Source organism: Pseudomonas sp. EA_105y_Pfl2_R69 (assembly GCF_963970915.1).
In the GTDB taxonomy this organism is placed as follows: Bacteria; Pseudomonadota; Gammaproteobacteria; order Pseudomonadales; family Pseudomonadaceae; genus Aquipseudomonas.
In genome coordinates, this window is record NZ_CAXAOO010000002.1 from 453985 (window position 1) to 509346 (window position 55362).

56 protein-coding genes (2 of these 56 cut by a window edge) are annotated in these 55362 nt (G+C 63.2%); 39 read left to right on the plus strand and 17 right to left on the minus strand.

Annotated elements, in window-relative coordinates:
- Positions 1 to 1104, minus strand: the 5' portion of a protein-coding gene (locus tag AACY13_RS07955) for an alpha/beta hydrolase family protein (RefSeq protein WP_339460581.1). It extends 438 nt beyond the left edge of the window; 1104 of the gene's 1542 nt are visible here — the first part of the coding sequence; the start codon lies at positions 1102 to 1104; its stop codon lies off the left edge, out of view.
- 146 nt (positions 1105 to 1250) lie between these two features.
- On the opposite strand from AACY13_RS07955, the gene tusA reads away from it, so the two are divergent.
- Together tusA and AACY13_RS07965 are read left to right on the plus strand one after the other, a co-directional pair.
- Positions 1251 to 1502, plus strand: coding sequence for a sulfurtransferase TusA (gene tusA / locus AACY13_RS07960; RefSeq protein ID WP_339460583.1), 252 nt, complete (start codon positions 1251 to 1253; stop codon positions 1500 to 1502).
- Positions 1502 to 1957 (plus strand): gamma-glutamylcyclotransferase family protein, encoded by a 456-nt coding sequence (locus tag AACY13_RS07965; RefSeq protein WP_339460584.1) that lies wholly within the window; start codon positions 1502 to 1504, stop codon positions 1955 to 1957. Before tusA ends, AACY13_RS07965 begins: the two co-directional genes overlap by 1 nt.
- On the opposite strand, the gene AACY13_RS07970 is transcribed toward AACY13_RS07965, so the two are convergent.
- Together AACY13_RS07970 and AACY13_RS07975 are read right to left on the minus strand one after the other, a co-directional pair.
- On the minus strand, positions 1915 to 2997 hold the full coding sequence (locus AACY13_RS07970; protein ID WP_339460585.1) for a DUF3080 family protein: 1083 nt from the start codon (positions 2995 to 2997) through the stop codon (positions 1915 to 1917). The genes AACY13_RS07965 and AACY13_RS07970 overlap by 43 nt on opposite strands.
- Complete coding sequence (locus AACY13_RS07975) at positions 2997 to 4376, minus strand: MATE family efflux transporter (RefSeq protein ID WP_339460586.1); 1380 nt, start codon at positions 4374 to 4376, stop codon at positions 2997 to 2999. Before AACY13_RS07975 ends, AACY13_RS07970 begins: the two co-directional genes overlap by 1 nt.
- Before the next feature lie 180 nt (positions 4377 to 4556).
- Here AACY13_RS07975 and pdxB point away from each other — a divergent pair, with 180 nt between their 5' ends.
- Positions 4557 to 5702, plus strand: a complete 1146-nt coding sequence (gene pdxB / locus AACY13_RS07980; protein WP_339460587.1) for a 4-phosphoerythronate dehydrogenase PdxB — start codon at positions 4557 to 4559, stop codon at positions 5700 to 5702.
- 89 nt (positions 5703 to 5791) lie between these two features.
- Here the strand turns inward: pdxB and AACY13_RS07985 are convergent, their stop codons facing one another.
- Positions 5792 to 5953, minus strand: coding sequence for a PA1571 family protein (locus tag AACY13_RS07985; protein ID WP_339460589.1), 162 nt, complete (start codon positions 5951 to 5953; stop codon positions 5792 to 5794).
- A 153-nt stretch (positions 5954 to 6106) separates the two neighbouring features.
- Between AACY13_RS07985 and AACY13_RS07990 the strand changes: the two genes are divergently transcribed.
- From AACY13_RS07990 to AACY13_RS08010, 5 genes are read left to right on the plus strand one after another with little or no spacing between them, the layout of a single operon-like run.
- On the plus strand, positions 6107 to 7222 hold the full coding sequence (locus AACY13_RS07990) for an ATP-NAD kinase family protein (RefSeq protein WP_339460591.1): 1116 nt from the start codon (positions 6107 to 6109) through the stop codon (positions 7220 to 7222).
- Positions 7223 to 7245: 23 nt separating this feature from the next.
- Positions 7246 to 7821 (plus strand): DUF1287 domain-containing protein, encoded by a 576-nt coding sequence (locus tag AACY13_RS07995; protein ID WP_339460592.1) that lies wholly within the window; start codon positions 7246 to 7248, stop codon positions 7819 to 7821.
- A 25-nt stretch (positions 7822 to 7846) separates the two neighbouring features.
- A complete protein-coding gene (locus AACY13_RS08000) occupies positions 7847 to 8281 on the plus strand; it encodes a thiol-disulfide oxidoreductase DCC family protein (protein WP_339460594.1) in 435 nt (144 codons plus the stop codon).
- Positions 8274 to 8663 (plus strand): DoxX-like family protein, encoded by a 390-nt coding sequence (locus tag AACY13_RS08005; protein WP_339460595.1) that lies wholly within the window; start codon positions 8274 to 8276, stop codon positions 8661 to 8663. The genes AACY13_RS08000 and AACY13_RS08005 overlap by 8 nt, the downstream gene beginning before the upstream one ends.
- A gap of 27 nt (positions 8664 to 8690) precedes the next feature.
- Positions 8691 to 10466 (plus strand): ABC transporter transmembrane domain-containing protein, encoded by a 1776-nt coding sequence (locus AACY13_RS08010; RefSeq protein WP_339460597.1) that lies wholly within the window; start codon positions 8691 to 8693, stop codon positions 10464 to 10466.
- A gap of 61 nt (positions 10467 to 10527) precedes the next feature.
- Here AACY13_RS08010 and rhtA read toward each other — a convergent pair whose 3' ends face one another.
- The 3 genes from rhtA to AACY13_RS08025 form a co-directional block, all read right to left on the minus strand.
- On the minus strand, positions 10528 to 11400 hold the full coding sequence (gene rhtA / locus AACY13_RS08015; RefSeq protein WP_339460599.1) for a threonine/homoserine exporter RhtA: 873 nt from the start codon (positions 11398 to 11400) through the stop codon (positions 10528 to 10530).
- Positions 11401 to 11480: 80 nt separating this feature from the next.
- Positions 11481 to 11762, minus strand: coding sequence for a pyrimidine/purine nucleoside phosphorylase (gene ppnP, locus AACY13_RS08020; RefSeq protein WP_339460600.1), 282 nt, complete (start codon positions 11760 to 11762; stop codon positions 11481 to 11483).
- Between the two features lie 139 nt (positions 11763 to 11901).
- Complete coding sequence (locus AACY13_RS08025) at positions 11902 to 12453, minus strand: exonuclease domain-containing protein (RefSeq protein ID WP_339460602.1); 552 nt, start codon at positions 12451 to 12453, stop codon at positions 11902 to 11904.
- A gap of 214 nt (positions 12454 to 12667) precedes the next feature.
- On the opposite strand from AACY13_RS08025, the gene AACY13_RS08030 reads away from it, so the two are divergent.
- The 3 genes from AACY13_RS08030 to AACY13_RS08040 all read left to right on the plus strand — a co-directional run bounded on the left by AACY13_RS08030 (position 12668) and on the right by AACY13_RS08040 (position 14613).
- A complete protein-coding gene (locus AACY13_RS08030; RefSeq protein ID WP_339460604.1) occupies positions 12668 to 13540 on the plus strand; it encodes an NAD(P)-dependent oxidoreductase in 873 nt (290 codons plus the stop codon).
- A 169-nt stretch (positions 13541 to 13709) separates the two neighbouring features.
- Positions 13710 to 13970, plus strand: a complete 261-nt coding sequence (locus AACY13_RS08035) for a YkgJ family cysteine cluster protein (RefSeq protein ID WP_339460605.1) — start codon at positions 13710 to 13712, stop codon at positions 13968 to 13970.
- 37 nt (positions 13971 to 14007) lie between these two features.
- Positions 14008 to 14613: an START domain-containing protein gene (locus tag AACY13_RS08040; protein WP_339460606.1), complete on the plus strand. Its 606-nt coding sequence runs from the start codon at positions 14008 to 14010 to the stop codon at positions 14611 to 14613.
- A 223-nt stretch (positions 14614 to 14836) separates the two neighbouring features.
- Here AACY13_RS08040 and gltA read toward each other — a convergent pair whose 3' ends face one another.
- Positions 14837 to 16111, minus strand: coding sequence for a citrate synthase (gene gltA, locus AACY13_RS08045; protein WP_339460607.1), 1275 nt, complete (start codon positions 16109 to 16111; stop codon positions 14837 to 14839).
- Positions 16112 to 16474: 363 nt separating this feature from the next.
- Here gltA and sdhC point away from each other — a divergent pair, with 363 nt between their 5' ends.
- From sdhC to AACY13_RS08105, 12 genes are all read left to right on the plus strand, one after another.
- Positions 16475 to 16849, plus strand: a complete 375-nt coding sequence (gene sdhC / locus AACY13_RS08050; protein WP_339460609.1) for a succinate dehydrogenase, cytochrome b556 subunit — start codon at positions 16475 to 16477, stop codon at positions 16847 to 16849.
- Positions 16843 to 17211, plus strand: a complete 369-nt coding sequence (gene sdhD / locus AACY13_RS08055) for a succinate dehydrogenase, hydrophobic membrane anchor protein (protein WP_339460611.1) — start codon at positions 16843 to 16845, stop codon at positions 17209 to 17211. Before sdhC ends, sdhD begins: the two co-directional genes overlap by 7 nt.
- Before the next feature lie 3 nt (positions 17212 to 17214).
- The gene (gene sdhA / locus AACY13_RS08060) at positions 17215 to 18984 is read left to right on the plus strand and encodes a succinate dehydrogenase flavoprotein subunit (protein ID WP_339460612.1); all 1770 of its coding nucleotides are present in this window, start codon (positions 17215 to 17217) and stop codon (positions 18982 to 18984) included.
- Positions 18985 to 18995: 11 nt separating this feature from the next.
- Positions 18996 to 19703: a succinate dehydrogenase iron-sulfur subunit gene (locus tag AACY13_RS08065; RefSeq protein WP_339460613.1), complete on the plus strand. Its 708-nt coding sequence runs from the start codon at positions 18996 to 18998 to the stop codon at positions 19701 to 19703.
- Between the two features lie 249 nt (positions 19704 to 19952).
- Entirely contained in the window at positions 19953 to 22784 is a 2832-nt protein-coding gene (locus AACY13_RS08070; protein WP_339460614.1) for a 2-oxoglutarate dehydrogenase E1 component, read from the plus strand.
- 69 nt (positions 22785 to 22853) lie between these two features.
- Positions 22854 to 24080 (plus strand): 2-oxoglutarate dehydrogenase complex dihydrolipoyllysine-residue succinyltransferase, encoded by a 1227-nt coding sequence (odhB, locus tag AACY13_RS08075; RefSeq protein ID WP_339460615.1) that lies wholly within the window; start codon positions 22854 to 22856, stop codon positions 24078 to 24080.
- Between the two features lie 65 nt (positions 24081 to 24145).
- Positions 24146 to 25582: a dihydrolipoyl dehydrogenase gene (lpdA, locus tag AACY13_RS08080; RefSeq protein ID WP_339460617.1), complete on the plus strand. Its 1437-nt coding sequence runs from the start codon at positions 24146 to 24148 to the stop codon at positions 25580 to 25582.
- A 222-nt stretch (positions 25583 to 25804) separates the two neighbouring features.
- The gene (gene sucC / locus AACY13_RS08085) at positions 25805 to 26971 is read left to right on the plus strand and encodes an ADP-forming succinate--CoA ligase subunit beta (RefSeq protein WP_339460619.1); all 1167 of its coding nucleotides are present in this window, start codon (positions 25805 to 25807) and stop codon (positions 26969 to 26971) included.
- A complete protein-coding gene (gene sucD / locus AACY13_RS08090; protein ID WP_339460621.1) occupies positions 26971 to 27858 on the plus strand; it encodes a succinate--CoA ligase subunit alpha in 888 nt (295 codons plus the stop codon). Before sucC ends, sucD begins: the two co-directional genes overlap by 1 nt.
- A gap of 395 nt (positions 27859 to 28253) precedes the next feature.
- Entirely contained in the window at positions 28254 to 29567 is a 1314-nt protein-coding gene (gene brnQ / locus AACY13_RS08095; RefSeq protein WP_339460622.1) for a branched-chain amino acid transport system II carrier protein, read from the plus strand.
- Positions 29568 to 29678: 111 nt separating this feature from the next.
- The gene (locus AACY13_RS08100; protein ID WP_339460623.1) at positions 29679 to 30413 is read left to right on the plus strand and encodes a DUF599 domain-containing protein; all 735 of its coding nucleotides are present in this window, start codon (positions 29679 to 29681) and stop codon (positions 30411 to 30413) included.
- The gene (locus AACY13_RS08105) at positions 30410 to 30802 is read left to right on the plus strand and encodes an MAPEG family protein (protein WP_339460625.1); all 393 of its coding nucleotides are present in this window, start codon (positions 30410 to 30412) and stop codon (positions 30800 to 30802) included. The genes AACY13_RS08100 and AACY13_RS08105 overlap by 4 nt, the downstream gene beginning before the upstream one ends.
- Before the next feature lie 207 nt (positions 30803 to 31009).
- Here AACY13_RS08105 and AACY13_RS08110 read toward each other — a convergent pair whose 3' ends face one another.
- On the minus strand, positions 31010 to 31279 hold the full coding sequence (locus AACY13_RS08110) for a hypothetical protein (RefSeq protein WP_339460627.1): 270 nt from the start codon (positions 31277 to 31279) through the stop codon (positions 31010 to 31012).
- A gap of 181 nt (positions 31280 to 31460) precedes the next feature.
- On the opposite strand from AACY13_RS08110, the gene AACY13_RS08115 reads away from it, so the two are divergent.
- The 5 genes from AACY13_RS08115 to AACY13_RS08135 all read left to right on the plus strand — a co-directional run bounded on the left by AACY13_RS08115 (position 31461) and on the right by AACY13_RS08135 (position 36584).
- Positions 31461 to 31937, plus strand: a complete 477-nt coding sequence (locus tag AACY13_RS08115) for a PaaI family thioesterase (RefSeq protein WP_339460628.1) — start codon at positions 31461 to 31463, stop codon at positions 31935 to 31937.
- A complete protein-coding gene (locus tag AACY13_RS08120) occupies positions 31934 to 32380 on the plus strand; it encodes a PaaI family thioesterase (protein WP_339460629.1) in 447 nt (148 codons plus the stop codon). The genes AACY13_RS08115 and AACY13_RS08120 overlap by 4 nt, the downstream gene beginning before the upstream one ends.
- Before the next feature lie 49 nt (positions 32381 to 32429).
- Positions 32430 to 33695, plus strand: a complete 1266-nt coding sequence (locus tag AACY13_RS08125) for an MFS transporter (RefSeq protein WP_339460631.1) — start codon at positions 32430 to 32432, stop codon at positions 33693 to 33695.
- A 94-nt stretch (positions 33696 to 33789) separates the two neighbouring features.
- Positions 33790 to 35697 carry a molecular chaperone HtpG gene (gene htpG / locus AACY13_RS08130; protein ID WP_339460632.1) on the plus strand — a complete coding sequence of 636 codons (1908 nt, stop codon included), beginning with the start codon at positions 33790 to 33792 and terminating at the stop codon, positions 35695 to 35697.
- A 104-nt stretch (positions 35698 to 35801) separates the two neighbouring features.
- Complete coding sequence (locus AACY13_RS08135; protein WP_339460634.1) at positions 35802 to 36584, plus strand: dienelactone hydrolase family protein; 783 nt, start codon at positions 35802 to 35804, stop codon at positions 36582 to 36584.
- Between the two features lie 41 nt (positions 36585 to 36625).
- Here the strand turns inward: AACY13_RS08135 and AACY13_RS08140 are convergent, their stop codons facing one another.
- The 5 genes from AACY13_RS08140 to AACY13_RS08160 form a co-directional block, all read right to left on the minus strand.
- A complete protein-coding gene (locus tag AACY13_RS08140) occupies positions 36626 to 37417 on the minus strand; it encodes a DUF4394 domain-containing protein (protein WP_339460635.1) in 792 nt (263 codons plus the stop codon).
- A 297-nt stretch (positions 37418 to 37714) separates the two neighbouring features.
- The gene (locus tag AACY13_RS08145; RefSeq protein ID WP_339460636.1) at positions 37715 to 38428 is read right to left on the minus strand and encodes an anti-sigma factor; all 714 of its coding nucleotides are present in this window, start codon (positions 38426 to 38428) and stop codon (positions 37715 to 37717) included.
- Entirely contained in the window at positions 38425 to 38973 is a 549-nt protein-coding gene (locus tag AACY13_RS08150; protein WP_339460638.1) for a sigma-70 family RNA polymerase sigma factor, read from the minus strand. The genes AACY13_RS08145 and AACY13_RS08150 overlap by 4 nt, the downstream gene beginning before the upstream one ends.
- A 90-nt stretch (positions 38974 to 39063) precedes the next feature.
- The gene (locus tag AACY13_RS08155) at positions 39064 to 39924 is read right to left on the minus strand and encodes a pirin family protein (protein WP_339460640.1); all 861 of its coding nucleotides are present in this window, start codon (positions 39922 to 39924) and stop codon (positions 39064 to 39066) included.
- Positions 39924 to 40322, minus strand: a complete 399-nt coding sequence (locus AACY13_RS08160) for an OsmC family protein (RefSeq protein WP_339460642.1) — start codon at positions 40320 to 40322, stop codon at positions 39924 to 39926. Before AACY13_RS08160 ends, AACY13_RS08155 begins: the two co-directional genes overlap by 1 nt.
- Positions 40323 to 40434: 112 nt before the next feature.
- Here AACY13_RS08160 and AACY13_RS08165 point away from each other — a divergent pair, with 112 nt between their 5' ends.
- From AACY13_RS08165 to mddA, 6 genes are all read left to right on the plus strand, one after another.
- Positions 40435 to 41457 (plus strand): amidohydrolase family protein, encoded by a 1023-nt coding sequence (locus AACY13_RS08165; RefSeq protein ID WP_339460643.1) that lies wholly within the window; start codon positions 40435 to 40437, stop codon positions 41455 to 41457.
- 63 nt (positions 41458 to 41520) lie between these two features.
- Positions 41521 to 41985 (plus strand): DUF3859 domain-containing protein, encoded by a 465-nt coding sequence (locus AACY13_RS08170; RefSeq protein WP_339460645.1) that lies wholly within the window; start codon positions 41521 to 41523, stop codon positions 41983 to 41985.
- Positions 41986 to 42043: 58 nt separating this feature from the next.
- Positions 42044 to 42760 carry a response regulator gene (locus AACY13_RS08175; protein WP_339460646.1) on the plus strand — a complete coding sequence of 239 codons (717 nt, stop codon included), beginning with the start codon at positions 42044 to 42046 and terminating at the stop codon, positions 42758 to 42760.
- 180 nt (positions 42761 to 42940) lie between these two features.
- Positions 42941 to 45736, plus strand: coding sequence for a PAS domain S-box protein (locus AACY13_RS08180; protein ID WP_339460647.1), 2796 nt, complete (start codon positions 42941 to 42943; stop codon positions 45734 to 45736).
- 114 nt (positions 45737 to 45850) lie between these two features.
- Positions 45851 to 46126, plus strand: coding sequence for a DUF4242 domain-containing protein (locus tag AACY13_RS08185; protein ID WP_339460648.1), 276 nt, complete (start codon positions 45851 to 45853; stop codon positions 46124 to 46126).
- A 50-nt stretch (positions 46127 to 46176) separates the two neighbouring features.
- The gene (gene mddA / locus AACY13_RS08190; protein WP_339460649.1) at positions 46177 to 46935 is read left to right on the plus strand and encodes a methanethiol S-methyltransferase; all 759 of its coding nucleotides are present in this window, start codon (positions 46177 to 46179) and stop codon (positions 46933 to 46935) included.
- 63 nt (positions 46936 to 46998) lie between these two features.
- Here the strand turns inward: mddA and fabB are convergent, their stop codons facing one another.
- The 3 genes from fabB to AACY13_RS08205 form a co-directional block, all read right to left on the minus strand.
- Positions 46999 to 48219, minus strand: a complete 1221-nt coding sequence (fabB, locus tag AACY13_RS08195; protein WP_339460650.1) for a beta-ketoacyl-ACP synthase I — start codon at positions 48217 to 48219, stop codon at positions 46999 to 47001.
- Positions 48220 to 48231: 12 nt separating this feature from the next.
- Positions 48232 to 48747 (minus strand): 3-hydroxyacyl-[acyl-carrier-protein] dehydratase FabA, encoded by a 516-nt coding sequence (fabA, locus tag AACY13_RS08200; RefSeq protein WP_296126063.1) that lies wholly within the window; start codon positions 48745 to 48747, stop codon positions 48232 to 48234.
- A 206-nt stretch (positions 48748 to 48953) separates the two neighbouring features.
- Entirely contained in the window at positions 48954 to 50900 is a 1947-nt protein-coding gene (locus AACY13_RS08205; RefSeq protein WP_339460652.1) for an ATP-binding protein, read from the minus strand.
- 276 nt (positions 50901 to 51176) lie between these two features.
- On the opposite strand from AACY13_RS08205, the gene AACY13_RS08210 reads away from it, so the two are divergent.
- The 5 genes from AACY13_RS08210 to AACY13_RS08230 form a co-directional block, all read left to right on the plus strand.
- Positions 51177 to 52199: an NAD(P)H-dependent glycerol-3-phosphate dehydrogenase gene (locus tag AACY13_RS08210; protein WP_339460654.1), complete on the plus strand. Its 1023-nt coding sequence runs from the start codon at positions 51177 to 51179 to the stop codon at positions 52197 to 52199.
- 35 nt (positions 52200 to 52234) lie between these two features.
- The gene (locus AACY13_RS08215) at positions 52235 to 52582 is read left to right on the plus strand and encodes a DUF4389 domain-containing protein (protein WP_339460655.1); all 348 of its coding nucleotides are present in this window, start codon (positions 52235 to 52237) and stop codon (positions 52580 to 52582) included.
- Between the two features lie 10 nt (positions 52583 to 52592).
- On the plus strand, positions 52593 to 53057 hold the full coding sequence (sixA, locus tag AACY13_RS08220) for a phosphohistidine phosphatase SixA (RefSeq protein ID WP_339460656.1): 465 nt from the start codon (positions 52593 to 52595) through the stop codon (positions 53055 to 53057).
- 201 nt (positions 53058 to 53258) lie between these two features.
- Positions 53259 to 54884 carry an AMP-binding protein gene (locus AACY13_RS08225; RefSeq protein WP_339460966.1) on the plus strand — a complete coding sequence of 542 codons (1626 nt, stop codon included), beginning with the start codon at positions 53259 to 53261 and terminating at the stop codon, positions 54882 to 54884.
- A gap of 53 nt (positions 54885 to 54937) precedes the next feature.
- Positions 54938 to 55362, plus strand: the 5' portion of a protein-coding gene (locus tag AACY13_RS08230; protein WP_339460657.1) for a hotdog fold thioesterase. It continues 22 nt past the right edge of the window; 425 of the gene's 447 nt are visible here — the first part of the coding sequence; the start codon lies at positions 54938 to 54940; its stop codon lies off the right edge, out of view.

The window sequence follows — 55362 nt, forward strand, 5'->3', positions numbered from 1 at the left end:
CAGGGCCAGGCCCTGGTCCAGATCGAGGCTGACACAGAGCGCGGGGATGCTCGCGGCAACCCCGCTGCGGCCGCGCAGCTTGTCTTCGTACCAGGCGACTATGGCCTGGTAGAGGTTGATCGCGCGGCCATCGCAGTGCAGCACCGCTTCGTTGTTGAACGGCGGCAGGCCGCTCCAGCGCTGCAACGGCGGCGGCAGGATATGCCCGCCCTGCATGCCCAGCAGGCGCACATCGCGCTGGCCCTGTTGCAGGCACTCGCGGATCGCCAGGCCCTGGTTGAGCGGGAACAGGGTGTCGCGCATGCCCTGAATCAGCAGGGCATCGGCCTGCGGGCGTTGGCCACGTGCGCAGTAGCTGGCCAGGCTATGGGCCCTGAGCTCGGCGCGCACCGGCTCGCGCATGCGGCCATCGATGCTTTTCAGGTAGGGGGCCTGGACGAACTTGCCCAGGTCATAGCCGGTCGACAGGCCCAGGCCGAGCAGCACGCTGGTCCAGCCGACCTTCAGGTGGCTGTCCGGAGCCAGGGCCTCGCCCAGGTCGTACCAGGTGGCAATCGGCACTATGGCGTCGATGCGCGGGTCCTCGGCCGAGGCCAGCAGCTGCACCGCGCCGCCATAGCTTTCGCCGAGCATGCCGACCCTGGGGTCGTTCGGCCCGTCCATGCTCAGGCGCGGCAGGTGGGCGGCGGCCCAGTCGATCACCGCCAGGGCGTCCTGCACCTCGAACTCGGGGTTCATCATTTCGATGTCGCCTTCGCTGCCGCCCCAGCCGCGCTGGTCGTAGCTGATTACCCAGTAGCCGGCCCGCCAGGCCTTGAGGGCGGCGCGCCCGGACATCATCTGGGTGCCGTAGAAGCCGTTCGGTCGGGTGACCCGCCAGCCGCCCCAGCCGTGGGTATGGACGATCACCGGAGCCTGCTCGCCGACCTTGAGCGCCGGCTGGAACACCGTGGCCGACAGGCGGGTGCCGTCGCGGCCATGGATCACCGCGTCAAAGTGGCGGGCGGGCAGGTCCTGTCCGGCGCTGGTGCCGAAGTCGTGCAGTTGGTCGCGGGCGGCGCAGCCGCCGAGCAGCAGGGCGGCGAGTAGCAGGGCTAGGCGCATAAAGGGCTCTTATTGGAATGGTCGGCTGCTGCGCAGCCTGCCTTAAGTGGCCGCTTGCGGCTGCCCATCCAAGGTTGTGTCGAACTGCTAGATGACCTTTGGGTCAACTTTGCGCCAGAATAGCGGCCTGCAACTGGAGCCCGCCGATGTCTTTGCAAAACACTGCCATTCCCGATGACACCCTCGATGCCACCGGGCTGAACTGCCCCGAGCCGGTGATGATGCTGCACAACAAGGTGCGCGACCTGCCGGCCGGCGGCCTGCTCAAGGTGATCGCCACCGACCCCTCGACCCGCCGCGACATCCCCAAGTTCTGTGTGTTTCTCGGCCACGAACTGGTCGAGCAGGCCGAAGAGGGCGCGACCTACCTCTACCTGATTCGCAAGAAGTCTGACTGATGAATTGGTACTTCGCCTACGGCTCGAATATGAACCCGGCGCGCATGCAGGCTCGCGGCCTGAGCGTGGTCGAGGTGCTGCCCGGGCGTTTGCCCGGCTACGGCCTGTGTTTCAACAAGCGCGCCATGGACCGAGCGCCGGGGCGTGCCTACGCCAATATCCGCCATCAGCGCGACGGCGTGGTGGAGGGCGTGCTCTATCGCCTGCAGGATGCTGATGAGATCGCCAAGCTGGACCATTTCGAAGGCACGCCGATCTATTACAGCCGCGAGTGCATGCCGGTCATGACGAACCACGGCGTGCAGCCGGCCTGGGTGTATATCGCCAATCCGGTCTTTCGCGTCGAGGGCCTGTTGCCCAGCGCCGATTACCTGGCCCACCTGCTGGCTGGCCGCGAGCTGTTGTCCGAGCGCTACTGGTCGGCGCTGGCGGCGTTGCCCTTCCACCCCGACTGACCGGGAGCCAGGCCGCAGCTTTTCAGGGTGGCCTGCCAGCTGCGCACATGGCGCGCGGTGGCGCGTTCGAAGTCGGCCCAGAGCGAGGCCTCCTCGGCGCTCAGTTGCAGCAGATAGTCGCGGGCTGCCGCCGGGATCTGCGCCGTGCTGCCAATCCGGCGCAGGCTGGCGCTCCAGCTCTGTCCGCGGCGATGGACCTGCGCCAGATAGGGTTGCAGGCTGCCGGCGTAATACTTGACGAAGATATTCTGCACAACGCGGGCGCGGGCCGTGGCTTGCCCGGTGGGGCAGAGCGGCCGCCGCTGTTGCCGGCTCTCCAGCAGCTGGCTGCCTTGTTCGAGGCTGTGGGTCAGGCTGGCCAGGCTGGTGATCAGCTGACCGCCCTGGTCGCTGGCATGCAGGGCGAAGAACAGCGCGTCGAGCTGCGTCGCCGGCGGCGGCAGGCGCTCGGGCAGGGCGCTGCCGATCTCGGCCAGTTGCGCCAGGGCCTCCAGGGCGGCGTTGTCTTCGCCGGCCTCGGCCGGCAGCGCGGTCTCGGCAAAGCGCAGGTAGCGCTCGACTTCGGTGCTGCCATTGAGGGCATTCCAGTACACCGCAGGCAGTTGCTGGCGTTTGGCCGCGGCCAGGGCCTCGAGGGTCTGGCCCAGCGCCGGATCGTCGCTGCCGCGCATATGCGCGGCGCAGGCATCTATGGCGCGCAGCAGCTCGCCTTCATAGGCCAGGCGGCTGCTGGGCGTCAGCTGCTTGCCCAGGCTGCTGTTGCGCAGGCTGATCTGCTGTTGCAGGGTGGGGCAGCGGCGCACATCGATCAGCAGGTCGAGCAGGCTGATGCGCACCTCGGCAATCGCGATCAGCCGCTCGCGCCGCGCCGGCATCCGATACCGCGGCAGCTGGGCGCTGTCGAAGCCTTCGGGGCGGGGTTCGTCGAGGGCGTTGCTCAGGCGCTGCAGGTAGTCGTTCTGCAGCGCCAATCCGCTGTCCCCTGGGCTGCAGGCGCAGAGGCTGGCGAGGGCAACGAGGACGAGCAGGCGGGCGATCATCAGGCCATCTTAGCGGCCCGGATGCGTTTGCGCGCGCTGCCGGCCAGGCGCACCGCAAGCATGCCGCCGGCGCAGGTCAGGCCCACCACCAGGCCTTGCCAGAGCCCGCTCGGGCCGCTGGGCTCGCCGAGCCAATCGGACAGGCCCAGGGCGTAACCCACCGGCAGGCCGATACCCCAGTAGGCGAACAGGGTCAGGATCATGGTTACCCGAGTGTCCTGGTAGCCGCGCAGGGCTCCGGCGGCGGTGACCTGGATGGCGTCGGAAAACTGGAACAGCGCCGAGTAGATCAGCAGGGTGGTGGCCACCGCGATGACCGCAGGATCAGGGCTGTAGATCTGCGCGATCTGCTCGCGCAGCAGCAACATCAGGCTGGCCGACAGGCAGGCGTAGCCCAGGGCCGCCGCCATGCTCACGCCGGCGGCAAAGCGCGCCTCGCGGGGCTCGCCGCGGCCCAGGGCCTGACCGACGCGCACAGTGGCTGCCATGCCCAGGGAGTAGGGGATCATAAACACCATGGAGCTGAAATTGAGGGCGATCTGGTGGCCGGCCACCACGGTGGCCCCCAGGCCGCCGATCAGCAGGGCGATCACGGCGAAGATGCTCGACTCGGCGAATACCGCGATGCCGATCGGCAGGCCGACCGAAAGCAGACGCTTGAGCACCGGCCATTGCGGCCATTCGAAGTGGCTGAAGATTTTGCTCGGCTGGTAGAACGGGGCCCATTTCACCCACCAGAGCATGCTCAGGAACATAAAGCCCATCACCAGCGCGGTGGCCCAGCCGCAGCCGACGCCGCCCATGGCCGGCAGGCCGAGCTTGCCGTAGATAAAGATGTAATTGAGCGGGATATTCAGCGCCAGGCCGCACAGGCCGAGGATCATGCTCGGTCGGGTGTGGCCGAGGCCGTCGCTGAAGCAGCGCAGCACGTGGTACAGCGCCACCGCCGGGAAGCCGCAGGCCACGGCGCGCAGGTAGCCCATGGACGGCTCGATCAGGCCGGGGTCGACATTCATCAGGGTCAGGATGATTTCGGCATTCCACAGCAGGGTGGCGGCGGCCATTCCCACCGCCAGCGCCAGCCACAGGGCCTGGCGCACCAGCGGGCCGATTTCGCCCTGGGCACCGGCTCCGAAGCGTTGCGCAACCTTCGGTGTGGTGGCCAGCAGGATGCCGGTCATCAGCAGAAACACCGGCACCCAGATCGAGTTGCCCAGCGCCACCGCCGCCAGATCCTGCGGGCTGACGCGACCCGCCATCACGGTGTCGACGAAGCCCATGGCGGTGTGCGCCAGTTGGGCAATGATGATCGGCGTGGCCAGCTTCAGCAGGCTGCACATCTCGGTGCCGGCGCGTTGCAGGCGGGTTTGGGCAAGCATGGGGGGAGTATCCGGCAGGGTGTCGGGAAACCGCGCAGTCTACGCCTTGACGGCTCGGTCAGGAAAGCGCGGCGCGGATTGTTTTAAGGGCGGCGCAGGTGCAGGCGCATGCCGCTGCATACCGCGCGCCGAGCGCCGCGACGGCCTGTTAGAATGCCGGCCTGATTTGCGGAGTCCTACATGCTCATAGTCGCTGACGAAAACATCCCCCTGCTTGATGAATTCTTCGCCGGTTTCGGCGAGATCCGCCGCTTGCCCGGCCGCGGCATCGATGCGGCCGCAGTCGCCGCTGCCGACCTGCTGCTGGTGCGCTCGGTGACCCATGTCGACCGTGCGCTGCTGGAGGGCTCGGCAGTTAAGTTTGTTGGCACCTGCACCATCGGCACCGACCATCTGGATCTCGACTACTTCCAGCAGGCCGGCATCGCCTGGGCCAGTGCGCCGGGCTGCAATGCCCGCGGCGTGGTCGACTATGTGCTGGGCAGCCTGCTGGTACTGGCCGAGCAGCAGGGGGTCGACCTGGCTGGCCGCACCTATGGGGTGGTCGGGGCCGGCCAGGTCGGCAGTCGTCTGCTCAAGGTGCTGCGCGGCCTGGGCTGGCGCGTGCTGGTCTGTGACCCGCCACGCCAGGCGGCCGAGGGTGGCGATTTCGTCAGCCTGCAGCAGGTGCTGGCCGAGTGTGACGTGATCAGCCTGCATACGCCGCTGGAGCGGCTGGGCGAGCATCCCACCCATCATCTGTTCGACGCCGCGCGCCTGGCCGCACTCATGCCGGGCAGCTGGCTGATCAACGCCAGCCGCGGCGCGGTGGTGGATAACCGGGCATTGCGCGAGTTACTGGCGCAGCGCAGCGATCTGCAGGTGGTGCTGGACGTCTGGGAGGGCGAGCCGCAGGCGGATGTCGAGCTGGCCGCGCTGTGCCGCATCGCCACCCCGCATATCGCCGGCTACAGTCTGGACGGCAAGCTGCGCGGCACCGCGCAGATCTATCAGGCGCTGTGCCAGCACCTGGGCGTTGCGCCCAGCATCGAACTGGCGCAGCTGATGCCCGCGCCCTGGCTCAGCGCATTGACCCTCGATGCCAGCGCCGATCCGGCCTGGGCCCTGGCCAGCATCTGCCGCGCGGTGTACGACCCGCGTCGCGACGATGCGGATTTTCGCCGCAGCCTGCAGGGCGATGCTGCAACCCGCCGCGCGGCCTTCGACGGGCTGCGCAAGCACTACCCGATGCGTCGCGAGATCGACGGGCTGGAGGTGTACGTGAAGGGACATGCGCCGGCCTTGGCCAGCCTGGTGCAAGCGTTGGGTGCGCAGCTGAGAGGGTAGGGGGTGGCGCTGCATCTATCCACCCTCTGTGCCCTTAAGGGTGGATGAAAAACCTCATCCACCCCTGCAACACTGCCCTGCTGGGAAACTTACTTACGCTTGGCCGCCGGCTGCTGGGCTTTTTCCAGCGCGCTGCAGGCCTGCTGGATCATTTCTTCGGTGATCGGGATTTCGCGGCCCCGGGCATCGATGACAAAGCCGCCAATCGGCATGGCTGCGGGTTTGTGCGAGTTCTGTGGCGAGCGGTGCATGGCGGGTCTCCTTATCGATTGGCGCGAGTTTATGAATATTAGATGAAAACACTATGACAACTGCGACGGCAACAAAGCGGCGCAGGGCACAGGGACATCAGCTGTAGTGGGCACTGTGCCAGGGCGCTGGCAGGTATTGAACAAGAGGGTGTTATGGGGCTTTTTCATATTGGTCTGATCATTAATCCCGTGGCCGGGCTGGGTGGCCCGGCGGGGTTCAAGGGCAGTGACGGCATGGCGGAGCAGGCCTTGGCCCTGGGCGTCGAGGCGAAGTCGGCGCTGCGTACGCAAACCGCCCTTGAGGTGCTGTTGCCGCTGCGCGAACGCCTGGAATTTGTCACTTTCCCGGGTGCCATGGGGGCCGATCTGCTGGCCGAGATGGGCTTTACCCACCGTGTGGTCGGCGAGCTGGGCGCGGGCCCGAGCAGCGCCGCCGATACCCGCCAGGCCGCCGAACGGCTGCAGGATGCCGGGGTGGCCTTGATTCTGTTCGCCGGTGGCGACGGCACGGCGCGGGATATCTGCGCGGCGGTGCGCGAGGGTCAACCGGTGCTGGGGATTCCGGCCGGGGTGAAGATCCAGTCCGGGGTCTACGCCATAAGCCCGCGGGCGGCCGGCGAATTGACTGCGCGGCTGATCGAAGGCGGCCTGGTGCGCCTGAGCAATGGCGAGGTGCGCGATATCGATGAAAGCGCCCTGCGTGAAGGCAAGGTCACGGCGCGCTGGTACGGCGAGCTGACGGTGCCGCAGGAAGGCGGTTATGTGCAGCAGGTCAAGCAGGGCGGCGTGGAGTCCGAAGAGCTGGTGCTCAGCGATCTGGCCGACTGGCTGCAGGACAGCTGGGAAACCGATGTGCGCTACGTGTTCGGCCCCGGTTCGACCCTGCACGGCCTGGCGCAGAACCTGGGGGTGCAAACCACCTTGCTCGGCGTCGATGTGATCGAGAATGGCCAACTGCTGGCCGGCGATGTAACCGAGGCGCAGCTGTTCGAACTGGTGGACGGCCACCCGGCGCGCCTGCTGGTCACGGCCATCGGTGGCCAGGGCCATATCATCGGCCGCGGCAACCAGCAGATTAGTCCACGGGTGCTGCGCGCCATCGGCCTTGAGCACCTGCGCGTGGTCGCCACCAAGCGCAAACTCGGCACCCTGGAAGGCCGGCCGCTGCTGGTGGACAGCGGCGATACGGCGCTGGATGATGCCTTCCCCGATGTGGTGCGGGTGTGGGCCGGTTATAAGGAAGAGCTGCTGTATCCGGTGGGCAAGTAGTGCTGAACTGCTAAGGAGGCGTTATGCGGGCGATTCTGCTGTTTGCAGTGAGTATTCTGCTGAGCACCCAGGTCTGGGCGCTGCAACCCGATGCCCTGGTCACGGCTGCCCGCCAGCAGGTCGGCGTGACCCTGGGCTATGACCCGAGCTACCGCCGTTTGAGTTACCCCAATGGCGATGTACCGCCCAACACCGGCGTCTGTACCGATGTGCTGATTCGCGCGCTGCGCCAACAGGGCCTCGACTTGCAGCAGGCGGTGCACCAGGACATGCGCGCGAATTTTGCGCTGTACCCAAAGAACTGGGGACTCAGCCGGCCCGACCGCAATATCGATCATCGCCGCGTGCCCAACCTGATGACCTGGTTCAAGCGCCAGGGCTGGGCGCTGCTGCCTGGCCGGGATGCAGAGGGGCATCGCCCCGGCGATATCGTCACCTGGGATCTGGGCGGCGGCCTGGGCCATATCGGCATTATCAGCGACCGTCAGGCGGCTAGCGGCGTTCCCCTGGTGCTGCACAATATCGGCCGCGGCACCCAGGAAGAGGACATCCTCTTCGGCTTCAAGATTACCGGCCATTATCGTATTCCCGTTGGCTGATAAGGCGGGCAGACAGGAGTTGGGCATGCAGGCGCAAACACCTCCACCCTTTATCCAGCCCGGCGAGCGCGTGGTGCTGTTTGATGGGGTGTGCAAGCTGTGCAACGGTTGGGCCAGGTTTCTGATCCGTCATGACCACGCGTTGCACTTTCGCCTGGCCTCGGTGCAGTCGGCCGAAGGCCAGGCGCTATTGGCCTGGGGTGGTTTGCCGACGGATCATTTCGACAGCATGGCGCTGATCGAGAACGGGCAGATGCTGCTGCGTTCGGATGCCGTGCTGCGCATCGTCGCCCAGCTACCCGGAGCTTGGCGGCACCTGGCCTGGCTGCGGCTGGTGCCGCGGCCTGTGCGCGACTGGTGCTATGACCGTATTGCGCTCAATCGCTACCGGCTGTTCGGACGTTACGACAGCTGCCTGCTGCCAAGCGCCGACCATGCCCGGCGCTTCCTGCATGAATGATCCACGTCTAAGGCAGATCGCCTGGATCGCCCGCATCAGTTTGGCGCTGGTATTTATCTGGCACGGCCTGGTGCCGAAGATCCTCTGGTTAAGCCCGGATGAGCTGGCGATGATCCAGGCCCATAATCTGCCAGCCCCCGAGTGGGTGGCGGGCATCGCCGGTCTGGCGGAAATCATCCTGGGGCTGTCGCTGCTTTGGCGGCGTCGGCGCTGGCCCTTGCTGCTGGCCGGCGTGCTGTTGATTGGGCTGCTGCTTGATGTGGCGCTATTCAGCCCCCATCTACTGCTGCAGGCGTTCAATCCGCTGACCACCAATCTCGCCGCCCTGGCCCTGTGTTGGGTGGCCTGGCGGGCGGAAACGCCGCAATCGCCTCCTTATTAACGGGCGTCAGCGCCCCAGCGAGCCTCCATGCTTTCGATCCTGTCCTCCCGTCAGCGCAATGCCCTGCGCATGGCCTGGCGCTTTATCGCGCCGTATCGCGGGCGTGTGCTCGGGGCCTTGCTGGCGCTGATGTTTACCGCCGCCATTACCCTGTCCATGGGCCAGGGCATCAAACTGCTGGTCGATCAGGGCCTGGCGACCCAGTCGCCGGCGGCGCTGCAACAGTCGATCGGGCTGTTCTTCGTGCTGGTGCTGGCGCTGGCCATCGGCACCTTTACCCGGTTCTACCTGGTGTCGTGGATCGGCGAGCGCTTTGTCGCCGATATCCGCAAGCGGGTATTCAACCACCTGATCGAACTGCACCCGGGCTTCTATGAGAGCAACCGCAGCTCGGAGATCCAGTCGCGCCTGACCGCAGACACCACGCTGTTGCAATCGGTGATCGGCTCGTCGCTGTCGATGGCGCTGCGCAATGTGATCATGCTGATCGGCGGTAGCGTGCTGCTGGTGGTCACCAACCCCAAGCTCAGCGGCATCGTGCTGCTGGCCCTGCCATTGGTGGTCGCGCCGATCCTGATCTTCGGCCGCCGCGTGCGCGCGCTGTCGCGCCAGAGCCAGGACCGGGTGGCGGATGTCGGCAGCTATGTCGGCGAGGTGCTCGGGCAGATCAAGACGGTGCAGGCCTACAACCACCAGGCCGAGGACAAGCGCCGCTTCGGCCTGTCGGCCGAGGCGGCCTTCGATATCGCACGCAAACGTATCGCCCAGCGCGCCTGGCTGATTACCGTGGTCATCGTGCTGGTCCTCGGCGCGGTGGGGGTGATGCTCTGGGTCGGCGGCATGGACGTGATCGCCGGGCGTATTTCCGGCGGCGAGCTGGCGGCTTTTGTCTTCTACAGCCTGATCGTCGGCGGCTCGTTCGGCACCCTTAGTGAGGTGATCGGCGAACTGCAACGCGCCGCTGGTGCCGCCGAGCGCATCGCCGAGCTGTTGCAGGCGCGCAATGAAATCACCCCGCCGGCCGCGCCGTTGGCGCTGGCGCAGCCGCTGCAGGGCCGTATCGAGTTGCAGGGGCTGCGTTTCGCCTACCCCTCGCGCCCCGGCAGTTTTGCCGTGGATGGCATCGATCTACAGGTCGCGCCGGGGGAAACCCTGGCCCTGGTCGGGCCGTCTGGCGCGGGTAAATCGACCCTGTTCGATCTGCTGTTGCGCTTCTTCGACCCGCAGGCCGGAAGCATCCTGATCGATGGCGTGCCGATCCAGCAGCTCGACCCCCGCGAACTGCGCAGCAGCTTTGCCCTGGTGTCGCAGAACCCGGCGCTGTTCTTCGGCTCGGTCGAGGACAACATTCGCTACGGCCGAACCGATGCCAGCCATGCCGAGGTCGAAGCCGCCGCCAAGGCCGCCCATGCCCACGAGTTCATCATGAAACTGCCCGACGGCTACCAGACCCACCTGGGCGATGCCGGCCTGGGGCTGTCTGGCGGTCAGCGCCAGCGCCTGGCGATTGCCCGCGCGCTGCTGGTGGATGCGCCGATCCTGCTGCTCGATGAAGCCACCAGCGCGCTGGATGCCGAGAGCGAGCATCTGATTCAGCAGGCCCTGCCACGGCTGATGCAGGGCCGCACCACCCTGGTCATCGCGCACCGCCTGGCCACGGTAAAAAGCGCCGACCGCATCGCGGTGATCGAGCAGGGCAGGCTGGCGGCCATCGGCAGCCATACCGAGTTGGTCAGCAGCAGCCCGCTGTATGCGCGCCTGGCCGAGCTGCAGTTTAGCCATGAGGCCGAAGCGGTTAATTGACATTGTGGGAGGGGCAGGCTCCCACCTGCGCAGGCTGCGACTGCGCTGCTATTTCGCTAAGTTAAAACGGCTTGCCTTTCGGCCTGATGGTCGCCGCCGCGCCCGCCGAGGCGAGGATGATGGCGCTGATCGCCAGCCATTGGTTGAGCGTCAGTCGCTCGCTGAGGAACAGCAGGCCGGAAAGGGCGGCGATGGCCGGTTCCATGCTCATCAGGATGCTGAAGGTGCGCGCGGGCAGGCGGGTCAGGGCGACCATCTCCAGGCTGTAGGGCAGCGCCGAGGACAGCACCGCCACGCCCAGGGCAATGGGCAGCAAATCCAGTGAAAACAGGCCGCTACCGGCTTGCCACAGGCCAATCGGGAACACCAGCAGGGCCGCGACTATGGTGCCCAGGGCCACGGTCTGCTTGCCATGCTCGGCCCCGGCCTTCTGGCCGAAGACGATATACAGCGCCCAGCACAGCCCGGCGGCCAGGGCCAGGGCCATGCCCGCCGGGTCAAGCGCTACATCACTTTGCGTGGTGGGCAACAGCAGCCAGAGGCCGAAAACGGCCAGGGCGATCCAGAGAAAATCCAGCAAGCGCCGCGACGACAGCAGGGCCAGGCCCAGTGGACCGGTGAATTCCAGGGCCACGGCGATGCCCAGAGGAATGGTCTGCAGCGAGAGGTAAAACAGCAGGTTCATGCCGCCCAGGGCCAGCCCGTAGGCCAGCAGCGAGCGGCTGGACTTCAGCGTCAATTTGGCCTGCCAGGGGCGCATCAGTACGCAGAGGATCAGCGCGCCCAGGCTCAGGCGCAGGGCGGTGGTGCCGGCTGCGCCGATCTCCGGGAACAGCCCCTTGGCCAGGGATGCACCGCTCTGGATCGAGGTCATGGCGATCAGCAGCAATATGATCGGCAGAATCACCAGGGAGAATTGCGTTGAGCGCGGCATGGGCGGTTCCTTGAGCTTTATCTATCCGTTAATAAAAAAACCGGCCACTGAGGCCGGCTTTCAGGCACCAGGGCTAATGCTTAGCGGTACTCGCACAGGTAGGCGGTATCCACGGCCACCTTGAGCTGGAACTTGCTGTTGGCCGGTACGGTGAACTGGCTGCCGCTGGCGTAGGTGTCCCAGCTGTCGCTGCCCGGCAGCTTGACGGTGAGGGCTCCGGCCACCACATGCATGACTTCCAGTTGGTTGGTGCCGAACTCGTACTCGCCTGCGGCCATTACGCCAATGGTGGCCGGGCCTTCAGCCATGCCGAAGGCGATGGATTTGACGGTGCCGTCGAAGTATTCATTGACCTTGAACATCTGCAGTTCCTCGAAAGGGGGGAGTAAAAATTGTCTGGAGTTATTTTTAACGTCGCGCAGCGACGGCCCGAAGGGTGGCCGCCATGGATGGCGGGCCATAAAAAATGGCCCGCCAGTATGCCCAAGCGGTTTTTCTTCGTCATCTGCTTTGCGCGGGCAATACCAGTGGCAGCAGTCGGGCGGTATTGCGTGCATCGGTCAGGGCACGGTGCTGCTGGCCCTGGAACTGCAAACCCGCCAGGTTCAGGGCCATTTTCAGGCCAATCGGGCGGGGCAGCTGGCGGGCTTCGGCGAAGCGTTTCTTCAGGTTGGTATGGGGGATCTGGCTCAGGTAGCTGCTCAGTCCATGGCTGCGCCATTCCTGTTCGAGCTGACGGCGGTCATAGTCGCCCCAGCTGACCCAGCCCACCAGTTGCGGCTGATGGGCCAGCAGCCAGCGTTCGAATTGTACCCACACCGTGCTCAGCGGGGCGGCGGCGTCGACATCGGCCTGGCTGATCTGTGTGAGCTGACGGCAGAAGTGGGTCAGATGCGGGCGTCGAGTGGGCCGCACAAAACGCTGGAAATACTCGATTTCATGGCCGCCGGGGTTGACCAGGCTGGCACCGATTTCGATGATTTCCATATCTTTGACCGGCCAGCCGCCTTCTTCGGTGGTGGCCTCCAGGTCGATTACCAGCCAATGCTGCATAAGCTCTCCTTTGCGTGCCGCGAGTATGAAAGCAGTCTCGGCGTCGGGTAAAGCCTGCGCTGGGGCCTATTCATACAGTTTTGCCCTATGGCTGTACTGGCGTTGCTCCCATGTGGCGGGCATGCTTGCAGCCGGGGTCGTATCTGCCGTGCAGCGGGGATATGGGTTAAGTACAAACGCGCGCCGTTGATGGCGTTCGAATATCGAGGTGTGTATGGCGAAGGTAGCCTTTATCGGGCTGGGCGTGATGGGGTATCCGATGGCGGGGCATCTGGCGCATGCCGGTCATCAGGTGTGCGTGTACAACCGCACGGCGACCAGGGCCGAGCAATGGCTCAGCGAGTTTGCCGGGACCTCCGCGGCCACGCCGCGTGAGGCGGCTGCTGCGGCTGAGCTGGTAATGGTCTGCGTGGGCAACGATGCCGATCTGCGCGGCGTGGTGCTGGGCCCGGACGGTGCCTTTGCCGGCATGGCGGCCGGTGCGGTGCTGGTCGACCACACCACCGCCTCGGCCGATGTCGCCCGCGAACTGGCCGCCGAGGCTGGCGAACTGGGGCTGGGTTTTCTCGATGCGCCGGTATCCGGCGGTCAGGCCGGGGCGCAGAACGGCGTGCTGACCATCATGGTGGGCGGTGAGGCGACGACCTATGCCAGGGTCGAGCCCGTTATCCAGGCCTATGCGCGTATGGTTCGCTTGATGGGCGAGGCGGGCAGCGGCCAACTGACCAAAATGGTCAACCAGATCTGCATCGCCGGTCTGGTCCAGGGCTTGTCCGAGGCCCTGCATTTCGCCCAGTGCGCGGGGCTCGACGCACATGGCGCGATGGAGGTGATCGGCAAGGGCGCGGCGCAGTCCTGGCAGCTGGAAAACCGCCACAAGACCATGCTGGCCGGCGAGTTCGAGCATGGTTTCGCGGTGGACTGGATGCGCAAGGATCTGTCGATTCTGCTCGACGAGGCCCGCAGCAACGGCGCGCAGTTGCCGGTTACCGCCCTGGTCGATCAGTTCTATGCCGATGTGCAGGCCATGGGTGGCGGGCGCTGGGACACCTCCAGTCTGCTGACCCGCTTGAAGGGCCGCGACTAGCCGGGAGATTCACGGGCCTGTTGCCAGGTGTCGGGGCGGCCGATGCCCAATTGCTGGCAGGCGATGTTTCGCTGGCCAGGCGCTGGTCTGAATCGGTGGGGTACCGGCTGCTAAAACCCTCGCGGGCGACGTAGAATTGCCCGCTTGGATCTTTTGAGGTCGTCCTCCGATGAAATGCCGTGCCGGTTGCGGTGCCTGCTGCATTGCGCCTTCGATCAGTTCGCCGATTCCCGGCATGCCCGAGGGCAAGCCGGCGGGCGTGCGTTGCGTGCAGTTAACCGCGGAAAATTACTGTGCGGTCTTCGCTCAGCCCGGGCGGCCGGCAGTGTGTTCGGCATTCAGCGCCGATGCCGATGTCTGTGGTGCGAGTCGCGAGGATGCGATTCGTCTATTGGGCTGGCTGGAGCAAAGCACGGCTGTCGCGGTCTGATACTGTGCCGTATCGACGGCATGGCGGTGGAGAGAGGATGAGCAGATTGGCGCGGTGGTTGCTGGGTGCGCTGCTGATACTGGGCCTCGCCCAGGTGCAGGCCGCGGAATGGCGCTTGGTCAAGGATGAGGCGGGTATTCGGGTCTATCTGCAGCAGGTCCCCGGTTCGAGCTTTCAGGCATTTCGTGGCGTCACCCGCCTGCGTGCCGATATGTCCAGGCTCCTGGCTCTGCAGGAAGATGTTAGCGGGGCCTGCGCCTGGATTCATGCCTGCAGCGAGCAGAAGCTACTCGGGCAGCAGGGCGATTTGAGCTGGACCTATAGCCGTTTCCATAGCCCCTGGCCGGTACAGCCGCGCGACTCGGTGCTGCAGATCACCACCGAGCGCGCTGCCGATGGCAGTGTTACCCGCATTCTGCACGGAGTGGCCGATTACCTGCCGCCGCAGCCAGGCTTCGTGCGTATCAGCAAGGTCGAAGGCTACTGGACCCTGCGCCCGCACCCGGGCGGCGAGGTCGAGGTGATCTACCAGGTGCATTCGGAGCCCGGCGGCAGCGTGCCGGCCTGGCTGGCCCGCAGTTTTGTCGTGGATGCGCCTTTCAATACCTTACAGGCACTGCGTCAGCTGGCCGAACAACCATAAGGGCGGAGTCGGACGGAGAAATCGTCGGGAGCGATTTTTGACGTCGCGAAGCGACGGCCCGCAGGGATGGCCGCCAGGAATGCCAGGTCACAAAGAATCGCCGGCCACAAAAATGCCGGGAGTATTTTTGCGCGCAAGCCCTAAAGCGGTGAAGCACATGGACATGGTGGACACAAAAAAGGCTGCCCGAGGGCAGCCTTTTGCTTGCGGCGCAGTCTGAAGCTTATTTTTGCATGTCGCGCTGCGGGTAGCCGGTGTACAGCTGGCGCGGACGGCCAATCTTGTACGGGCTGGAGAGCATTTCCTTCCAGTGCGAGATCCAGCCGACGGTGCGCGCCAGGGCGAAGATCACGGTGAACATGCTGGTCGGGATGCCGATGGCCTTGAGGATGATGCCCGAGTAGAAGTCGACGTTCGGGTACAGCGAACGCTCGATAAAGTACGGGTCGGTCAGGGCGATCTCTTCCAGGCGCATGGCCAGTTCCAGCTGCGGATCGTTCTTGATCCCCAGTTCGGCCAGCACTTCGTCGCAGGTCTGTTTCATCACGGTGGCGCGCGGGTCGCGGTTCTTGTAGACCCGGTGACCGAAGCCCATCAGCTTGAACGGATCGTCCTTGTCCTTGGCCTTGGCGATATAGGCGTCGATGTTGTCCACGCTGCCGATCTCGTCAAGCATGCTCAGCACCGCTTCGTTGGCACCGCCATGCGCCGGGCCCCAGAGTGCAGCGATGCCGGCGGCGATACAGGCGAACGGGTTGGCACCCGAAGAACCGGCTAGGCGTACTGTGGAGGTGGAGGCGTTCTGCTCGTGGTCGGCATGCAGGATAAAGATCTTATCCATGGCCTTGGCCAGCACCGGGCTGATCGGTTTGATCTCGCACGGGGTGTTGAACATCATGTGCAGGAAGTTTTCCGCGTAGTTCAGGTCGTTACGCGGGTACATCATCGGCTGACCCATGGAGTACTTGTAGGTCATGGCGGCGAGGGTCGGCATCTTGGCCACCAGGCGCATGGCCGAAACTTCACGGTGATGCGGGTTCTTGATGTCCAGCGAGTCGTGGTAGAAAGCCGAAAGCGCGCCAACCACGCCGCACATGATGGCCATCGGGTGGGCATCGCGGCGGAAGCCGTTGAAGAAGGTCTTCAGCTGTTCGTGAACCATGGTGTGGTTCTTGATGGTGCTGACGAACTTGGCCTTTTCCTCTGCAGTCGGCAGTTCGCCGTTGAGCAGCAGGTAGCAGGTTTCCAGGTAATCCGATTGCTCGGCCAGCTGTTCGATGGGGTAGCCGCGGTGCAGCAAAATGCCCTGATCGCCGTCGATATAGGTGATCTTCGACTCGCACGAGGCGGTGGACATAAAGCCAGGATCAAAAGTGAAACGGCCCGTGGCGGTTAAGCCCCGTACGTCAATTACATCGGGACCAACGGTGCCGGTTAAAACGGGCAGCTCGACGGGGGCTGCGCCCTCGATGATCAACTGCGCTTTTTTGTCAGCCATGTGTGGCCTCCTAGTTATGCTTGAAATCATCTGACAGCCCCCCACGCAGGGCCCGCACCACTATAGTGGGATAAATTCTAATGTCAATTTGCGAAAACCCAGACGGCAGAAGGGTTTGCGGGTGGTTTTCGCGGTGAAAATTGGCCCCTTTACGTCATTTATAAAGGCTGCGCAATGCGCTTTTAGGTAGGGGGCTTTGCATTGTCATTAGTAACCTAACTGTCTATACTCTGCGCCCAACTACCAAGGGCTACACGCCCGTATTCTGGTGGTTGTCACTCCTTGGGTGATGGGTACCTGACCAGTGCACTTCCCGACAACTTTGCCCTGATAGTTAGGGGCTCTCAGTGTGATAAAAAAGCCGTGAATAGCCAAAGACCTGTAAATCTCGACCTTAGGACTATCAAACTTCCTATCACTGGCGTTACGTCATTCCTTCACCGGGTTTCTGGAATCATTCTGTTCTTCGGCATTGCCGTGCTGCTGTTTGGGCTCGACAAGTCGCTGACGTCTGCAGAAGGTTTTGCCGAGGTGAAAGAGTGCTTGACCAGCCCGCTGGCCAAGTTCGTGATCTGGGGATTGCTGTCCGCTCTGCTTTACCACTTGGTGGCCGGAGTACGCCACTTGATCATGGACATGGGTATCGGTGAGACGCTGGAAGGCGGCACGCTGGGCTCGCAAATCGTTCTCGTCGTTTCGGCGATCCTGATCGTATTGGTGGGGGTGTGGGTATGGTAACCAACGTCACGAATTTTTCGCGTTCGGGCCTCTATGACTGGATGGCGCAGCGTGTGTCTGCGGTCGTTCTCGCGGCCTATGTGGTGTTTCTGCTGGGTTACATTGTCGCCAACCCGGGTATGGGTTATGCCGAATGGCAGGCGCTGTTCTCCAATAATGCGATGCGTATTTTCAGTCTGTTGACCCTGGTGGCGCTCAGTGCTCACGCCTGGGTCGGTATGTGGACGATTTCCACCGACTACCTGACGCCGATGGCGCTGGGTAAGTGGGCGACTGTGGTGCGTTTTCTCTTCCAGGCGGCGTGTGGCATTGCCATGTTCACGTTCTTCGTCTGGGGCGTGCAGATTTTTTGGGGTAACTGATCCATGACTATTCGCACTCTTTCTTATGACGCCATCATCGTTGGTGGCGGCGGCGCGGGCATGCGTGCCGCGCTGCAACTGGCTCAAGGCGGCCACAAGACCGCTGTAGTCACCAAGGTGTTTCCGACTCGTTCGCACACCGTATCCGCTCAGGGCGGCATCACCTGCGCCATCGCTTCGGCCGATCCGAACGACGATTGGCGCTGGCACATGTACGACACCGTCAAGGGTTCCGACTATATCGGCGACCAGGACGCCATCGAATACATGTGCTCCGTGGGTCCGGAAGCCGTATTCGAGCTGGAGCACATGGGCCTGCCATTCTCCCGCACCGAGCAGGGCCGCATCTATCAGCGCCCGTTCGGCGGCCAGTCCAAAGGCCCGAACAATCCGACTCAGGCTGCGCGCACCTGCGCCGCTGCCGACCGTACCGGTCACGCCCTGCTGCACACCCTGTACCAGGCCAACCTGAAAGCCGGCACCTCGTTCCTTAACGAGTGGTACGCGGTCGATCTGGTGAAGAACCAGGATGGTGCCATCGTCGGCGTGATCGCGATCTGCCTGGAAAACGGCGAGACCGTGTATATCCGTTCCAAGGCCGTGGTTCTGGCCACTGGCGGTGCCGGTCGTATCTACGCCTCCACCACCAATGCCCTGATCAACACTGGTGACGGTGTGGGCATGGCCCTGCGTGCCGGCGTGCCGGTGCAGGACATCGAAATGTGGCAGTTCCACCCGACCGGCATCGCCGGGGCCGGTGTACTGGTGACCGAGGGTTGCCGCGGTGAAGGTGGCTACCTGATCAACAAGCACGGCGAGCGCTTCATGGAACGCTACGCGCCGAACGCCAAAGACCTGGCCGGCCGCGACGTGGTTGCGCGCTCCATGGTCAAGGAAATCATCGCCGGCAACGGCTGTGGTCCGGATGGCGATCACGTGATGCTCAAGCTCGATCACCTCGGTGAGGAAGTGCTGCACAGCCGTCTGCCGGGTATCTGCGAACTGTCGAAGACCTTTGCCCACGTCGACCCCGTGGTTGCGCCGGTTCCGGTCGTGCCGACCTGCCACTACATGATGGGCGGCGTGCCGACCAACATCCATGGTCAGGCCATCACCCAGGATGCCAACGGTAACGACAAGATCATCGACGGTCTGTTCGCCGTCGGCGAAGTGGCTTGCGTATCGGTCCACGGTGCCAACCGTCTGGGCGGCAACTCGCTGCTCGACCTGGTGGTATTCGGCCGCGCGGCGGGCATTCACTTGGAAAAATCGCTGAAAGAAGGCGTGGAAGTCCGTGGTGCCAGCGAAACCGACATCGAGCAGTCGCTGGGGCGTCTGGCCGGAGTCAACGAACGCACCACCGGCGAAGACGTCGCGCCGCTGCGTAAAGAACTGCAAAACTGCATGCAGAACTACTTCGGCGTGTTCCGCACCGGTGAGTACATGCAGAAGGGCATCACCCAACTGGCCGACCTGCGCGAGCGCATCGCTACCGTCAAGATCGCCGACAAGAGCCAGGCGTTCAACACCGCGCGTATCGAAGCACTGGAACTGCAAAACCTTCTCGAAGTGGCTGAAGCCACCGCGATCGCTGCCGAGGTTCGTAAAGAGTCCCGTGGCGCTCACGCTCGTGAAGACTTCGAAGATCGTGACGACGAAAACTGGCTGTGCCATTCCCTGTATATCCCGGGTGAAAAGCGCGTGAGCAAGCGTTCGGTCAACTTCTCGCCGAAGACAGTTCCAGCGTTTGAACCCAAGGTTCGGACTTATTAAGGGTGGCTGATATGTTGCAAGTAAGCGTTTATCGTTACAACCCGGAAAAAGATGCTGCGCCTTTTATGCAGGACTTCCAGGTCGATGCCGGCGGCAAGGACATCATGGTCCTCGACGTGCTGGCCTTGATCAAGGAACAGGACGAGGGCTTCTCCTACCGTCGTTCCTGCCGTGAAGGCGTCTGTGGTTCCGACGGCATGAACATCAACGGCAAGAACGGCCTGGCCTGTATCACGCCGATTTCGGCTGCCGGCCTCAAGGGCGGCAAGCTGGTGATCCGTCCGCTGCCAGGTTTGCCGGTTATCCGTGACCTGGTCGTCGATATGAGCATCTTCTACAAGCAATACGAGAAGGTGCAGCCGTACCTGCAGAACGATACGCCGGCTCCGGCCATCGAACGCCTGCAAACGCCGGAAGAGCGCGAGAAGCTGGATGGCCTCTACGAGTGCATCCTCTGTGCTTGCTGTTCGACCAGCTGCCCATCCTTCTGGTGGAATCCGGACAAGTTTCTCGGTCCCGCTGCGCTGCTGCAGGCCTATCGTTTCCTGGCCGACAGCCGCGATACCAGGACCGACGAGCGTCTGGCCGCGCTGGACGATCCGTTTAGCGTGTTCCGTTGCCGCGGCATCATGAACTGCGTGAACGTTTGCCCCAAGGGTCTCAATCCGACCAAGGCAATCGGCCACGTTCGCAACATGTTGCTGCAAAGCGGTACCTGATTCGCGTTTGTTTGCTAGACCTGTAATACCTGCGGCGCTGGCTTCAACCCCGCGCCGTAGTTTTAGCAAGGACCGCAGCTCACAAAGCGGCGGTTCTTAACTTTGAAAAATATGACGACCAGCAGGGGCATCCGGGCTGGTGCCCGGACTATCTGCGGGATCCGTAGTGGCTTACCAGTCGCTGCTCCAGGACTGGCAAACCATGCGGTTTCTTCGCCGGTGGTGTCCCCTTACCGAGGGTGACCAAGCATGCAAGAAAGCGTGATGCAGCGCATGTGGGACAGTGCCCACCTATCCGGTGGTAACGCTGCCTATGTGGAAGAGCTCTATGAGCTTTACCTGCACGATCCCAACGCTGTGCCAGAAGAGTGGCGCACTTACTTCCAGAAGTTGCCGACCGATGGCAGCGCCGCCACAGACGTATCGCATTCGACGATCCGCGATCATTTCGTCCTGCTCGCTAAAAACCAGCGTCGCGCCCAACCGGTGTCCGCCGGCAGCGTGAGCAGCGAGCACGAAAAGAAGCAAGTCGAAGTGCTACGGATGATTCAGGCCTATCGCATGCGTGGCCATCAGGCTGCCCAACTCGATCCGCTTGGTCTCTGGCAGCGTCCCGCACCGGCTGATCTGGCGATCAACCACTACGGGCTGACCAATGCCGATCTGGACACCACTTTCCGCACCGGTGGTCTGTTTATCGGCAAGGAAGAGGCTACTCTGCGCGAAATCCACGATTCGTTGCAGCAGACATATTGCCGCACCATCGGTGCCGAGTTCACCCATATCGTCGATTCCGAGCAGCGCAGCTGGTTCCAGCAGCGCCTGGAAAGCGTACGTGGCCGTCCGCAGTTCTCCACCGAAGTGCAGAGCCATCTGCTCGAACGTCTGACTGCGGCCGAGGGCCTGGAAAAATACCTGGGCACCAAATACCCGGGTACCAAGCGTTTCGGCCTGGAAGGCGGCGAGAGCCTGATTCCCCTGCTCGATGAGCTGATCCAGCGTTCCGGCTCCTACGGCACCAAGGAAATCGTCATCGGCATGGCCCACCGTGGTCGCCTCAACGTACTGGTCAACACCTTCGGCAAGAACCCGCGCGACCTGTTCGACGAGTTCGAAGGCAAGAAGACCGAGGGGCTGTCCTCCGGCGACGTCAAATACCACCAGGGCTTCTCCTCCAACGTGATGACTGCCGGTGGTGAAGTGCACCTGGCCATGGCGTTCAACCCCTCGCACCTGGAGATTGTCTCTCCGGTGGTCGAGGGCTCGGTGCGCGCCCGTCAGGATCGTCGTAGCGATGCCTCTGGCGAGAAGGTGCTGCCGGTTTCCCTGCACGGCGACGCGGCCTTTGCCGGTCAAGGCGTGGTCATGGAAACCTTCCAGATGTCGCAGACCCGTGGCTTCAAGACGGGCGGCACCATCCACATCGTGATCAACAACCAGGTCGGCTTCACCATCAGCAACCCGCTGGACTCGCGTTCCACCGAATACTGCACCGACGTGGCGAAGATGATCCAGGCCCCGATCCTGCACGTGAATGGTGATGACCCGGAAGCGGTGCTGTTCGTCACCCAGCTGGCCGTCGACTACCGCATGCAGTACAAGCGCGACGTGGTCATCGACCTGGTCTGCTACCGCCGTCGCGGCCACAACGAGGCCGACGAGCCGAGCGGCACCCAGCCGATCATGTACCAGAAGATCAGCAAGCAGCGCACCACCCGTGAGCTGTATGCCGAAGCCCTGACCAGCGCCGTGCGCCACTCGGTGGACGACGTGCAGGCCAAGATCGACGACTACCGCACCGCGCTGGATAACGGCCAGCATGTGGTCAAGAGTCTGGTCAAGGAGCCGAACAAGGAGCTGTTCGTCGACTGGCGTCCCTACCTGGGTCACGCCTGGACCGCGCGCCACGACACCCGTTTCGAGCTCAAGACCCTGCAGGAACTGTCGAACAAGCTGCTGGAAATTCCGGAAGGCTTCGTGGTTCAGCGCCAGGTCGCGAAGATTCTCGAAGATCGCCAGAAGATGGGAGCCGGTGCGCTGCCGATCAACTGGGGTTATGCCGAAACCATGGCCTACGCGACCCTGCTGTTCGAAGGCCATCCGATCCGCATGACCGGTCAGGACATCGGCCGCGGCACCTTCTCGCACCGCCATGCGGCGCTGCACAACCAGAAGGATGCCGGTACCTACCTGCCGCTGCAGAACCTCTACGCCGGTCAGCCGAAGTTCGACCTGTACGACTCCTTCCTCTCGGAAGAAGCCGTGCTGGCCTTCGAATACGGCTACGCCACCACCCAGCCGAATGCGCTGGTGATCTGGGAAGCCCAGTTCGGCGACTTCGCCAACGGTGCCCAGGTGGTGTTCGACCAGTTCATTTCCAGTGGCGAGCACAAGTGGGGCCGTCTCTGCGGCCTGACCATGCTGCTGCCGCACGGTTATGAAGGGCAGGGGCCTGAGCACAGTTCGGCGCGTCTGGAGCGTTACCTGCAGCTGTGCGCCGAGCACAACATGCAGGTCTGCGTGCCGACCACCCCGGCGCAGATCTATCACATGCTGCGTCGTCAGGTGATTCGTCCGCTGCGCAAACCCTTGGTGGTATTGACGCCGAAGTCGCTGCTGCGCCACAAACTGGCGATCTCGACTCTGGAAGATCTGGCCGAAGGTTCGTTCCAGACCGTGATTCCGGAAATCGATGCGATCGATCCGAAGAAGGTCGAGCGCCTGGTGCTGTGCAGCGGCAAGGTCTACTACGACCTGCTGGAAAAGCGCCGCAACGAAGGCCGCGAAGATATCGCCATCGTACGTATCGAGCAGCTCTATCCGTTCCCGGAAGACGATCTGACCGAGGCCCTGGCACCGTACAAGCACCTCAAACATATCGTCTGGTGTCAGGAAGAGCCGATGAACCAAGGGGCCTGGTATTGCAGCCAGCATCACATGCGTCGCGTCGCGACAGCGCACAAGAAAACGCTGTTCCTCGAGTACGCCGGTCGTGAAGGCTCTGCCGCTCCCGCCTGTGGTTATGCATCGATGCACGCCGAACAGCAGGAAAAACTCCTGCAGGACGCCTTTACCGTTTAACGCCTTCGCGCAACAGGCGGCCGACTGGGCCGCCTGCTAGAAGAAACCGAATTTAAGGAACCACTGATAATGGCTATCGAGATCAAAGCCCCTACTTTCCCGGAATCGGTCGCCGACGGCACCGTGGCCACCTGGCACAAGAAGCCGGGCGATGCGGTCAAGCGCGACGAGCTGATCGTCGACATCGAAACCGACAAGGTAGTGATCGAAGTGCTGGCCGAGGCCGACGGCGTCCTCGCGCAAATCATCAAGAATGAAGGCGATACCGTCCTTTCCAACGAAGTGCTGGGTTCCCTGGGTGAGGGCGGTGCTGCCGCTGCCGCCCCGGCTGCCGCTGCGCCTGCCGTTGCTGCCCAGGCCGCCGCGCCGGCCGCTGCAGCGGGTGATGACGCCATCCTGTCGCCGGCTGCACGCAAGATCGCCGAAGAGAACGGCATCGACCCGGGCAGCATTGCCGGCACCGGCAAGGGCGGTCGCGTGACCAAGGAAGACGTGGTCGCCGCCGTCGAAGCGAAGAAGAACGCGCCGGCTCCTGCGCCTGTCGCCAAGCCTGCCGCACCGGCCGCCGCCGCACCGATGTTCGCCGCCGGCGACCGCGTCGAGAAGCGTGTGCCGATGACCCGCCTGCGGGCCAAGGTCGCCGAGCGTCTGGTCGAAGCCCAGTCGAACATGGCCATGCTGACCACCTTCAACGAAGTCGACATGACCGAGGTCATGGCCCTGCGTTCGAAGTACAAGGATCTGTTCGAGAAGACCCACAACGGTGTACGCCTGGGCTTCATGTCGTTCTTCGTCAAGGCTGCCACCGAGGCGCTGAAGCGTTTCCCGGCGGTCAACGCCTCGATCGACGGCTCTGACATCGTCTACCACGGTTACGCCGACATCGGTGTTGCCGTGTCCAGCGACCGTGGCCTGGTGGTACCGGTACTGCGTAACGCCGAGCTGATGAGCCTGGCCGAGATCGAAAACGGCATCGCCACCTTCGGCAAGAAAGCCAAAGACGGCAAACTGGCGATCGACGACATGACCGGCGGCACGTTCACCATCACCAACGGTGGTACCTTCGGTTCGATGATGTCGACGCCGATCGTCAACCCGCCGCAGGCCGCCATCCTGGGTATGCACAACATCCTGCAGCGGCCGATGGCGATCAACGGTCAGGTGGTGATCCGTCCGATGATGTACCTGGCGCTGTCCTACGACCACCGCCTGATCGATGGTAAGGAAGCCGTGACCTTCCTGGTGACCATCAAGAACTTGCTGGAAGACCCTGCACGTCTGCTGCTGGACATCTAAAAGCCAGTTTCTCCCACGGCGGCCCTGGTGCAGGGCCGTCCGGTTTATTCGAGAAGGAATATGTTATGACCCAGAAATTCGACGTGGTAGTCATCGGTGCCGGCCCGGGTGGCTATGTAGCCGCCATCAAGGCAGCGCAACTCGGCCTGAAGACTGCCTGTATCGAACGGTACCAGGACAAGGACGGCAAGATCGCCCTCGGCGGTACTTGCCTGAACGTTGGCTGCATTCCGTCCAAGGCGCTGCTCGACAGCTCCTGGAAGTACCACGAAGCCAAAGAAGGCTTCGCCATTCACGGTATCGAAGCCAAGGGCGTGAGCATCGACGTGCCGGCCATGGTCGCGCGCAAGAGCAATATCGTTAAGAACCTTACCGGCGGCGTTGCCACCCTGTTCAAGGCCAACGGCGTGACCCTGCTGGAAGGTCACGGCAAGCTGCTGGCGAACAAGCAGGTCGAAGTGACCGCACAGGACGGCACCACCCAGGTGGTCGAGGCCGAGCATGTGATCCTCGCGTCCGGCTCCAAGCCCGTGGACATTCCGCCGGCCCCGGTCGACCAGGACGTGATCGTCGATTCCACCGGTGCCCTGGAGTTCCAGAGCGTGCCGAAGAAGCTCGGCGTGATCGGTGCCGGCGTTATCGGTCTGGAGCTGGGCTCGGTATGGTCGCGTCTGGGTGCCGAAGTGACCGTTCTGGAAGCGCTGGACAAGTTCCTCCCGGCCGCCGACGAGCAGATCGCCAAGGAAGCCATGAAGACCCTGACCAAGCAGGGCCTGAAGATTCGTCTGGGTGCTCGCGTCACCGGTTCCGACGTGAAGAAAAAGCAGGTCACGGTCAACTTCACCGACGCCGAAGGCGAGCAGCAGCTGACCTTCGACAAGCTGATCGTGGCCGTGGGCCGCCGTCCGGTGACCACCGATCTGCTGGCCGCCGACAGCGGTGTTGATCTGGATGAGCGCGGTTTTATCTACGTCGACGACCAGTGCGCCACCAGCGTGCCGGGCGTTTATGCCATCGGCGACGTGGTGCGCGGCGCGATGCTGGCACACAAGGCCTCGGAAGAGGGCGTGATGGTGGCCGAGCGTATCGCCGGGCACAAAGCCCAGATGAACTATGACCTGATTCCTTCGGTCATCTATACCCACCCGGAAATCGCCTGGGTCGGCAAGACCGAGCAGCAGCTCAAAGGCGAGGGCGTTGCCGTCAACGTCGGCACCTTCCCGTTCGCCGCCAGCGGCCGCGCCATGGCTGCCAACGACACCGGCGGCATGGTCAAGGTGATTGCCGATGCGGCAACCGACCGCGTTCTGGGTGTACACGTGATTGGCCCGAGCGCTGCCGAACTGGTCCAGCAGGGCGCGATCGGCATGGAATTCGGTACCAGTGCCGAGGACCTGGGGATGATGGTGTTCTCGCATCCGACCCTGTCCGAAGCGCTGCACGAAGCCGCTCTGGCGGTGAATGGCCACGCCATTCACATCGCCAACCGTAAAAAGCGTTAACAGCACGCGTTAAATAGTTGTTTGTTTGAGCGGATGCCTTCACCGGCATTGTGTACCGGTGAAGGTGCAGCTCGACAGGAAGAACCACGGCAGACCGCCCGCGTACAACCCAGGTTGCTGCGCGGAACGTCAGCCGGACTGCTGCAGAAGCAGTCACAGGTGGTGCGGCATCACAAGTGCAGCACCGTATGCGCAATACCTAAACGAAGACGGTAGACAAGCATGAATCTCCACGAGTATCAGGGTAAGCAGCTGTTCGCTGAATACGGCCTGCCCGTATCCAAGGGTTTCGCCGTAGACACCCCGGAAGACGCCGCAGCAGCCTGCGACAAAATCGGTGGCACCGAGTGGGTCGTCAAGGCTCAGGTTCACGCCGGTGGCCGCGGTAAAGCGGGCGGCGTAAAGCTGGTCAAGAGCAAGGAAGACGCCAAGGCCTTCGCCGCCAACTGGCTGGGCAAGCGTCTGGTGACTTACCAGACTGACGCCAACGGTCAGCCGGTCACCAAGATCCTGGTCGAGTCCTGCACCGACATCGCCAAGGAACTCTACCTGGGCGCGGTCGTTGACCGTTCCAGCCGTCGCATCGTGTTCATGGCTTCCACCGAAGGTGGCGTGGACATCGAGAAAGTGGCCCACGACACCCCTGAGAAAATCCTCAAGGCGACCATCGATCCGCTGGTCGGCGCACAGCCGTTCCAGGGCCGTGAGCTGGCATTCCAGCTGGGTCTGGAAGGCAAGCAGGTCACTCAGTTCGCCAAGATCTTCGTCGGCCTGGCCAAGCTGTTCCAGGACCACGATCTGGCCCTGCTGGAAGTGAACCCGCTGGTGATCAAGGCCGATGGCGATCTGCATTGCCTCGATGCCAAGATCAACATCGACGCCAACGCCATGTACCGTCAGCCCAAGCTGAAGACCTTCCACGATCCGTCCCAGGACGATCCGCGCGAAGCGCACGCGGCCAAGTTCGAACTGAACTACGTGGCCCTGGACGGCAACATCGGTTGCATGGTCAACGGTGCCGGCCTGGCCATGGGTACCATGGACATCGTCAACCTGCACGGCGGCAACCCTGCCAACTTCCTCGACGTGGGCGGCGGCGCAACCAAAGAGCGCGTGACCGAAGCCTTCAAGATCATCCTGTCCGATAGCAATGTCGCGGCCGTGCTGGTCAACATCTTCGGCGGCATCGTTCGTTGCGACATGATTGCCGAAGGCATCATCGGCGCAGTGAAAGAAGTCGGCGTGAAGATCCCGGTGGTTGTGCGTCTCGAAGGCAACAACGCCGAGCTGGGTGCCAAAGTACTGGCAGAAAGCGGTTTGAACATCATCGCGGCTACCAGCCTGACCGACGCTGCTCAACAAGTCGTCAAAGCTGCGGAGGGCAAATAATGAGCGTCCTGATCAACAAAGACACCAAGGTTATCTGCCAGGGCATCACCGGTTCGCAGGGTAGCTTCCACACCCAGCAAGCCATCGAGTACGGCACCCAGATGGTCGGTGGCGTAACCCCGGGCAAGGGCGGCACCACCCACCTCGACCTGCCGGTGTTCAACACCGTGAAAGACGCCGTAGCGGCCACTGGCGCTACCGCTAGCGTGATCTACGTTCCGGCTCCTTTCTGCAAAGACTCGATCCTGGAAGCAGCATTCGGCGGCATCAAGCTGATCGTTTGCATCACCGAAGGCATTCCTACCCTGGATATGCTGGATGCCAAGGTCAAGTGCGACGAACTGGGCGTAGTCCTGATCGGCCCGAACTGCCCAGGCGTTATCACCCCGGGCGAGTGCAAGATCGGCATCATGCCAGGCCACATCCACTTGCCAGGCAAAGTAGGCATCGTGTCGCGTTCCGGCACCCTGACTTACGAAGCCGTCAAGCAGACCACTGACGCCGGTTTCGGTCAGTCCACCTGCGTGGGTATCGGCGGTGACCCGATCCCAGGTTCCAACTTCATCGACATCCTGAAGCTGTTCCAGGAAGACCCGAAGACCGAGGCGATCGTAATGATCGGTGAGATCGGCGGTTCGGCTGAAGAAGAAGCGGCTGCTTACATCAAAGCCAATGTGACTAAGCCTGTTGTTTCCTACATCGCTGGTGTGACTGCTCCGGCAGGCAAGCGTATGGGTCACGCTGGTGCAATCATCTCTGGCGGCAAGGGCACTGCAGACGAGAAGTTTGCTGCTCTGCAGGACGCAGGCGTTAAAACCGTGCGTTCCCTGGCTGACATTGGCAAGGCCCTGGCCGAGCTGACCGGTTGGGAAGCCAAGAACGCCTAAGCGTTATTGGCTGATAAAGAGGCCACCTTCGGGTGGCCTTTTTTATAAGCGTTATAAAGCCTGTGCAGCCAGTCCCTGGCTTGAGTGCGAGATCGCCCCATGTAGGGTGCGCCGTGCGCACCACCCGCACAGGGTGTTTAGCGCTACCTGGTGCTGAGCTTTTAGACGCAAGAACTGTTGCCGATGCGACAGCGGTTTACGTCAGTTCGACAGCTTGACCGGTGTCAGTGCCGTTAAAACGGCAAATTAGATAGGCTTGCAACTATTCGCGTCTGGGCCGTCACAAGTGGCCTGCGGCGCATCAGTGGCTCAGCCCAGCCGGCTGGGTGACGTTTCCCCCGATCCTTCGGGAAACCCTCGGAACTCATGACTTTCTGCCTGTGGTATTCCCCTCTATGAATCGTTTGAAAGGCCCGGATCTCCTGGCCCTTGGCTTTATGACCTTTGCCCTGTTCCTCGGCGCAGGCAACATCATCTTTCCGCCCAGCGCCGGTATGGCGGCGGGCGAAAATATCGGCCCGGCGGCCCTGGGCTTTCTGCTCACCGGTGTCGGCTTGCCGCTGCTCACCATCGTGGCGCTGGCTCGGGTTGGCGGCGGCATGGCGCTGCTGACCGCACCGCTGGGCAAGCGCGCCGGGATGCTGTTTGCGGTGGCGGTGTACCTGGCCATAGGTCCGCTGTTCGCCACTCCGCGTACCGCCGTGGTCTCGTTCGAGATGGGCATTGCGCCCTTTGCAGGCAACCAGGCGACGCCGCTGCTGGTCTACACCCTGGCCTATTTCGCCGCCGTTTTGTTTCTGGCCCTCAATCCGGGGCAGCTGGTGGCGCGTATCGGCAAGTACATCACCCCGGTTCTGCTCGCCGCGCTTCTGGTGCTGGGGGCAGCGGCCCTGCTGGTACCGGCCGGGGAGATTGGCCCGGTTGCCGCGGACTATCAGGCCGCCCCGTTCGTGCAGGGCTTTCTGCAGGGTTACCTGACCATGGACACCCTCGGTGCCCTGGTGTTCGGCATCGTGATTGCCACCGCGATTCGCGATCAGGGCATCAGCGATGGGCGTTTGATCACACGCTATTCGGTGATTGCCGGCCTGATTGCCGCCGTCGGCCTGTCGCTGGTCTACCTGGCGCTGTTCTACCTCGGTGCGACCAGCCAGGGGATTGCCGGCGAAGCGCAGAACGGCGTGCAGATACTCACCGCCTATGTGCAGCACACCTTTGGCACGGCCGGTAGCCTGCTGCTGGCCGTGGTCATCACCCTGGCCTGTCTGACCACCGCTGTGGGGCTGTTGACAGCCTGCGGCGAGTTTTTCAGCAAGCTGTTGCCGGTGTCCTATCGCAGCGTGGTGATCGCGCTGGGGTTGTTCAGTCTGCTGGTCGCCAACCAGGGCCTGACGCAACTGATCAGTTTCTCGATACCCGTGCTGGTGGGGCTCTATCCCCTGGCCATCGTCCTGGTCGCCCTGAGCCTGCTCGATGGCTTCTGGCTCTCGGCGGCGCGGGTGTTCCGTCCGGTGATGGCGGTGGCCCTGGTCTTTGGCCTGGTCGACGGCCTGGTCGCGGCGGGCTGGGCGCAGTGGGTGCCCGGGTTCTTCAGCCAGTTGCCGCTGGCCGATCAGAGCCTGGGCTGGCTGTTGCCGGTGCTGGTCACCCTGGCTCTGGCCGCTGCCTGCGACCGCTTGCTGGGCCGAACGGTCGCTGCCGCCGCCTGATTGGTCGCCGGGTAACAGTTAAAGGCCGCTGGTTTGCTCCAGTGGCCTTTTTTGTTGGCCTGTTGAAAGGCTGGCCTGGCTATAATCGGCGCTGGCAATCAAGGAGCTCCCATGCCGATCAGTGACTATTACCTGCCGCATCTGCTTGCTGTTCTCTGGTTTGTCATCTGCTGGGCGGGCTACACCCGTTATGCCCAGGCCAAGGGGCGCACCACGCCCTGTCTGGCCAGCGTGCTGCACCTGTACCGCGAGGACTGGATGCGCCGCATGCTGCTGCGCGACAACCGTATCGCCGATGCCAACGTGATCGGCAACCTGGAGCGCAACGCCTCGTTCTTCGCCTCCAGCACCCTGATCATCCTCGCCGGTATTCTCACCGTGCTGGGGGCCTCCGATCGCGCGGTGTCCCTGCTGGCCGATCTGCCCTTCGTCCAGGCCGCCAGCCGCGAGATGTCCGAGGTCAAGCTGCTGTGTCTGGGGGTGGTCTTCGTCTATGCCTTCTTCACCTTCAGCTGGTGCATGCGTCAGTACAACTTCGCCGCGGTGCTGGTGGGCTCTGCGCCCATGATCGGCGAGCGGCATGTCACCGAGCAGGAGCGCAGGGCCTTTGCCGAACGCACCGCGCGGGTGATCTCCATGGCGGCCAACCAGTTCAACCAAGGCTTGCGGGCCTATTACTTCGGCATGGCGACCCTGGCCTGGTTTATCAACCCCTGGTTTTTCATGCTGGTCAGCACGGGCGTAGTGATAGTGTTGTACCGCCGCGAGTTTCACTCCGATGTCCTGGAGGTGATGGTCTACACCCAGACCCCGGCGTTCGAGACAGCCAAGGAGAAAAACGAATGAGTCTGCCGTTCTGGTGCATTTTTATCAGTGCCGTGCTGATCTTTGTTGCCAAAGCACCGGTGGCCAAGGCCATGGCCAAGGAGGGCGGAGGGCATTACGACAATCATCATCCGCGGGCTCAGCAGGCGCGTCTGAGCGGCTTCGGCGCGCGGGCACTGGCGGCCCATCTGAACAGCTTCGAGGCCTTTCCGTTGTTTGCCGTGGGGGTGCTGATGACCCACGTCACCAACAACCAGGGTGTACTGGTGGATGTGCTGGCCGTGACCTTCGTCGTTGCTAGGGTGTTGTACCTGGGCTTCTACTGGGCCGATATGCACTGGCAGCGCAGTCTGGTCTGGGTGCTGGGGTTGCTCTGCAGCCTGCTGCTGATGCTGGTACCGGTTCTGTAAGGGCGCAAACAACAGCAGGGGCCCGTAGCGCAAAAATGCCGTTCACTCCAGGCAAGTGAACGGCATTTTTTGTGGCGTGCGTGTTGGACGCTCGGCCCCCAGCCCGCTCCCGAGCGGCGCTGCGCTGGTTCGGGGCAGGCCCTGAGTGCGCCTGTATGCGGATAACCCGGAGTTACCGCATTGCGCGCTGTCCTTGGAGCATGCTGCTTACTGGCCGTCTACTGCGTTCTTGGCGTCTTCGCCGGCCTCTTCGATGGCCTCAGCCGTATCTTCGGCTGCGTTTTCGATCTTCTCGCCAGTGGTCGGCTCGTTACCCAGAACCTGATTGGCCTTGTCCTCCATGGCTTCGCCCATGGATTCGACGGCGTCGGCTGCGGACTCCTTGGCCGATTCCATTTTCTCTTCCGGGGTCTTTTCGCAGGCCGCGAGGGCCAGGGTGGCGGCGAGCAGCAGGGCATAGGTAAATGGTTTTTGCACGGTTTGGTACTCCTTGTGAATGTTCGTCGTTGCCGGGTTGCCCCGGTCATGGCCGTTTGAACCGCGATGGATCGACGAAGTTCCCTCCAATTTCCCCGAATCCGCATAAGCGGGCAGTGCCCAGGTGTCGGCGAGGCGCTATCATGCGTGCCCTTTGTACGCTTGTCCCAGGTTTGACGTTATGAATGACTCCCCCATGCTTGAGCGCGCGCAGCGTTTTCTCTCGGTTCTGCGCCATTGCCAGGTGCTTGGCATAAGCGTGTACAGCGCCGACGCGCAGGGCTTGGTCCTGCGCCTGCCTTACAGCACGCAGATTATCGGCAACCCGGAAACCGGGGTGATTCATGGCGGTGCCATCACCACCTTGATGGACACCACCTGCGGTATCTCCACGGTCTGCGTGCTGCCCGAGTTCGAGATCTGCCCGACCCTAGATCTGCGTATCGACTATATGCACCCGGCCGAGCCGAACAAGGATGTGTTCGCTTTCGCCGAATGTTACCGGGTTACGCCCAATATCATCTTTACCCGCGGCTATGCCTATCAGGATGATCCGGCGCAACCCATCGTCCACGTGGTGGGAGCCTTTATGCGCATGGGCAAGGGCGCGCAGGGCGACAGGCAGGTCAAACGCGAGATTCAAGGGGGTGGCGCATGAGCAGTCCCAAGCTCAATCAGCTGGTGCGCGAAGCCCACGAGCAGAACAACTACGACTCGCTGATCAGCCTGATTCCCTATGCCAAGCTGCTGGGTATCGAGTGCCTGCGCCTGGGCGATGACATGGTCTTCCGCCTGCCCGCCAGCCAGGACAATATCGGCAACCCGACCTTGCCGGCGCTGCACGGCGGGGTGATCGCCGGTTTTATGGAACATTCGGCGATGCTCCATCTGCTGATGTTTATGGGCATCCCACATTTGCCGAAAATCATCGACTTCTCGATAGATTACCTGCGCGCCGGCCATTATCGTGACACCTACGCCCAGTGCCAGGTGTGGCGTCAGGGTCGGCGTGTCGCCAACGTGGCGATCACGGCCTGGCAAACCAATCAAACCGAGCCTATCGCGACTGCCCGCGCCCACTTCAAGGTCGATGAGCCTTGAGCAGCGACAGGTGCCGGATAAAGTGCGGCTCGTAGACAAGGAATACTAGATGGATGCGCTGCTGATTCTGGGTGGCTTGCTGCTGATCCTCGCCGGCCTGGTCTGGCTGGTGATGCGCGCGTTTGCCACCAGCCTGCTGTGGGGCTGGGGCAGCCTGCTGCCCCCCTTGACGCTGCTCTATGTGCTGCGCCACTGGCGCTTTGCCCGCGCACCGTTGTCCCTAGCCGGCCTGGGTTTTATTCCCCTGATCGTCGGCATGACCCTGCTCGCCAGCCAGGACTCGCAGCGCCTGGAGGCCATCCTCAGCCTGCAATGGCTCAAACCCGCCGAGCAGCCCCCCGCAGAGCTGGCCATCGCCCTGAATGGCGAACTCTATGGGCGGCCCTTCGCCCCGCAGCAGGGCGAGCTGATCGATGGCGTCCTGAGTTTGCGCGAAGGTCAGGATTTCTTTGCCCAGAGCGAGCTGCTTATCCGTTTGCCGCAGACGGTCAAGGGGCCGCTGCGCCTGGATGTGCTGCCAGGCGACGAAGGCGTGTTGCCCGAGATCGAGATCAGCTGGCTGCTGCCGGAACAGGAACTGCCCGAGGCGCGGCGCTTGAGCCGCGGCTACACCCTGCACCTCGACCTGCAACCGCAGGCCCCGAACCGTCTGGCCGGTGATTTTCATCTGGTCCTGCCGCCGCAGTTCAAGACCAGCCTGAGCGGCAAGGTCGAGCTGTTCAGCGATGGGCTGCGCTACAAGGGCGGCAAGGTGAACCGGCAGATCGACTCGGTCGATACCCTGAGGTATGTGATCGAGGATTATCTGCAACGGCGTTTCGTCACGCGCCAGGTGCAGCTGCAACCCTTTGCTGCGGTGAGCTTCCCGGCCGAGCGCCTCGAACTGCGGGTGCAGGTCTTGATCGATGGGCAGCAACAGGCCGTGGATATGCAGCTGAAAAAATCCCTCAACCGTGGCTGGGCGGTGGAGGGCGATAGTTTCGCCAGTTTGCCGGAGTTGCCAGAGCCGGTGTTGGCCGCGTCTACGTCCAAGCCGGCGCGTGGCGAAGTCGTCGCAGCGCCGCCCGAGCGTGTCAGCCGGCCGCTGGATCGGCGCATTCGCTTTAGCCTGGACGCACTGCTGCGCAGTCCAAGCCGTTACCACAACCTGAGCATGCGGGTGGCGACCGAGCGTGGCAATACTGCCGCAGGTCGCTTCCAGGGGGTCGACCAGGACGGTCGGATCATGCTGCGCCAACGCTTGAGCGGACAGGGCGAGGTCAGTTACAGCCTGCGCCCCGAAGAAGTCGTGCGCATTGAGTTACTCGAACCCTGATCGCCAGCCCGGCCCTTGAAATCTCAGCGCATGCCCCCACCTGTAGGACATCCGTCGCACTGCGGCTTATGTCAACCACGTGGAGTTAGAGAGCATGAGTGTGGAAACTCAAAAAGAAACCCTGGGCTTCCAGACCGAGGTGAAGCAGCTGCTGCACCTGATGATCCATTCGCTGTATTCGAACAAGGAAATCTTTCTGCGCGAGCTGATTTCCAATGCCTCGGATGCCAGCGACAAGCTGCGTTTCGAGGCGCTGGCCAAGCCCGAACTGCTTGAAGGCGGTGCCGAGCTTAAGATCCGCGTCAGCTTCGACAAGGAGGCCAGGACCGTTACCCTGGAAGACAACGGCATTGGCATGTGCCGCGAGGATGCCATCACCCATCTGGGCACCATCGCCAAATCCGGCACCGCCGATTTCATGAAGCACCTGACCGGCGACCAGAAGAAGGACTCGCACCTGATCGGCCAGTTCGGCGTGGGTTTCTACTCGGCCTTTATCGTCGCCGACAAGGTCGACGTGTTCAGCCGCCGTGCCGGCAGCCCGGCCAGCGAAGGCGTGCACTGGTCGAGCAAGGGCGAGGGCGAGTTCGAAGTCGCTACCGTTGAGAAAGCCGAGCGCGGTACCCGCATCGTCCTGCACCTGAAGAGCGCTGAAGACGAGTTCGCCGATGGTTGGCGTCTGCGCAATATCATCAAGAAGTACTCCGACCATATCGCGCTGCCGATTGAGCTGCCTAAAGAGCAAGCCGTTGCCGAAGGCGAGACGGCACCTGCCGAGGTTGAATGGGAAACCGTTAACCGTGCCAGCGCCCTGTGGACCCGTCCGCGTACCGAGATCAAGGACGAGGAATACCAGGAGTTCTACAAGCACATCGGCCACGATTTCGAGAACCCGCTGAGCTGGAGCCACAACAAGGTCGAAGGCAAGCTGGAATACACCTCGCTGCTGTACACCCCGGCGCGTGCTCCGTTCGACCTGTATCAGCGCGAAGCGCCGCGTGGCCTGAAACTCTACGTGCAGCGTGTATTCGTCATGGATCAGGCCGAGTCCTTCCTGCCGCTGTACCTGCGCTTTATCAAGGGTGTGGTCGACTCCAACGACCTGTCGCTGAACGTCTCCCGCGAGATCCTGCAGAAAGACCCGATCATCGATTCGATGAAGTCGGCGCTGACCAAGCGCGTGCTGGATATGCTGGAAAAACTGGCGAAGAACGAGCCAGAGCAATACAAGGGCTTCTGGAAGAACTTCGGCCAGGTGCTCAAGGAAGGTCCGGCCGAAGACTTCGCCAACAAGGAGAAGATCGCCGGCCTGCTGCGCTTTGCCTCCACCAGCAGCGAAGACGGCGAACAGAGCGTCGGCCTGGGTGAGTACATCGCCCGTATGGCCGAAGGTCAGGACAAGGTCTACTACCTCACCGGCGAATCCTACGCCCAGGTGAAGAACAGCCCGCACCTGGAAGTGTTCCGCAAGAAAGGCATCGAAGTGCTGCTGCTCACCGACCGCATCGACGAGTGGCTGATGAGCTACCTGACCGAGTTCGATGGCAAGCAGTTTGTCGACGTCGCCCGTGGCGACCTGGACCTGGGCAAGCTGGACTCGGAAGAGGACAAGAAGGCCCAGGAAGAAGTGGCCAAGGCCAAAGAAGGCTTGGTTGAGCGGCTCAAGGGCGCGCTCGGTGAACAGGTTGCCGAGGTGCGGGTTTCCCATCGCCTGACCGACTCGCCGGCCATCCTGGCCATCGGCGAGCAAGACCTGGGTCTGCAGATGCGCCAGATTCTCGAAGCCAGCGGGCAGAAGGTGCCGGACTCCAAGCCGATCTTCGAATTCAACCCGGGTCATCCGCTGATCGAGAAGCTCGATGGCGAGGCCGACGAAGACCGCTTCGCCGACCTCAGTCATATCCTCTTCGACCAGGCCGCCCTGGCCGCCGGCGACAACCTGAAAGATCCGGCCGCCTATGTGCAGCGTCTGAACAAGCTGCTGGTCGAGCTTTCCGCCTGACACCTGCCGTAAAAAATTAAGCCCGCGAAAGCGGGCTTTTTTCTTGGCGCAGCACGCACAGAGGCTAGTGTTGAGAACTACTCACACAAGAGGAGTTCGGGCCGATGAACAAATCACTTTTACCCTTGGCGCTGGCCGGCCTGGTTGGTAGCGCCGAAGCCGCCGTGGTGGTCAAACCGGTGCCTTATGAGATCGAGGGTGAAGCCTTCGAAGGTTTGCTGATTTACGACGATGCGGTGACCACGCCACGCCCGGGCCTGCTGATGGTGCCCAACTGGCTGGGCGTCAGCGAAGATTCGGCGAAGAAGGCCGCGCGTGCAGCCGGCGACAAATACGTGGTGTTTATGGCCGACATGTACGGCAAGGCCGTGCGTCCGAGTAATGCCGATGAGGCCAAGGCCGCTGCGACCCTGGTGCGCGGCGACCGACCATTGATGCGTAAACGCGCCCAGGCCGCCGTGGAGGTGCTCAAGGCGCAAACCGCGCAGGTGGCGCTGGATGTCAGCAAACTGGGAGCCATAGGTTTCTGCTTCGGCGGCGGTGCGGTGCTGGAACTGGCGCGCTCGGGGGCCGAGCTGAAAGGCTTCGTATCGTTTCACGGCAATCTGGATACGCCCAACCCGAATGACGCGCAGAACATCAAGGCTCCGGTCCTGGTGCTGCATGGCGCGGACGATCCATCGGTATCGCCGGCGCAACTCGACGGTTTTGTCGCCGAAATGAAAGCGGCGAAAACCGACTGGCAGCTGGTCAGTTACGGCGGCGCGGTGCATTCCTTTACCAATCCGCAGGCCAATGTGCCGGGGCGCAATGAGTACCACCCGCTGGTGGCCGTGCGCGCCTTCAAGGCCATGGATGATCTGTTCGCGGAAGTCTTCGCCCAGTAAGCCGTAAGCGGGAAGGCCAGGCGGCCTTCCCGCATTCCCTTTTACATCTCAGGCAACACAGCGATATCGATGATATTGCCTGGCAGGCCGGCGACCTCGCCCAGGGTGGCTGGCTTGCCGCTGGCCAGGTCCAGGGTGTGCAGCGTGGTACCGGTCAGCAGGTAAGCGGTGTTGCCACCCTTGCCGTCGCTGGCGATATCCAGGGCCGCGTTCTGCAGGCCATCGACGATCTTGCCAACGGCTTGCTGGATGCCGTCGTTAGGCGGGTTTTGCAGCATCAGGCTGCTGCTGGCCAGGTCGACGTTGTACAGCGAAGTAGCCTGGGTGCCGGCATAGGCGTTGGTATAGGCACCAGCCACCACTTGTGCACTTTTACCGGAGTAGGGGCCATCGGCTGAATAAGCTACCGAACCATCGACCACCACCTCACCGGTTTCGACATTGACCCGAAAGTTGGTGCCGTCGGCGGCCAGCATGCGCAGTTTGTCGGCCACCGGATTGAAATCGATGACCGCCGGACCGCTGCCCGGCAGCTGCTTGTTCAGACTGGCCACCTTGCTGGCCGCGCCCGTGGCCAGGTCCAGGGTATAGAGCTGGTTGTCACTGCCCAGCCCATAGAGCATGCCGTTGGCTGGGCGCACATCGATGCCGCGCAGTGGGCTTGGGCTATTGGCGGTCATGCTGGCAGTGATTGCCAGGCTGGCGCTGTCGATCTTGAACAGCTGGCCATCGGCACTCAGTGCCAGCAGCGTGGCGGCGCTGGCAGTGCCGGCGGCGAGGCTGAGGGTGGCAGTGGCAGCGACTGTGGTCAGCAGGGTATTGAGCCTGTTCATAAGCGTCCTCTCATCTGTAGTAATCCAGCATCGATGCAAGGCTGGCTAAGAACCTGCTCACGATCTGCTGCGCGTCGGCCCTACTGCGTTAAAAACAAGCTCGGACTGCTCATTTACAGTTCGTAAACTCCGCGTCCTCGCTTGTTTTCGCCTTGTATGGCTCTAGCTCGCTAGACCGTGAACAGCTTCTAAGGCCGGCCTTGCTGGTGCCTCGATGAAACACCTGATAGCTATACCCACGAGAGCGCGTCTGGATGTCGCCGCCTGAAAATAAATTCAGTTTTTTTGCAAATGGCCTCAGTTGACCGAAGCCAGCACCGCGCGGCCGATATACAGCACCTTGCCGGTTGGCCGATCCTCGGGCGAGCCGCCGGCCGGTTCCAGGGTCAGCTCGAACAGCTGGCCGGGCTGTACCGCGCCAATCTGTTCGGCGGACAGCTGCAATGGCTTACCCGGTTCGACCAGGCCCAGGGAGCGCGGGCCGATGGCTGGATCGATCAGTGTCCAGAACTGCACCGAGCGGTCGGCCGGAATCTGATCTTCCAGCAGTGGTTGCAGGCGCAAGCCACCTTCACCATCGATATGCACCACCCAGCCCGGCTTGGCCGCTTCACCTGGGGCTTGCAGCACCACGGTGTAGCTGCTGACGGCGCTATCGCTGCGCCATAGCTCAGGCAGCAGGGCGGCGATCAGCGCCAGCGCCAGGGCCGCGCTGGTGAGTCGCCAGGTGGTCAGGCTCTGCCACCAGGCCAGCCAGCCGCTCATGCGACTGACCGCCGGGGTCAGCCCGAGGCTGTCCTGCAAGCGCTGCCACAACTGCGCGGAGGGTGTCTGCGGCGGCAACTGGTCGCTCAGCTCGAGAAAGTGCTGCTGCCATTGCTGGGCCATTTGCGCGGCTTCGGCATCCTGCTCGATCAGCTCGCGCACTTCCTTGGCCTCGGCCTCGTCGAGCAGGCCCAGAACGTATTCGCCGATCAATGCGCGGCGTTCGGCAGGTTGCTGCGTAATCATGCTTGCAAACACTCCTGCAGTGCGCGCAGACCGGCGCGGATACGGCCCTTGATGGTGCCCAGCGGGGTGGTCAGGCGGTTGGCGATCTGTTCATGGGTCAGGCCACGGTAGAAGGCCAGCAGAATCGGGTGACGGCGGTTGCGCTCGATACCCTGCAGGCAACGACGCAGCTGCTGCTGTTCGCCCCGTTGCTCCAGCAGCTCGGCGGCCTGCGGGCTGTCGTCGGCGGCGCGTTCGATAAAGTCGTCATCCATTTCCACCGTGCGGCCACGGCTGCGCAGCTGGTTCAGGGCGCGGTAGCGCAGGATGCTGTAGATCCAGGCGCGGCCGCTGCCAAGCGCTCGCTGAAAGCGCTGGGCGTTGCGCCAGATCTGCACAAAGGCATCGTGCACACAGTCCTCAGCCTGATCACGGCGGCCGAGCAGGGTGATGGCCAGCCCGAGCATCTGCGCGGCCTCCTGTTGATAGAGTGCCTGGAATGCCCGCTCATCCTGCCGGGCGCAGTCTTCCAGACGGCTTTCGTAATCGAACGGCGGCTGCGCCATGCACAGGGTTCCTGAGTGTGTGAGCGTGCCAAGGGTTATACCCGAGCACCTGCTGTTTGGATGTCTCGGGAGTGCAACAAATCTTCTCCGTCAGCGTGGCAGCTCGATCCGCGCGGTCTCGCCTGGCACCCTTGGCCAGTCCTGCGCGGCCCAGCGTTGGCGCGCCTGGTCGATCAGCGCCGGGTCGTTGGCGACAAAGTTCCAGTTGATCCGGCGCGGGCCGATCGGTGCGCCGCCAATCAATACCAGGTGGCTCTCGCTGCAGGCGCTGAGGGTGTAGGTCTCGCCTTCGGGCAGCACCAGCAGGCCACGCAGCGGCAGTTGCTGGTCGTCCAGTGTCGCCTCGCCGTCAATCAGGTACAGCGCACGCTCGGCATGCTCGGCGGGGATTTGCAGCGCGGCTCCGGCGGCCAGCTTGATCTCGGCATAGACAGTTGGCGACAACACCGGCACCGGCGATTGCAGGCAGAAGCCGCTGCCGGCGATCAGGCAGATTTCCACACCCATGCTGGCACTGCGCGGCAGGCTGCCGGCAGGGTGATGGCTGTAGCTGGGCTCGCCTTGTTCCTCGGCGGCGGGCATGGCCAGCCACACCTGCAGGCCATGCAGGCGCGAGCCGCTTTGTTGCAAGGCTTGCGGCGTGCGTTCGACATGCGCCACGGCTTTGCCTGCGGTCATCCAGCTGACTTCGCCGGGGCTGACCAGTTGATCCGAACCGAGGCTATCCTTGTGCTGCAGTTGCCCCTCGAACAGGTAGGTGAGGGTGGACAGGCCGATATGCGGGTGCTGGTTGATATTCATGCCGCTACCGGCCGGGTAGGTGTTTTCCAGAATATGGTCGAAGAACACGAACGGGCCGACGCTGCGGCATTTGGCCGAGGGCAGGGGGCGCAGAATGGGTTGCCCGGCGATGTCTTCCTGGCGCGGCTGGATCAGCAGAAAGTCGCTCATTAGCGCTCCTCGCTCAGTAGCGTGCTGACCTGGACCTCGCTGCTGGTCATCAGCTTGTGGATCGGGCATTTATCGGCGATGCGCAGCAGTTGCTGGCGTTGTGCGTCATCCAGCGCGCCATGCAGGGTCAGCTCGACATCCAGGCGGTAGACGCCCTGACGCTCCTGGCTGTCATCACGGCTGAGCTGTACGTCGAGGCCCTCCAGGGGCAGGCCGCGCTGCTTGGCATACAGCGCCAGGGTCAGCGCCTTGCACGCACCCAGTGCGGCGTCGAACAGGTCGTGGGGCTCGGGGTCTGCACCTGCGCCGCCCAGTTCCACCGATACGTCGCTGTGCAGGGTATGTGGCCCGATGCTAATGCGCTGCAGCAGGCCGTTCTCGTTGCTGATACGGATCATTTGAACTCCTCGGGTTGAATGCGGGTACGGCGCTGGAGCCATTGCCAGCATGCTGGTGGATGAACTAGAAGCCAGTGTAGTGAGTCTATTGGCTTCACGTCTTGAGCGGGTCTTGGCTTTGAAAGGATTGGGTCTTTGTCTGTTTGCCGTGCTGTGCAGCGGCCTGGTGCAGGCGCGGGAATATCGCTACAGCGATGCTCACCTGCACTATGTCGATTTCTTCCAGGAAAGCGAGGGCATGGAAAAGCTGCTCGCGCACATGACCGAGGCCGATATCGACCATGTCATGCTCTCGGGCATTCCGGTGGCGAAGAAGTGGGGCGAAAACGAGCCCAAGCGCCCGCGTTACTACGCCGGCGATGATGCCAAGGCCTACTGGTACAGCGCCACCGATGTGCTGATCGCGCATGCCTACAAGCAGCTGTCCGCGGCGCAGCGCAAGCGCTTCCATCCGTTTCTCTCGGGTTTCAACCCCAACGACAAGAATGCCGACGCGCATATCCGCCGCATGCTCGAGCTCGATCCGGGGCTTTGGCAGGGTATCGGCGAGATCTTCACCCGCCACGACGACCTCACGGCGCTGATCCACGGCGACGCCCCGCGGGCCGATAACGAAGCCCTGACCAGGGTCTTCCACCTGGCCGCCGAATACGACCTGCCGGTGCTGCTGCACTCCAACATCACCTCCAAGCGCGAACGCAATCCGCTCTATCTGCAGGAGATCGAGACCCCGTTGCGCAACCATCCGCATGTGCGCTTTATCTGGGCCCATGCCGGTACCAGCATGGAAATCCATCGCCACCAGCAGCGTCTGGACTTTCTGCTGCCGACCCTGGAACGCCTGCTCGAGCAATACCCCAACCTCTATATCGACCTGTCCTGGAGCATGCTCAGGCCCTACCTGCTGGACAAGCAAGGCAAGCCCGATGCCGACTGGCTCAAGCTGGTCAGGCGCTATCCCGAGCGCTTTATGCTCGGCTCCGATGTCGTGGGGCGCTTTGACGGCCTGAAGGATTATATGGACGGCTATCGCCCCTTCCTCGATGCCTTGCCGGCCGCGGTCGCGCAGCGGGTCGCGCGGGACAACTTCCTCGCCGTATTGCCCCGCCGGGTGCAGGAGAAACTGGCCGAATAGGCCTGTCATAGTCCTGTCACGAAGACGTCATAGGCTCGCGTCATCGATAACGAGGAGCGAACCATGCACTACAGCGTTTTCACTGCACTGGCGGCCTGCCTGCTGGCAAGCGGTCTGGCCCGGGCCGAGGTGCGGGTCGAGGGGCCGGTCGAGTACGGCGTCTTCGCCAGCGACTATGAGGACTTCCAGGCTGGCGACCGGGTGCTGACCCGCAGCAATCAGCCAATTGAGCCCGGCGCGGTGATCCCGGCCAAGCTCGGCACCAAGTTCGGCATGCGTTACAGCCTGGCCGGCAAGACCGCAGGCGATGCACCGCTGACCTTGCTCTACCTGACCCCAGGGGTGATCAGCCCCGCAGGCACGCGCCACGACAAGTTCGTCGTGGTGCAGAAACTGGTGCCCGGAGCGGCCCAGGACGTCATGGCCTTCGAGTTCACCGAGCGCCATGAAGTGGTGCCGGGGGAGTGGCACTTTATGGTGTTTCAGGATGATCGCAAGTTGCTCGAACAGCGCTTCGAGGTCCGTTAAAACACCGAGACTGCCGCACCTGACTATGCTGTGAAGATTACCGCGAGGGCTTCGGGGCATGACAGGCGAGTGGCGGGTGCTGGTGGTCGACGATGACGCCGAGGTGCGGCAGTTGCTGCAGGACTACCTCGGCGCGCATGGCTGCCGGGTGCAGGGCTGCGCCGACAGCGCGGCATTGCGTCAGGCCCTGCAGCTCGAATTGCCGGATCTGGTGCTGCTGGATGTCGGCCTGCCGGGCGAGGACGGGCTGAGCCTGGCGCGCTTTCTGCGCGAGCACCATGACCTGGCGGTGATCATGATCTCCGGTGCCGGCACCCCGCTGGACCGCATTATCGGCCTGGAAGTGGGGGCCGATGACTACCTGGCCAAACCCTTCGACCCGCGCGAGTTGCTGGCGCGGGTCAAGACGGTGATGCGCCGCTACCAGCGCGAAGTCCGCGAGGAACCTGCTCGGGAGCAGGACGGCATTCGCCTGGGCCGCTTCGTCTTGGATCTGCAGCGCCGCCAGTTGCTCGACGAGCACGCTGCCGAGGTCGAGCTGACAGCCATGGAGTTCGACCTGCTCCAGGCCTTTGCCCAGCGCCCCGACCGGCCATTGTCGCGTGATCAGTTGCTCAACCTGACCCAGAACCGTGACTGGAACCCCTTCGACCGCTCCATCGATATCCGCATCGCGCGCCTGCGCCGCAAACTCGAGGACGACCCGGAGAAGCCCCAGATCATCCGCACCGTACGCGGGGTGGGGTATATGCTGGTGTCCGCCAGGCCCCATTGAGAATCTGTTTACGACCTGCTGCGCGTCGGCGATACGGTGTTAGAAATGGCCCGGCTTGCGAGAGCCTAAACAGGTTCCGAGAACAGCCTCTGTTTCAATTGTTTCAATGCGGTTGTCGGCGGCGGCTGGCCCGGTCCGGCTTTCTATACTGCGCACATAGCTCGCGTGCGGAGGTAAGCCATGCAGCAGCCGCTCCCATCACTGGTCACCAGCGACCCCGACCACCCGCTGCGGCAGATCGTCGACAACAGCAGCGCGGTTATCTATATCAAGGATCTGGAGGGGCGTTACCGCCTGGTCAACCCGGCCTTCGAGCGCTTCTTCCAGCTGCGCGCCGAACAGGTGCTGGGGCGCAGCGATCATGAGCTGTTTGCCGCTCCGGTGGCCGATGCCCTGCGCAGCAATGACCTGAGTGTGGTCAGCCTCGGCCATTCCATCGAGTTTGAAGAACAGCTGCTGCTGGAACAGCGCAGCTGGGTCTATCTGTCGAGCAAGTTCCCGCTGTTCGATGCCCGGGGGCGGGTGATCGCGGTATGCGGCATCTCCACCGATATCAGCGAGCGCAAGGGGGTCGAGGAGGCCCTGCGGCATGTCGCCCTGGGCGTTTCTGCGGCCACCGGGGATGAGGTGTTCGAGGCCATTGCACGTTATCTGGCGCGTTCGCTGCAGGCCGATTTCGCCTTTGTCAGTCGGGTCTGCGCGCCGGGCCAGCTAACCACCCTGGCGCTCTACCACGCCGGTAGCCTGTACCCCAATGTGAGCTATCCGCTGGCCGGCACGCCCTGCCAGGATGTATTCGGCAAGGCCTTCCATCTGGTCGAGAAGGACCTGGGCACGCACTACGCCGGCGACGAAAGCCTGCGACAGTTCCACCTCGACAGTTACGCCGGTTACCCCCTGTTTGCCAGTGACGGCCGGCCCCTGGGGCTGATTGCCGTGGCTCACAGCCGGGCGTTGCCGACGCGCAACCGGGTCGAGTCGGTGCTGCGGATTTTCTCGGTGCGCGCCGCCGCCGAACTGCAGCGCCGGGATGCCGAGGCCAGCTATCGCTCGATCTTCGAGTCCTCTGAGGACGCCATCTTCGTCCATGACCTGGACAGTGGGGCGCTGGTCGATATCAACCCGCGGGCCTGTGAGCTCTACGGCTACAGCCATGAAGAAATGCTCAGCCTGCCAATCGAGGCCTTCAGTGCCGGTTACCCGCCCTATACCGGTGCGGAGGCCATCGAATGGCTGGCCCGAGCACGCAACAGCGGGCCGCAGCGCTTCGAGTGGCTCAGGCGCAACCGCGACGGCAGCCTGCACTGGGATGAGGTCTGCCTGAAGCGGGCGAGCATTGCCGGTATCGACCGCATCCTCGCCTTTACCCGTGAGATCACCCAGCGCAAGGAAGCCGAAAACGCCCTGCGCGCCAGCGAGCAGCAGTACCGCACCATAGTCGGCAGCGCCCTGGACTGCATTATCGGCATGGACGCAGAGGGCCGGGTGACCACCTTCAACCCGGCAGCTGAGCAGTGCTTCGGTTTGCGCCGCGAGGAGGTGATGGGCCGGCCATTGGCGCAGATGATCATTCCGGAGTCGACGCGGGCGGCCCATGCCCAAGGGCTGCAGCGCTATCTCGACACCGCCGAGGGGCCCTTTCTCGGTCGCCGGGTGGAGGTGACGGCGCAACGCGCCAATGGCCAGTCCTTTCCGGCCGAGCTGGCGATCTCCGTGGTGCAGGGCCATGCCGGGCCGCAGTTTATCGGCTTTCTGCGCGATATCACCGAGCGCCAGGAGGCCGAGCAGCAGCGCGCCGCCCTGGAGCAGCAACTGCGTCAGGCCCAGCGCATGGAAGCCATCGGCCACCTGACCGGTGGCGTGGCCCATGATTTCAACAACCTGCTGACCAGCATGCTCGGTTATACGGTCATGGCCGAAGAACTGGCCGAGAACCAGGGCGACGAGCGCCTGTGCCGTTACCTGGCGCGGGTACAGCATTCGGCGGAAAAGGCCCGCGACCTGATCCAGCAGATGCTCACCTTCAGCCGTGGCAGCCGCGGCCAGCCGCAGCCGCTGGCCCTGGGCAAGCTGATCGGCGAGTTCCGCCAGTTGTTGCAGTCGACGCTGCCGGCCAGTGTCGAGATCGAGATGCAGCTGGCCCAGGACCTGCCGGCGGCCCTGTTCGATCCGGTGCAGCTGGAGCAGGTGCTGATGAACCTCTGCATCAATGCCCGCGATGCCATGGGTAGTGTCGGCCGCCTGCATATCGCCCTGCGACGGGCCAGGCAGGCTCAGGGCGTGTGCGCCTCCTGCCAGCAGCCACTGGCCGGCGACTACCTGCTGCTGGAGGTGGAAGACTCGGGGCCCGGCATCAGCGAAAGCGTGCAGAGCCGCATGTTCGAGCCCTTCTACAGCACCAAGGCTGCGGGGCAGGGCAGCGGCATGGGCCTGTCGCTGGTACACGGCATCGTTCACGAGTATGGCGGGCACCTGCTGGTGCACAGCCAGGCCGGCTATGGGGCCTGTTTTCAGGTGCTGATCCCGGCGCTGGTCGAAACCCCGGCGCAACCCACACTACGCGCGCCGGCCATGCCCACGGGGCAGGTCTGGCCAGCCCTGCGTGGTCGCTTGGCGGTGGTCGACGATGAGCGTTCGGTTGGCGAATTCATGGCTGAGCGGCTCAGCCAGTGGGGGCTCGAGGTGCGCCTGTGGTGCGATGCCGAGCAGGCTTCGGTCGAGCTGCTGGTCGACCCCTACGCCTGGGACCTGGTGATTGTCGACCAGTGCATGCCGCGTCTGACCGGCCTGCAGCTGGCGCGCCGCCTGCTGGCGGCCCGCGCGGATATGCCGATTGCCCTCTACACCGGCTTCAGCGACCGCCTGAGCCAGGCCGAGGTGCTGGCTCAGGGCGTGCGCGTGTTGCTGCACAAACCCCTGGATCAGGCCGAGCTGTATGCCTGGCTGCGCGCCAATCTACCGGCTGAAACCGACTGAAACCAAGGCTTTACAAAGGCACAACCGGCCGCCATCGGGCCGATACAAAGCCGGTGCAACCTGACCTCGACTGCAGCCCCTGCAGCATCCCGATCACGAGGCAGGAACACCATCATGAAACGCTATGTCATTGAACGACACATTCCTTATGCCGGACAGATGAGCGAAAGCGAGTTGAGCCGCGCCGCCCTGCATTCCCATCAGGTCCTCAAGGGCCTGGGCAGTGAAATCCAGTGGCTGCACTCCTATGTCACCGAGGACAAGCTGTTCTGTATCTACCTGGCGCAGAGCCCCGAGCTGATCCGCCGCCATGCCCAGATCAGCGGCTTCCCTGCAGACAGCATCAACGAGGTTCGCAGCGTACTCGACGCCAGTCACGCATTCGCCTAATCCACCCGTCGCGCGGTTCCCGGGAGGGCGCGCGCCATGAGGGCCACACCATGAAACGCCTTAGCATCTTTCTCTACGGCATCGGCAGTTATGCGGTGTTTTTCGCCACCTTTCTCTACGCCATCGGCTTTGTCGGCAACCTGCCGATGCTGCCGCGCACCATCGACGGCGCGCCGCAGATGCCCTTCGGCAACGCCCTGGTCATCGACGTGCTGCTGCTGGCGGTGTTCGCCATTCAGCACAGCGTGATGGCACGACCCGCCTTCAAGGCGCAGTGGACGCGGATCATCCCCGAGGCGGCCGAGCGCAGTACCTATGTGCTGTTCTCCAGCCTGGCGCTGATTGCCCTATTCTATTTCTGGCAGCCCCTGGGCGGGGTGATCTGGGAGATCGAAAACCGCAGTGGTCGGCTACTGCTCAACGCCGGTTTCGGCTTCGGCTGGGCGCTGGTGCTGTACAGCACCTTCCTGATCAATCACTTCGATCTGTTCGGCCTGCGTCAGGTCTGGCTGCAACTGCTGGGCAAGCCCTACACCAGCCTGCCGTTCAAGACGCCGGGGGCTTACAAGCTGGTGCGCCATCCCCTGTACCTGGGCTGGTTCTTCGCCTTCTGGTGCACCCCGCACATGAGTGCGACCCACCTGCTGTTCGCCCTGGTGACCAGTGTCTATATCCTCGTCGCGATCCTGTTCGAGGAGCACGACCTGCTCAAGGCGCACCCGCAGTACCACGGCTATCGCCAGCGAGTGCCGATGCTGCTGCCGCGCTTCAAGAAGCCGGCCGCTGCAGAGACGGAAGAGGCGGCCTGAGGGCCAGACAAAAAAGGCCACCCCGAGGGGTGGCCTTTTATCCTGCAAACACAAGGTTTGGACTTATTTGCCCGCCCAGCGCTTGAGTACCAGTGTGGCGTTGGTGCCGCCGAAGCCGAAGCTGTTGCTCATCACGGTGTCGATCTTGGCGTTCTCGACGGTGCTGCGCTGGATCGGCAGATCGGCGATTTCCGGGTCGATTTCGTCGATGTTGACCGAGCCGGCGATAAAGTTGCCTTCCATCATCAGCATGCAGTAGATGGCTTCCTGTACGCCGGCGGCACCCAGGCTGTGGCCGGTCAGACTCTTGGTCGAGCTGATGGCCGGAGCCTTGGCACCGAACACTTCACGTACCGCGCGGCTTTCTGCGACGTCGCCGACCGGGGTCGAGGTGCCGTGGGTGTTCAGGTAGTCGATCGGCGTGTCGACGCTGGCCAGGGCCTGCTGCATGCAGCGCACCGCGCCTTCGCCGCTCGGCGCGACCATGTCGTAGCCGTCGCTGGTGGCACCGTAGCCGACGATTTCCGCGTAGATCTTCGCGCCGCGCTTGAGGGCGTGCTCCAGTTCCTCGACCACCACCATGCCGCCGCCGCCGGCGATGACGAAACCGTCACGCTTGGCGTCGTAGGCGCGGGAGGCCTTTTCCGGGGTTTCGTTGTACTGGGTGGAGAGGGCACCCATGGCGTCGAACAGGAAGCTCTGGCTCCAGTGTTCTTCTTCGCCGCCGCCGGCGAAGACCATGTCTTGCTTGCCCAGCTGGATCTGCTCCATGGCATTGCCGATGCAATGGGCGCTGGTGGCGCAAGCCGAGGAGATCGAGTAGTTGACGCCCTTGATCTTGAACGGGGTGGCCAGGCAGGCGGACACGGTGCTGCCCATGGTGCGCGGCACGCGGTACGGGCCGACGCGCTTGACGCCTTTCTCGCGCAGGATGTCCATGGCCTCCATCTGGTTGAAGGTGGACGCGCCGCCGGAGCCTGCGATCAGGCCAACCCGCGGGTTGGAGATGTCTTCGGCGCTGAGGCCGGCATCCTTGATCGCCTGTTGCATGGACAGGTAGGCGAAGGCCGCAGCATCGCCCATAAAACGATAGACCTTGCGGTCGATCAGTTCTTCCAGGTTGAGGTCGACGGAGCCGGACACCTGGCTACGCAGGCCCATCTCGGCGTATTCCGGATTGAAACGGATACCGGGACGGCCAGCACGCAGGTTGGCGGAAACGGTTTCTTTGTCATTGCCCAGGCAGGAAACGATGCCCAGACCGGTAATTACGACGCGACGCATGCGGGGAGTCCTTTAAAAACTGTCGGTAGAAGTGAACAGGCCGACACGCAGGCCTTCGGCACTGTAGATCTCGCGGCCATCGACACTCACGCTGCCGTCGGCGATGGCCAGGACCAGCGAGCGGGCGATGGTGCGTTTGATATGAATGTTATAGGTAACTTTCTTGGCGGTCGGCAGAACCTGACCAAAGAACTTCACTTCGCCGGAACCCAGGGCGCGGCCACGGCCGGGGTTGCCCTGCCAGCCGAGGTGAAAACCCACCAGCTGCCACATGGCATCGAGACCCAGGCAGCCGGGCATGACCGGGTCGCCTTCGAAATGGCAGGCGAAAAACCACAGGTCCGGGGTGATATCGAGCTCGGCGACAATTTCGCCCTTGCCGTACTTGCCGCCGGTGTCGCTGATATGGGTGATGCGGTCGATCATCAGCATGTTCGGCGCGGGCAGTTGCGCATTACCTGGGCCGAACAGTTCGCCGCGGCTGCAGCGCAACAGGTCTTCCCGGGTGAAGGCGTTTTGTTTGGTCATGCGAGCTCCTCAATATGTCCCATGCGCCAGGGCTGGGCGAATCGTCCTGGCTGGCGGCGCAGTATGTGCGCCTTCCAGCAGCCTAGTCATAGACTGTTGCGTTGTGGTGAAAGTCACAGCGCGATAAGTACAGTTGTACTCTGAATGCTACATCGTGCCAGACAGACCTTGCGCAAAATTCCGGCGTAGATCAAGCCTGGCGCATTTCACTGCGCCAGGCCACCCGCCAAAGGTCGTGGTGGGGCGGCCTGATGAGTGCCCAGCCAGCGCTGCAGCACCCGCTGCAGGTCGACGCGTTTAAAGGGCTTGGCCAGGTAGTCGTTCATTCCGGCTTCCAGGCAGGTTTCTCGGTCGCCCTGCAGGGCGTTGGCGGTCAGGGCGATAATCGGCACCTCGGCGCAGCCCGGCAGTCGGCGGATCTGCCGGGTGGCTTCGTAGCCATCCATGATCGGCAGGCGGCAATCCATCAGGATGCCGGCAAAGGCCTGCTGGCTGGCGCGGTGTACGGCCTGGGCTCCGTCGGCGACCAGCTGGACCTGGTAACCGAGGCTGCGCAGCATGGCCTCGATCACCGTCTGGTTGACCGGGTTGTCTTCGACCAGCAGCACCTCCTGGCCCAGGCCCTGGGCCGTATCCCAGGGTTGCTCCAACAGCACCTGGCGCGGTTGCTGGGAGAAGGGCAGCGGCACTTCCAGAGTGAATACCGAACCTTGTCCCTCCTGGCTATGGGCCCGCAGGGTACCGCCCATGCGCTCGGCCAGGGTGCGGGCGATGGGCAGGCCGAGCCCGGTACCGCCGTAACGTCTTGAAATAGATGTGTCGGCCTGCTGGAACGCGTCGAACATCTGTTCCAGGCGCTGCGGGGAAATGCCGATGCCGCTGTCATGCACCGCGCAGCTGAACCACAGCACCTGGTTGTCCAGGGCCTGCCAGTGGGTTTCCACGCGGATGCTGCCGGCTTCGGTGAACTTCAGCGCGTTGCCGATCAGGTTGACCAGGATCTGCCGGATCCGCGTCGGGTCGCCTTGCACCTCCAGCTGTTCCAGGCCGTTCTGGGTCTCCAGGTGCAGCTGCAGGCCGCGTTGCTGGGCGCTGTGCTGGAACACCTGGATCGAGCTCTGCAGCAGTTCCGGCAGATTGAACGGGATGCGCTCCAGTTCCAGCGCGCCGCGTTCGATACGGGAGAAATCGAGAATATCGTTGATGACTTTCAGCAGGTGCTCGGTGGACTCGGTGGCCAGGGCCGCGTACTCCTCCTGCTCCTTGCTCAGCTCGGTGGTTTCCAGCAACTGCAGCATGCCCAGCACCCCGTTCATCGGGGTGCGCAGTTCATGGCTCATCATGGCCAGAAAGTCCGACTTGGCGCGGTTGGCCAGCTCGGACTGTTCGCGGGCCTGAATCAGCAGGGCCATGGCCCGCTGCTGCTCGGTGCTGGCGCGGGCCAGACCGTTGGCCAGGTTGTTGATATGGCGGGCCAGGGCGCTCAGTTCACCGTCGCCCACTTCCGGCAGGGTGGTCTGGTAATTACCGGCCTGAATGGCGCTGACGGCTTCGCCCATGGCGCTCAGCGGCTGCGACAAATGGCGGGCCAGGCGACGGGCGAGGAGAAAGGTGAGGATCAGGGCGAAGAATGCCAGCAAGGTGGCCTTGAGCAGAATTTCCTGCTGGCGGGTATTGAAGGCGTCATTGGACATGCCGACTACTACATGACCGAGGTAGTCGGTACTGGGCGCATCCAGGTCGTTGCGCCGCTCATAGAACGCGGCGCTATTGAGTTCGGCGCGCTGCAGGCGAATCGGGGCCTGGAAAATCTCCACCTGTGCGCTGGCCTGGCCGCTGCCCGGTGCCTGCTCGACATATACCAGGATATTGCCGGCGTGATCGCGCACCTCGAGAAAACGCACATGCGGGGTTTTCAGGGTGGCCTGCAGCAGCGATTCGAGCACCTGCAGATTGCCGGAAATCACCCCGTACTTGCTCGCCGGGGCCAGTTGGCTGGCGATCAGCTGGCCGTTGTGGTTGAGCTCATGGCGCAAATCCTGCAAACGGGCAAAGGTGAAAAAACCGGTCAGCAGCAGGGTCAGCAGCAGGGCAGGGCCGACGCTGATCAATTGTGTGCGGGTATGAATATCCCAGCCACGGCGCAGCTTCATGGGGTACCTCCGTGTAACCTCGGACCGTGCGAACTAAGGCCATGGTTCCATGGGCCTGCGGGGCCGGCCAAGGCCGGTAAGCCTGGCCTGCGCCCATGACGAGGCGCTTGGGTACTGTAGATCACGCAACAACCTTGTCGGCGTTTAAATGCAGCATGGTAACCGAGGCCGAGGGCTTTGCCAGCGTCTGCGCGGCTGCGAAACACTGGTCGCTGCCTCTCAGCGCCGTATAATGCGCGCTATTCGCCACTTTGAATGGCCTAACACGGATGCCTTATGACTGATCAGCACCCCATCGCCGTGCTCGGCGGCGGTAGCTTCGGCACTGCGCTTGCAAACCTGCTGGGCGAAAATGGCCAGCCTGTACTGCACTGGATGCGCGATCCACAGCAGGCCGAGGCGATTCGCCTGACCGGTGAAAATCCTCGTTACCTCAAGGGCATCAAGGTCCACCCGAGGGTGCAGCCGGTAACCGATCTGCCCGCCACCCTGCAGGCCTGTCAGCTGATTTTCGTGGCGCTGCCCTCCAGCGCCCTGCGCCAGGCCCTGCAGCCGGTGGCCGAGCTCTTGAGTGGCAAGCTGCTGATCAGCACCACCAAGGGCATCGAGGCGCAGAGTTTTCTGCTGATGAGTCAGATCCTCGAGGATATCGCCCCGCAGGCGCGCATCGGCGTGCTCTCCGGCCCCAATCTGGCGCGGGAAGTGGCCGAGCATGCGTTGACCGCCTCGGTAGTCGCCAGCGAGGACGAAGACCTCTGCCAGCAGGTCCAGGCCGCGCTGCATGGCGGTACCTTCCGCGTCTACGCCAGCGGCGACCGCTTCGGCGTCGAACTGGGTGGTGCCCTGAAGAACGTCTACGCGATTATTGCCGGCATGGCCGCGGCCATGGGCATGGGCGAGAACACCAAGAGCATGCTGATTACCCGCGCCCTGGCGGAAATGACCCGCTTCGCGGTCAAGCTGGGGGCCAATCCCATGACCTTTCTCGGCCTGGCCGGGGTCGGCGACCTGATCGTCACCTGTTCGTCAGCGAAAAGTCGTAACTATCAGGTCGGTTTCGCCCTGGGCGAAGGGCTCGGCCTGGACGAGGCGGTGGAGCGTCTGGGCGAAGTGGCGGAAGGGGTCAACACCCTGCGCGTGCTCAAGGCCAAGGCCGAGGAACTGGAGGTCTATATGCCGCTGGTTGCCGGCTTGCATGCCATTCTGTTCGAGGGTCGCACCCTGGATCAGGTCATCGGCGCACTGATGAGTGGCGACCCGAAAACCGATGTCGACTTTATTCCTGCCACTGGCTTTTAACGATTTGCCTGTCCGACGCGTTCAAGGAGATAGCCATGAGTGATGACAACCAAGAGCTGCAGCGTGAATCCATCCTGCTGCGCATTCTCTGGATGGTGCTGTTCACCATCGTCTGGCAACTGGCGGAGCTGCTGCTGGGGGCCGTGGTGCTGCTGCAACTGGGCTACCGGCTGTTCTACGGCGCACCGAATGCCGGCCTGCTCGGTTTTGGCGACAGCCTGAGCCAGTACCTGGCGCAGATCGGTCGCTTCGGCACCTTCAACAGCGACGAGAAGCCCTGGCCGTTCGCCGACTGGCCAACGCCACAAGCGCCCCAGGGCGAAGCCCCGCACAGCGTTCCAGCGGCCGCGCACCCGGTGCGCGACGAAGAGCCCAAGCTGTGAGGGCGGGCTGGTGAGGCTCTGGCTGCTGCGCCATGGTGAAGCCGAACCCAGTGCCCGCAGCGATGCCGAGCGCCGGCTGACCGAGCATGGCTGCCGGCAAGTACGTCAGGCCGCCGTACAGCTGCAGGGGCGGCCGCTGCGGACCATCCTGGTCAGCCCCTATGTGCGTGCGCAGCAGACCGCGGCTCTGGTCGTCGAGAGCCTGGGCTTTAGCGGGCAGCTGCAGACCGTGCCCTGGCTGGTGCCGGAAAGCGATCTGCGCCAGGTCCTGCGGCAGCTCGATGGCTACCCGGTCGACGAGCTGTTGCTGGTCACCCATCAGCCCCTGGTGGGGGCGCTGGGCGGGCTGTTGATCCACGGTCATCGCCAGCAGCCCTTGGCCATGCAGACCGCCAGCCTGGCCGAACTGGAAGGCGAAGAGGTGGCCGCCGGCTTGATGGATCTGCTGGCCGTGCTGCACCCGCAGCACGGCTAACAGGCCTTGGCACCTATGCCGTTTTCCTAGCCGGTGCGGCACCACTTTCCCCCTGAGAGTGCCACTACACACCGAAACATTTCTCCTCTTGCGGCTCGCCTTTGTGCGTGGAATAGTCCGACCAAGCAATTGCTTGGTCGGCTCCACAAAAACAACAAAGGAGGGCACCCTGTGGCTGAAACAATCCGTTTGCCGCTGGAGATGTTTTACCAGCGCGAGGCACGACACCCACATAAACGCTATATGGTTCAGCCGCTGCCGGGCGGTCAGCTGCAGGAGCTGAGCTGGGCCGAGGTCGGCGAGCAGGCGCGGCGTGCCGCCAACTGGCTGCGCAGCCGGGAGCTGCCCCAGGGCAGCCGCGTCGCGATCATCTCCAAGAACTGCGCGCACTGGATCATCAGCGACCTGGCGATCTGGATGGCCGGACATGTCTCGGTGCCGCTCTACCCCAATCTCACCGCCGATTCCGTCAATCAGGTGTTGCGCCATTCCGAGGCGGCGCTGGTGTTCGTCGGCAAGCTGGACGACTGGCCGGCCATGGCCCCCGGGGTGCCGCAGGATGTGCCGACCATCGGTCTGCCGCTGCGTCCCCAGGGCGAGTTCAGCTTTACCTGGGATGACCTGCAGGCCTGCACGCCGATTCAGGACGACCCCAGGCCGGCCGCCGAGCAGCTCGCCACCATCATCTACACCTCCGGCACCACCGGTACACCGAAAGGGGTGATGCATCACTTCAGCAACTTCGGTTTCGCCGCCAGCCACGCCACCGAACTGTTCGGCGTCGGCGAGAATGACCGGGTGCTGTCCTATCTGCCGCTGTGCCACGTGGCCGAACGCATGTTTGTCGAGCTGGCGTCGATCTATTCGGGGCAGACCATATTCTTCGCCGAAAGCCTGGAGACCTTCCTCGAGGATCTCAAGCGTGCGCGGCCAACGGTGATCTTCGGTGTGCCGCGGATCTGGACCAAGTTCCAGATGGGGGTCTACAGCAAGATGCCGGCCGAGAAGCTGGATTTCCTGCTCAAGCTGCCGATCATCGGCCGCATCGTCGGTAAAAAGGTGCTGGTCGGCCTGGGCCTGGATGCGGTGCGCTATGCCCTGTCCGGCGCGGCACCGGTGCCCGAGGCGCTACTCAACTGGTACAAGCGCCTGGGCCTGGATGTGCTCGAGGTCTACGGCATGACCGAAAACTGCGGTTATTCCCATGTCTGCCGCCCGGGCCGCTTCAAGCAGGGCTGGATTGGCCAGAACAGCCCCGGGGTGGAGGTGCGTATCGCCGAGGATGGCGAGGTCCAGGTGCGCAGCGGCGCGACCATGCAGGGCTATTACAAGGACCCGGAGAAAACCGCGGAAACCATCACCGCCGATGGCTTCCTGCGCACCGGCGACAAGGGCGAGCAGGACGCCGAAGGCAATCTGCGCCTGACCGGGCGGATCAAGGAAATCTTCAAGACCAGCAAGGGCAAGTATGTGGCCCCGGCCCCCATCGAGAACCGCCTGGCCGAGCATTCTCGGATCGAACAGGTGTGTGTGGTGGGCGATGGCATGGCTCAGCCCATGGCGCTCTGCGTGCTCTCCGAGGTCGCCCGCGGCGAGGCCCGTGACGAACTGGAAAACAGTCTGAAAACCCTGCTCGCCGCGGTCAATCAGCGTCTCGACAAGCATGAGCGTCTGCAGCGTCTGGTGCTGGTCAAGGAGGTCTGGGCAGTGGACAACGGCTTCCTCACGCCGACCCTGAAGATCAAGCGCGCCGTCGTCGAGGGTACCTATGGCGAGCGTTTCGCCGAGTGGACCGAGCGCAGCGAAGCGGTGCTCTGGCACGACTGATTCAACCTGCCGGCCGGCTTGGCCGGCCCCATCCCCCAAGGAGCTGGATAACCATGGCCCTGTGGCAGCAACCCCCCGATCTCAAGCAGCTCAACGAGACCCTGAAAAACACCATTGGCGAACAGCTGGATATCCGTTTCGAGTCTTTCGACGACGTGTCCATCAGCGCCAGCATGGTGGTCGATCCGCGTACCCACCAACCCTATGGCCTGCTGCATGGCGGCGCATCGGTGGTGCTGGCGGAAACCCTGGGCTCCACCGCCAGCTATCTGTGCATCGACAGCAGCAAGTTCTACTGCGTCGGCCTGGAGGTCAACGCCAATCACCTGCGCGGTTTGCGCAGCGGCCGGGTCACGGCGGTGGCGCGGGCGGTGCACCTGGGCCGTACCACCCATGTCTGGGATATTCGCCTGAGCGGCGAGGACGGCAAACCCAGCTGCATCTCGCGCCTGACCATGGCCATAGTGCCGCTGGGCGA

Bases quoted from the DNA above. Each gene is read 5' to 3' on its own strand.
- tusA (WP_339460583.1), top strand. From the start codon at position 1,251: ATGTCTTTGCAAAACACTGCCATTCCCGATGACACCCTCGATGCCACC.
- AACY13_RS07965 (WP_339460584.1), top strand. From the start codon at position 1,502: ATGAATTGGTACTTCGCCTACGGCTCGAATATGAACCCGGCGCGCATG.
- AACY13_RS07970 (WP_339460585.1), bottom strand. From the start codon at position 2,997: ATGATCGCCCGCCTGCTCGTCCTCGTTGCCCTCGCCAGCCTCTGCGCC.
- AACY13_RS07975 (WP_339460586.1), bottom strand. From the start codon at position 4,376: ATGCTTGCCCAAACCCGCCTGCAACGCGCCGGCACCGAGATGTGCAGC.
- pdxB (WP_339460587.1), top strand. From the start codon at position 4,557: ATGCTCATAGTCGCTGACGAAAACATCCCCCTGCTTGATGAATTCTTC.
- AACY13_RS07985 (WP_339460589.1), bottom strand. From the start codon at position 5,953: ATGCACCGCTCGCCACAGAACTCGCACAAACCCGCAGCCATGCCGATT.
- AACY13_RS07990 (WP_339460591.1), top strand. From the start codon at position 6,107: ATGGGGCTTTTTCATATTGGTCTGATCATTAATCCCGTGGCCGGGCTG.
- AACY13_RS07995 (WP_339460592.1), top strand. From the start codon at position 7,246: ATGCGGGCGATTCTGCTGTTTGCAGTGAGTATTCTGCTGAGCACCCAG.
- AACY13_RS08000 (WP_339460594.1), top strand. From the start codon at position 7,847: ATGCAGGCGCAAACACCTCCACCCTTTATCCAGCCCGGCGAGCGCGTG.
- AACY13_RS08005 (WP_339460595.1), top strand. From the start codon at position 8,274: ATGAATGATCCACGTCTAAGGCAGATCGCCTGGATCGCCCGCATCAGT.
- AACY13_RS08010 (WP_339460597.1), top strand. From the start codon at position 8,691: ATGCTTTCGATCCTGTCCTCCCGTCAGCGCAATGCCCTGCGCATGGCC.
- rhtA (WP_339460599.1), bottom strand. From the start codon at position 11,400: ATGCCGCGCTCAACGCAATTCTCCCTGGTGATTCTGCCGATCATATTG.
- ppnP (WP_339460600.1), bottom strand. From the start codon at position 11,762: ATGTTCAAGGTCAATGAATACTTCGACGGCACCGTCAAATCCATCGCC.
- AACY13_RS08025 (WP_339460602.1), bottom strand. From the start codon at position 12,453: ATGCAGCATTGGCTGGTAATCGACCTGGAGGCCACCACCGAAGAAGGC.
- AACY13_RS08030 (WP_339460604.1), top strand. From the start codon at position 12,668: ATGGCGAAGGTAGCCTTTATCGGGCTGGGCGTGATGGGGTATCCGATG.
- AACY13_RS08035 (WP_339460605.1), top strand. From the start codon at position 13,710: ATGAAATGCCGTGCCGGTTGCGGTGCCTGCTGCATTGCGCCTTCGATC.
- AACY13_RS08040 (WP_339460606.1), top strand. From the start codon at position 14,008: ATGAGCAGATTGGCGCGGTGGTTGCTGGGTGCGCTGCTGATACTGGGC.
- gltA (WP_339460607.1), bottom strand. From the start codon at position 16,111: ATGGCTGACAAAAAAGCGCAGTTGATCATCGAGGGCGCAGCCCCCGTC.
- sdhD (WP_339460611.1), top strand. From the start codon at position 16,843: ATGGTAACCAACGTCACGAATTTTTCGCGTTCGGGCCTCTATGACTGG.
- sdhA (WP_339460612.1), top strand. From the start codon at position 17,215: ATGACTATTCGCACTCTTTCTTATGACGCCATCATCGTTGGTGGCGGC.
- AACY13_RS08065 (WP_339460613.1), top strand. From the start codon at position 18,996: ATGTTGCAAGTAAGCGTTTATCGTTACAACCCGGAAAAAGATGCTGCG.
- AACY13_RS08070 (WP_339460614.1), top strand. From the start codon at position 19,953: ATGCAAGAAAGCGTGATGCAGCGCATGTGGGACAGTGCCCACCTATCC.
- odhB (WP_339460615.1), top strand. From the start codon at position 22,854: ATGGCTATCGAGATCAAAGCCCCTACTTTCCCGGAATCGGTCGCCGAC.
- lpdA (WP_339460617.1), top strand. From the start codon at position 24,146: ATGACCCAGAAATTCGACGTGGTAGTCATCGGTGCCGGCCCGGGTGGC.
- sucC (WP_339460619.1), top strand. From the start codon at position 25,805: ATGAATCTCCACGAGTATCAGGGTAAGCAGCTGTTCGCTGAATACGGC.
- sucD (WP_339460621.1), top strand. From the start codon at position 26,971: ATGAGCGTCCTGATCAACAAAGACACCAAGGTTATCTGCCAGGGCATC.
- brnQ (WP_339460622.1), top strand. From the start codon at position 28,254: ATGAATCGTTTGAAAGGCCCGGATCTCCTGGCCCTTGGCTTTATGACC.
- AACY13_RS08100 (WP_339460623.1), top strand. From the start codon at position 29,679: ATGCCGATCAGTGACTATTACCTGCCGCATCTGCTTGCTGTTCTCTGG.
- AACY13_RS08105 (WP_339460625.1), top strand. From the start codon at position 30,410: ATGAGTCTGCCGTTCTGGTGCATTTTTATCAGTGCCGTGCTGATCTTT.
- AACY13_RS08115 (WP_339460628.1), top strand. From the start codon at position 31,461: ATGAATGACTCCCCCATGCTTGAGCGCGCGCAGCGTTTTCTCTCGGTT.
- AACY13_RS08120 (WP_339460629.1), top strand. From the start codon at position 31,934: ATGAGCAGTCCCAAGCTCAATCAGCTGGTGCGCGAAGCCCACGAGCAG.
- AACY13_RS08125 (WP_339460631.1), top strand. From the start codon at position 32,430: ATGGATGCGCTGCTGATTCTGGGTGGCTTGCTGCTGATCCTCGCCGGC.
- htpG (WP_339460632.1), top strand. From the start codon at position 33,790: ATGAGTGTGGAAACTCAAAAAGAAACCCTGGGCTTCCAGACCGAGGTG.
- AACY13_RS08135 (WP_339460634.1), top strand. From the start codon at position 35,802: ATGAACAAATCACTTTTACCCTTGGCGCTGGCCGGCCTGGTTGGTAGC.
- AACY13_RS08140 (WP_339460635.1), bottom strand. From the start codon at position 37,417: ATGAACAGGCTCAATACCCTGCTGACCACAGTCGCTGCCACTGCCACC.
- AACY13_RS08145 (WP_339460636.1), bottom strand. From the start codon at position 38,428: ATGATTACGCAGCAACCTGCCGAACGCCGCGCATTGATCGGCGAATAC.
- AACY13_RS08150 (WP_339460638.1), bottom strand. From the start codon at position 38,973: ATGGCGCAGCCGCCGTTCGATTACGAAAGCCGTCTGGAAGACTGCGCC.
- AACY13_RS08155 (WP_339460640.1), bottom strand. From the start codon at position 39,924: ATGAGCGACTTTCTGCTGATCCAGCCGCGCCAGGAAGACATCGCCGGG.
- AACY13_RS08160 (WP_339460642.1), bottom strand. From the start codon at position 40,322: ATGATCCGTATCAGCAACGAGAACGGCCTGCTGCAGCGCATTAGCATC.
- AACY13_RS08170 (WP_339460645.1), top strand. From the start codon at position 41,521: ATGCACTACAGCGTTTTCACTGCACTGGCGGCCTGCCTGCTGGCAAGC.
- AACY13_RS08175 (WP_339460646.1), top strand. From the start codon at position 42,044: ATGACAGGCGAGTGGCGGGTGCTGGTGGTCGACGATGACGCCGAGGTG.
- AACY13_RS08180 (WP_339460647.1), top strand. From the start codon at position 42,941: ATGCAGCAGCCGCTCCCATCACTGGTCACCAGCGACCCCGACCACCCG.
- AACY13_RS08185 (WP_339460648.1), top strand. From the start codon at position 45,851: ATGAAACGCTATGTCATTGAACGACACATTCCTTATGCCGGACAGATG.
- mddA (WP_339460649.1), top strand. From the start codon at position 46,177: ATGAAACGCCTTAGCATCTTTCTCTACGGCATCGGCAGTTATGCGGTG.
- fabB (WP_339460650.1), bottom strand. From the start codon at position 48,219: ATGCGTCGCGTCGTAATTACCGGTCTGGGCATCGTTTCCTGCCTGGGC.
- fabA (WP_296126063.1), bottom strand. From the start codon at position 48,747: ATGACCAAACAAAACGCCTTCACCCGGGAAGACCTGTTGCGCTGCAGC.
- AACY13_RS08205 (WP_339460652.1), bottom strand. From the start codon at position 50,900: ATGAAGCTGCGCCGTGGCTGGGATATTCATACCCGCACACAATTGATC.
- AACY13_RS08210 (WP_339460654.1), top strand. From the start codon at position 51,177: ATGACTGATCAGCACCCCATCGCCGTGCTCGGCGGCGGTAGCTTCGGC.
- AACY13_RS08215 (WP_339460655.1), top strand. From the start codon at position 52,235: ATGAGTGATGACAACCAAGAGCTGCAGCGTGAATCCATCCTGCTGCGC.
- AACY13_RS08225 (WP_339460966.1), top strand. From the start codon at position 53,259: ATGTTTTACCAGCGCGAGGCACGACACCCACATAAACGCTATATGGTT.